This window comes from Streptomyces olivoverticillatus, assembly GCF_014203555.1.
Taxonomy (GTDB): Bacteria; Actinomycetota; Actinomycetes; order Streptomycetales; family Streptomycetaceae; genus Streptomyces; species Streptomyces olivoverticillatus.
The window spans coordinates 1-45,606 of record NZ_JACHJH010000012.1; the positions used below are offsets into that span (position 1 = coordinate 1).

Annotated in this window: 34 protein-coding genes and 3 pseudogenes; 26 read left to right on the forward strand and 11 right to left on the reverse strand. The window is 72.2% G+C overall.

Features of this window, described 5'->3' with window-relative positions; translation table 11 throughout:
• The 4 genes and pseudogenes from FHS39_RS24860 to FHS39_RS24875 all read left to right on the forward strand — a co-directional run.
• Positions 1-165: pseudogene (locus tag FHS39_RS24860) on the forward strand (flavodoxin-dependent (E)-4-hydroxy-3-methylbut-2-enyl-diphosphate synthase); the annotation flags it as partial.
• Between the two features lie 183 nt (positions 166-348).
• Positions 349-1,194 (forward strand): GNAT family N-acetyltransferase, encoded by an 846-nt coding sequence (locus tag FHS39_RS24865; protein ID WP_184351742.1) that lies wholly within the window; start codon positions 349-351, stop codon positions 1,192-1,194.
• Positions 1,195-1,230: 36 nt separating this feature from the next.
• Complete coding sequence (locus FHS39_RS24870; RefSeq protein ID WP_045934252.1) at positions 1,231-1,764, forward strand: GNAT family N-acetyltransferase; 534 nt, start codon at positions 1,231-1,233, stop codon at positions 1,762-1,764.
• A gap of 92 nt (positions 1,765-1,856) precedes the next feature.
• Entirely contained in the window at positions 1,857-3,557 is a 1,701-nt protein-coding gene (locus FHS39_RS24875; protein WP_184351743.1) for a proline--tRNA ligase, read from the forward strand.
• Positions 3,558-3,564: 7 nt separating this feature from the next.
• On the opposite strand, the gene FHS39_RS24880 is transcribed toward FHS39_RS24875, so the two are convergent.
• The 3 genes from FHS39_RS24880 to FHS39_RS24890 are packed head-to-tail and all read right to left on the reverse strand — an operon-like array spanning position 3,565 to position 5,478.
• Positions 3,565-4,497, reverse strand: coding sequence for an aminoglycoside phosphotransferase family protein (locus tag FHS39_RS24880; protein ID WP_184351744.1), 933 nt, complete (start codon positions 4,495-4,497; stop codon positions 3,565-3,567).
• 31 nt (positions 4,498-4,528) lie between these two features.
• Positions 4,529-4,957: a ferritin-like domain-containing protein gene (locus FHS39_RS24885; RefSeq protein WP_184351745.1), complete on the reverse strand. Its 429-nt coding sequence runs from the start codon at positions 4,955-4,957 to the stop codon at positions 4,529-4,531.
• Entirely contained in the window at positions 4,954-5,478 is a 525-nt protein-coding gene (locus tag FHS39_RS24890) for a hypothetical protein (protein WP_343069734.1), read from the reverse strand. The genes FHS39_RS24885 and FHS39_RS24890 overlap by 4 nt, the downstream gene beginning before the upstream one ends.
• A gap of 170 nt (positions 5,479-5,648) precedes the next feature.
• On the opposite strand from FHS39_RS24890, the gene rimP reads away from it, so the two are divergent.
• The 9 genes from rimP to FHS39_RS24935 all read left to right on the forward strand — a co-directional run bounded on the left by rimP (position 5,649) and on the right by FHS39_RS24935 (position 18,939).
• Entirely contained in the window at positions 5,649-6,173 is a 525-nt protein-coding gene (gene rimP, locus FHS39_RS24895; RefSeq protein WP_184351746.1) for a ribosome maturation factor RimP, read from the forward strand.
• A gap of 2 nt (positions 6,174-6,175) precedes the next feature.
• On the forward strand, positions 6,176-7,162 hold the full coding sequence (gene nusA, locus FHS39_RS24900) for a transcription termination factor NusA (RefSeq protein ID WP_184351747.1): 987 nt from the start codon (positions 6,176-6,178) through the stop codon (positions 7,160-7,162).
• Positions 7,163-7,363: 201 nt separating this feature from the next.
• On the forward strand, positions 7,364-7,651 hold the full coding sequence (locus FHS39_RS24905) for a DUF448 domain-containing protein (protein WP_078847953.1): 288 nt from the start codon (positions 7,364-7,366) through the stop codon (positions 7,649-7,651).
• A 164-nt stretch (positions 7,652-7,815) separates the two neighbouring features.
• On the forward strand, positions 7,816-10,899 hold the full coding sequence (gene infB, locus FHS39_RS24910) for a translation initiation factor IF-2 (protein ID WP_184351748.1): 3,084 nt from the start codon (positions 7,816-7,818) through the stop codon (positions 10,897-10,899).
• Between the two features lie 176 nt (positions 10,900-11,075).
• Entirely contained in the window at positions 11,076-11,372 is a 297-nt protein-coding gene (locus FHS39_RS24915; protein ID WP_045934264.1) for a DUF503 domain-containing protein, read from the forward strand.
• A gap of 54 nt (positions 11,373-11,426) precedes the next feature.
• Positions 11,427-11,873 carry a 30S ribosome-binding factor RbfA gene (gene rbfA, locus FHS39_RS24920; protein ID WP_045934260.1) on the forward strand — a complete coding sequence of 149 codons (447 nt, stop codon included), beginning with the start codon at positions 11,427-11,429 and terminating at the stop codon, positions 11,871-11,873.
• Positions 11,870-12,775 carry a tRNA pseudouridine(55) synthase TruB gene (truB, locus tag FHS39_RS24925; RefSeq protein WP_184351749.1) on the forward strand — a complete coding sequence of 302 codons (906 nt, stop codon included), beginning with the start codon at positions 11,870-11,872 and terminating at the stop codon, positions 12,773-12,775. The genes rbfA and truB overlap by 4 nt, the downstream gene beginning before the upstream one ends.
• Positions 12,776-13,037: 262 nt before the next feature.
• Positions 13,038-17,921, forward strand: coding sequence for a S1 family serine peptidase (locus tag FHS39_RS24930; RefSeq protein WP_184351750.1), 4,884 nt, complete (start codon positions 13,038-13,040; stop codon positions 17,919-17,921).
• A gap of 52 nt (positions 17,922-17,973) precedes the next feature.
• Positions 17,974-18,939: a bifunctional riboflavin kinase/FAD synthetase gene (locus tag FHS39_RS24935; protein WP_184351751.1), complete on the forward strand. Its 966-nt coding sequence runs from the start codon at positions 17,974-17,976 to the stop codon at positions 18,937-18,939.
• Here FHS39_RS24935 and FHS39_RS25920 read toward each other — a convergent pair.
• From FHS39_RS25920 to eccE, 4 genes and pseudogenes are all read right to left on the reverse strand, one after another.
• Positions 18,875-20,927, reverse strand: a pseudogene (locus tag FHS39_RS25920) (MinD/ParA family ATP-binding protein); the annotation flags it as partial. The gene FHS39_RS24935 and the pseudogene FHS39_RS25920 overlap by 65 nt on opposite strands.
• Positions 20,928-21,953: 1,026 nt before the next feature.
• A pseudogene (locus FHS39_RS25925) lies at positions 21,954-22,250 on the reverse strand (SCO5717 family growth-regulating ATPase); the annotation flags it as partial.
• Between the two features lie 149 nt (positions 22,251-22,399).
• Entirely contained in the window at positions 22,400-23,125 is a 726-nt protein-coding gene (locus FHS39_RS24945; protein WP_184351753.1) for a hypothetical protein, read from the reverse strand.
• Positions 23,125-24,381 carry a type VII secretion protein EccE gene (gene eccE / locus FHS39_RS24950; protein ID WP_184351754.1) on the reverse strand — a complete coding sequence of 419 codons (1,257 nt, stop codon included), beginning with the start codon at positions 24,379-24,381 and terminating at the stop codon, positions 23,125-23,127. Before eccE ends, FHS39_RS24945 begins: the two co-directional genes overlap by 1 nt.
• 212 nt (positions 24,382-24,593) lie before the next feature.
• Between eccE and eccB the strand changes: the two genes are divergently transcribed.
• From eccB to FHS39_RS24970, 4 genes are all read left to right on the forward strand, one after another.
• Positions 24,594-26,183, forward strand: a complete 1,590-nt coding sequence (gene eccB / locus FHS39_RS24955) for a type VII secretion protein EccB (RefSeq protein WP_184351755.1) — start codon at positions 24,594-24,596, stop codon at positions 26,181-26,183.
• A gap of 174 nt (positions 26,184-26,357) precedes the next feature.
• Entirely contained in the window at positions 26,358-27,740 is a 1,383-nt protein-coding gene (gene mycP / locus FHS39_RS24960) for a type VII secretion-associated serine protease mycosin (RefSeq protein WP_184351769.1), read from the forward strand.
• Between the two features lie 137 nt (positions 27,741-27,877).
• Complete coding sequence (locus tag FHS39_RS24965; protein ID WP_184351756.1) at positions 27,878-28,216, forward strand: WXG100 family type VII secretion target; 339 nt, start codon at positions 27,878-27,880, stop codon at positions 28,214-28,216.
• Between the two features lie 85 nt (positions 28,217-28,301).
• Complete coding sequence (locus FHS39_RS24970; RefSeq protein ID WP_184351757.1) at positions 28,302-28,586, forward strand: WXG100 family type VII secretion target; 285 nt, start codon at positions 28,302-28,304, stop codon at positions 28,584-28,586.
• A 73-nt stretch (positions 28,587-28,659) separates the two neighbouring features.
• On the opposite strand, the gene FHS39_RS24975 is transcribed toward FHS39_RS24970, so the two are convergent.
• A complete protein-coding gene (locus FHS39_RS24975) occupies positions 28,660-28,890 on the reverse strand; it encodes a DUF397 domain-containing protein (RefSeq protein ID WP_184351758.1) in 231 nt (76 codons plus the stop codon).
• Positions 28,891-29,335: 445 nt separating this feature from the next.
• Positions 29,336-33,295: a type VII secretion protein EccCa gene (gene eccCa, locus FHS39_RS24980; RefSeq protein WP_184351759.1), complete on the reverse strand. Its 3,960-nt coding sequence runs from the start codon at positions 33,293-33,295 to the stop codon at positions 29,336-29,338.
• A gap of 159 nt (positions 33,296-33,454) precedes the next feature.
• On the opposite strand from eccCa, the gene eccD reads away from it, so the two are divergent.
• The 6 genes from eccD (at position 33,455) to FHS39_RS25010 (ending at position 40,509) form a co-directional block, all read left to right on the forward strand.
• The gene (gene eccD, locus FHS39_RS24985; protein WP_343069736.1) at positions 33,455-34,915 is read left to right on the forward strand and encodes a type VII secretion integral membrane protein EccD; all 1,461 of its coding nucleotides are present in this window, start codon (positions 33,455-33,457) and stop codon (positions 34,913-34,915) included.
• 191 nt (positions 34,916-35,106) lie between these two features.
• Positions 35,107-35,394, forward strand: a complete 288-nt coding sequence (rpsO, locus tag FHS39_RS24990) for a 30S ribosomal protein S15 (RefSeq protein WP_045934183.1) — start codon at positions 35,107-35,109, stop codon at positions 35,392-35,394.
• A 292-nt stretch (positions 35,395-35,686) separates the two neighbouring features.
• Positions 35,687-37,906, forward strand: a complete 2,220-nt coding sequence (locus FHS39_RS24995; protein WP_184351761.1) for a polyribonucleotide nucleotidyltransferase — start codon at positions 35,687-35,689, stop codon at positions 37,904-37,906.
• A complete protein-coding gene (locus FHS39_RS25000; protein WP_184351762.1) occupies positions 37,903-39,282 on the forward strand; it encodes an insulinase family protein in 1,380 nt (459 codons plus the stop codon). Before FHS39_RS24995 ends, FHS39_RS25000 begins: the two co-directional genes overlap by 4 nt.
• Positions 39,283-39,301: 19 nt before the next feature.
• Positions 39,302-40,054, forward strand: coding sequence for a 4-hydroxy-tetrahydrodipicolinate reductase (gene dapB / locus FHS39_RS25005; RefSeq protein WP_184351763.1), 753 nt, complete (start codon positions 39,302-39,304; stop codon positions 40,052-40,054).
• Positions 40,055-40,059: 5 nt separating this feature from the next.
• Positions 40,060-40,509 (forward strand): tetratricopeptide repeat protein, encoded by a 450-nt coding sequence (locus tag FHS39_RS25010; RefSeq protein ID WP_045934179.1) that lies wholly within the window; start codon positions 40,060-40,062, stop codon positions 40,507-40,509.
• A gap of 10 nt (positions 40,510-40,519) precedes the next feature.
• On the opposite strand, the gene FHS39_RS25015 is transcribed toward FHS39_RS25010, so the two are convergent.
• Complete coding sequence (locus FHS39_RS25015; RefSeq protein WP_184351764.1) at positions 40,520-41,086, reverse strand: hypothetical protein; 567 nt, start codon at positions 41,084-41,086, stop codon at positions 40,520-40,522.
• Between the two features lie 73 nt (positions 41,087-41,159).
• Positions 41,160-41,402 carry a hypothetical protein gene (locus FHS39_RS25020; RefSeq protein ID WP_184351765.1) on the reverse strand — a complete coding sequence of 81 codons (243 nt, stop codon included), beginning with the start codon at positions 41,400-41,402 and terminating at the stop codon, positions 41,160-41,162.
• Positions 41,403-41,630: 228 nt separating this feature from the next.
• On the opposite strand from FHS39_RS25020, the gene thyX reads away from it, so the two are divergent.
• The 3 genes from thyX to FHS39_RS25035 all read left to right on the forward strand — a co-directional run bounded on the left by thyX (position 41,631) and on the right by FHS39_RS25035 (position 45,307).
• A complete protein-coding gene (gene thyX / locus FHS39_RS25025; RefSeq protein WP_184351766.1) occupies positions 41,631-42,380 on the forward strand; it encodes an FAD-dependent thymidylate synthase in 750 nt (249 codons plus the stop codon).
• A gap of 188 nt (positions 42,381-42,568) precedes the next feature.
• On the forward strand, positions 42,569-43,468 hold the full coding sequence (gene dapA / locus FHS39_RS25030) for a 4-hydroxy-tetrahydrodipicolinate synthase (protein ID WP_184351767.1): 900 nt from the start codon (positions 42,569-42,571) through the stop codon (positions 43,466-43,468).
• A gap of 153 nt (positions 43,469-43,621) precedes the next feature.
• Positions 43,622-45,307, forward strand: a complete 1,686-nt coding sequence (locus tag FHS39_RS25035; RefSeq protein WP_045934174.1) for a ribonuclease J — start codon at positions 43,622-43,624, stop codon at positions 45,305-45,307.
• Positions 45,308-45,606 lie beyond the last annotated feature (299 nt).

The following is a 45,606-nucleotide window of genomic DNA, read 5'->3' on the forward strand; positions in this document are numbered from 1 at the left end:
GCCTCCGGCAATGGCAAGGGGCAGATCTTCGTCAAGGGCGAGGTCATCAAGACCGTCCCCGAATCGAAGATCGTCGAGACCCTCATCGAAGAAGCAATGAAGATCGCCGAGCAGATGGAGCGGGACGGCGTCGCCTCCGGCGAGCCGGAGGTCAGCGTCAGCTGACCGGCTCCGCCACCGCACCCGTGCCCCGCCGGATCCCCGGCGGGGCACGGCCGTATCCGGCCCAGACCGTCGCAGTCCGCCGTATCCGGCGACAGGGGAGATCTACGGGCGGGACGGAAGGTACAGTGCCAAGACCTGTTCCCCCCTTGGCCTCCGGCCCGCGACGGTGAGGCAATCCGACACGTGTTGACGACGACCACCACCAGGGTCCTGGAGACCGGCGAACTCGAAGCCGCCCTCGCCGTCCTCGACCGCGACCCCGTCGCCAACGCCTTCGTCGCCGCCCGCGTCCACATCGCCGGACTCGACCCCTGGCGGCTCGGCGGCGAGATGTGGGGCTGGTACGCGGGCGGCCGCCTGGAGTCGCTCTGCTACGCCGGGGCCAACCTCGTACCCATCTGCGCGGGCCCCGAGGCCGTCCGCGCCTTCGCCGACCGCGCCCGCCGGTCGGGCCGCCGCTGCTCCTCCATCGTCGGCCCCGCCGGGCCCACCGCCGAGCTGTGGTCGCTCCTGGAGCCGCACTGGGGCCCCGCCCGTGACGTCCGTGCCCACCAGCCCCTGATGGTCACCCGCTCGATGCCCGCGGACATCGGGCCCGACCCCCTCGTCCGCCGCGTCCGCAAGGACGAGATGGACGTCATCATGCCGGCGTGCGTGGCCATGTTCACCGAGGAGGTCGGCGTCTCGCCGCTCGCCGGCGACGGCGGCCTGCTCTACCAGGCCCGCGTCGCCGAACTCGTCGGCTCCGGCCGCTCCTTCGCCCGGATCGAGGACGGCCGCGTCCTCTTCAAGGCCGAGATCGGCGCCGCCACCGACCGGGCCTGCCAGATCCAGGGCGTCTGGGTCGCCCCCGAGCACCGCGGCCGCGGCCTGTCGGTCACCGGCATGGCCGCCGTCCTGCGCTACGCCCTGCAGGAGGTCTCGCCGGTGGTCAGCCTCTACGTCAACGACTACAATGCCGCCGCCCGCGCCGCCTACCGTCGCGTGGGCTTCGAAGAGGTAGGCGCGTTCATGAGCGTCCTCTTCTGATGCCGTCCGGCCGCTACGGGCGGGTAGCCTCCCCGCATGGATGACATCGCGGTCGGCCCCCTCGACCTCGCCGCCCGGGTGGACGAGGCGCTGGCCGTGCAGGCCGTCGCCTTCGGCCTCACCCCGGACGAGGTCGGCGTACGGCGCCACATCGTGCTCCGGCACCTCACCAGCCCCGGCGCCCGCGCCCTGGGCGCCACCACGCCGGACGGGCGGCTCGTCGGCTTCGTCTACGGCATGCCCAACGACCGCACGCACTGGTGGTCCACCGTCGTGGAGCCGTACCTGCGCGCCAACGGCTGCGAGTACTGGCTCGACGACTCCTTCGTCATCACCGAGCTGCACGTCCACCCCGCCTTCCAGAACCGGCGGATCGGCCGCACGCTCATTACGGCGATCACCGCGGATGCCGCCGAGCCGCGCTCGATCCTCTCCGCCATCGACCGCGAGAGCCCGGCCCGCGCCCTCTACCGCAAGCTCGGCTACCACGACCTGGCCCGGCGGGTGGTCTTCCCGAGCGCTCCGAGCCCGTATGCGGTGATGGGGGCACAGCTGCCGCTGCTGGGCTGACCGTTGCGGCCGAGCGCAAAAGCGCTGGGGCGGGGCGGGCCGGGCGGATACGCTCCTGGCCGTCACCCCCGTGCACGCCCCAGGAGACCGCCATGGCCCATGTCCAGCGCATGTCCACGACCCTGCTCAAGACACTGCGCGACGATCCGGCCGACGCCGAGACCGCCAGCCACAAGCTGCTGGTCCGCGCCGGGTACGTACGCCGCTCGTCCGCGGGCGTGTGGACATGGCTGCCGCTCGGCAAGAAGGTGCTGGACAACGTCTGCCGCGTCGTCCGCGAGGAGATGGACGCCATCGGCGGCCAAGAGGTCCTGCTGCCCGCGCTGCTGCCCAAGGAGCCCTACGAGACCAGCGGGCGCTGGGAGGAGTACGGCGACCTCCTCTTCCGCCTCCGCGACCGCAAGGGCGCGGACTATCTGCTCGGGCCCACGCACGAGGAGATCTTCACGCTCACGGTCAAGGACCAGTGCACGTCCTACAAGGACCTGCCGGTGATCCTCTATCAGATCCAGACCAAGTACCGGGACGAGGCGCGGCCGCGCTCGGGCGTGCTGCGCGGACGCGAGTTCCAGATGAAGGACTCGTACTCCTTCGACACCACCGACGAGGGGCTCGCCGAGGCCTACCGGCTGCACCGCGAGGCCTACATGCGGATCTTCGAACGCCTCGGCCTGGAGTACCGGGCGGTGTCGGCGGTCTCGGGGGCGATGGGCGGCTCGGCGTCGGAGGAGTTCCTGGCCCCTGCGGCGGCCGGTGAGGACACCTTCGTGGACTGCCCGCGCTGCGACTACGCGGCCAACACGGAGGCGGTGACGACGGTCGTCGCCCCCGCCGACCCCCTTGCGCACGGCCCCCTGGAGGAGCTGGACACCCCGGACACGCCCACCATCGAGACGCTGGCCGCGCAGCTGGGTGTGCCCGCCTCGGCCACGCTGAAGAACCTCCTGGTCAAGGTCGACGGCAAGATCACGGCCGTCGGCGTGCCCGGCGACCGCGAGGTGGACCTCGGCAAGCTGGGCGAGCATCTGGCGCCCGCCGTCGTGGAGTTGGTGACGGCCGAGGACTTCGCGGACCGCCCCGGCCTGGTCCGCGGCTACGTCGGGCCGCAGGGCCTGGACCTGCCCTACATCGCCGACCCGCGCGTGGCGCCCGGCACCGCCTGGATCACCGGCGCCAACAAGCCGGACACGCACGCCCGCAACGTCGTCTGCGGCCGGGACTTCGAGGTCGGCCGCTACCTCGACGTCGTCGTGGTCGAACCCGGCGACCCCTGCCCCCGCTGCGGCGCGGGCCTGGAGATCGGCCGGGCCATCGAAATCGGCCACATCTTCCAGCTCGGCCGCAAGTACGCCGACGCGTTCGGCCTCGACGTCCTCGGCCCGCAGGGCAAGCCGGTGCGGGTCACGATGGGTTCGTACGGGATCGGCGTCTCCCGGGCCGTCGCGGCGCTGGCCGAGCAGACGCACGACGGGGCGGGGCTGTGCTGGCCCCGGGAGGTCGCCCCGGCGGACGTGCACGTCGTCGCGGCGGGCAAGGCGCAGCAGACGGAGCTGGCACTGGAGCTGGCCGGGCGGCTCGGCGAAGCGGGCGTCCGCGTGCTGGTCGACGACCGGGCGGGGGTGTCGCCCGGGGTGAAGTTCACCGACGCCGAACTGATCGGCGTGCCCACGATCCTGGTCGTCGGCCGCGGCGCGGCCGACGGCGTGGTCGAGTTGAAGGACCGCCGCACGGGCGAGCGCGAGGAACTGCCGGTGCAGGAGGCGGTGGCGCGCCTCGCGGCCGCGGTGCGGTAGCCGCGGGCTACAGCAAACCGGCGAATTCCAGGAGGAGTTCGCCGCGCCCCCGGGCTCCCCGCGCGATCTCCCGTGCGCCCGCCTCCGCGGTGCGGAAGAGGGTCCATCCGCGCAGCCGGTCGCGGTCCACCTCAAGGGATTCGGCCAGCTTCGCCACCCGCCGCCGTGCGGCGGCGGGTGCGCCCGGCGAGGCGAGGAGCGTGTCGAGACGGTCCTGAACCAGCCACGCCAGGTCGTAGGCCCGCTCGCCCACCAACGGGTGCGGCCCGACCGCCAGCCACGGCGAACGCTCCCCGGCCAGCACCTTGCCCTGGTGATACTCCCCGTGCAGCAGCATGGCGTCCTCCTCGGCCCCGGCGCCCAACCCCTCCCGCAGGTCGAGGGCTTCGTCGATGACCGTCTGCGCGTCCGCCGCCCAGGGCTGTTCCCGGTGCTCGCGCAGCGTCGCGGCCAAAGTCGCCGTGTGCTCGGCCAGGCCGGTGAAGGGATGGCCGTCCGCAGGCTGCATCCACAGCCGTTGCAGCGTCGCCGCCGCCTCCAACTGGGCCTTCGCCTCTGCCAGGGAGCGCAGGCTGACGTCGGCGTGCAGCCGTTCCAGCAGCAGCGCTCCGGCCGCCTCGTCGGCACGCAGCACGCGGACCGCGGAGCGGCCGTCCCAGTGGGCCAGCGCGGCGTGTTCGCGCGCGGCCGCCCCGTCGGGCAGGCGGAGCTTGAGGGCGGCGGGCGTGCCGTCGGACTGCCGGACGAGGGCCACCAGACTGCTGCGCCCGCCGGGCGCCGGTACCCGTTCGAGCGTCAGTTCCCAGCGGTCCAGGAGCGCCTGGACCAGGTCGGCCAGCCCGGCGAGCCAGCGGTGTGCGGCCTCGCCGCAGGCAGGGTCGGAGCCCAGGGTCCGAACCAGCCGTTCCGGTGGCTCGAGGCGTTCGTGAGCACTGGCCATGTCCCTGGGCCGTCCCTTTCGTCTGTGCTGGTCAGGCCCGCTCGGCGAGCCCAGGGAAGGCTACGCTGCCGCCGCGCCAGCGCGCCGACCGCACCGCCGCCTCGCGCAGCGCGGCCGCCGCGTCGCCCCGCAGGGCACCGGATGCGGCCCGCACGAGATCGGCGTAGGCGCCGCACAGGCGGCTCTCCAGCTCCGCGGCGAGCCGCACGGCCGACGCCGCGTCGGAGACGGGGAACGGCAGCGCATACGCGGCGGCAGCGGCCTCGGGCCGGGCGCCCAAGTCCCGTACCGCGCGGACCAGCGCGTCACGCCGCGCGCGGTGTGCGTCGTACGCCTCCCGGGCCTCCGCCGCGCGGGTGTCCTCGACATGCCCTCCCACGACCCCGTAGCCGTACACGGCGGCGTGCTCGGCGCCGAGAGCCGCCTGGGCGGCCTCGACGGCCCGGCCTGCGGCGGTCATGCGGCACCTCCGGCGAGCAGGTAAGCGTGGGCTGCGCCCGCCGCCGCGACGGACGCCAGGAGCCGCGCGAGCTCCGGCGGCGCCTGGCCGAGCGCGGAGGTACGGGCGTCGGCGGTGCGCCGCTCGGCGTCGGCGAGCGCGGCGAGCGCGGCCTTCTCCTCGCGGGGGACGCTCACGGGCGGGGCAGAGGGGGAAGCCGAGGGGGAGGGGGAGGCCTTGGCGGAGCCGAAGGCCTCGGCGTGCCGGGCCACTTCGGCCCGCAGCGGACGCAGCCGGGCGGCGAGCGGGGCGTGCGCGGCGATCGTGGCGTCGTACCGCTCCAGCAGCGCCGCCGCGTCGCGCCCGGCGCGCTCCCGCAGCCGTTTCGCCGCCGAGGAGTGCTCGGCGGCACCGGCGTCCGCGGAGGAACATCCGGCCAGCACGGCGGTGCCGGCCGCGGTCAGCAGGGCCGCCGCGCCCCCCGCGAGTACCCTGCGTCTGCGCGGGCCGTCGGCGCCCGGCGTCGTCGTCGTGAGCGGCACGATCCTCTTTCCGCCTCGTCCTGGCATGATCACCGCACGCGAGCGTACCGGCGCGCCGACGGATGGCCGCGGACCGGGCACCGAATCGTCAGCCGCCTGCCGGAACAGATAGGCTTTGACCTGACACGCGACGTTCCCACAACAGCACACGCGGCCGAGGAGTCACCCGGATGAGCACCACCCAGAGCGAGCGGCTGCGCGAGCTGCTGGCCCCTCTCGTGAGCGCGCGGGAGCTGGAGCTGGAAGAGGTCGAGGTGACCCCGGCAGGAAAGCGGCGTGTGCTGCGCATCGTGGTGGACTCCGACGAGGGCGTACAGCTGGACGCGTGTGCGGACCTGAGCCGTGACATCTCCACCGCGCTCGACGAGACGGATGTGATGGGCGGAGCCCCTTACGTCCTCGAGGTCACCTCTCCCGGCGCCGACCGCCCCCTGACCCAGCACCGCCACTACGTCCGGGCGACCGGCCGGCTGATCAAGGCGCAGCTGACCGAGGGCGGCGAGCTGGTCGCGCGCATCGTCTCCGTGGACGAGACGGGGCTCGACCTCGAGGTGCCGGGTGTCAAGGGCCGCAAGCCCACCTCCCGCAGGCTCGCCTTCGACGAGATCGCGAAGGCGCGCGTGGAGATCGAGTTCAACCGCAAGGCCGCGGAAAAGGCCGAGAACGAAACCGACGAGAGCCAAGAGGAGGCGTAGCCGTGGACATCGACATGAGCGCCCTGCGGGGTCTGGTGCGAGAGAAGGAGATCTCCTTCGACCTGCTGGTCGAGGCGATCGAGTCGGCCCTCCTCATCGCGTACCACCGCACCGAGGGAAGCCGCCGCCGGGCCCGGGTGGAGCTGGACCGCTCGACCGGGCACGTGACGGTCTGGGCCAAGGAAGACCCGCAGGACCTCGCCGAGGGCGAGGAGCCCCGCGAGTTCGACGACACCCCGTCCGGCTTCGGCCGGATCGCCGCGACCACCGCCAAGCAGGTCATCCTCCAGCGTCTGCGTGACGCCGAGGACGAGATCACTTTCGGTGAGTTCGCGGGCCGCGAGGGCGACGTCGTCGCGGGCATCGTCCAGCAGGGCAAGGACCCCAAGAACGTCCTGGTCGACATCGGCAAGCTGGAGGCCATCCTGCCGGTGCAGGAGCAGGTGCCCGGCGAGGAGTACAAGCACGGCACGCGGCTGCGCACGTACGTCGTCCGGGTGGCCAAGGGTGTCCGCGGCCCGTCCGTGACGCTCTCGCGCACCCACCCCAACCTGGTGAAGAAGCTCTTCGCCATGGAGGTCCCGGAGATCGCGGACGGCTCGGTGGAGATCGCCGCCATCGCCCGTGAGGCCGGCCACCGCACCAAGATCGCGGTGCGTTCGACCCGTTCCGGCCTGAACGCCAAGGGCGCCTGCATCGGCCCGATGGGCGGCCGGGTGCGCGCGGTCATGGCCGAGCTGCACGGCGAGAAGATCGACATCGTGGACTGGTCCGACGACCCGGCGGAGCTGGTGGCGCACGCGCTGTCACCCGCCCGGGTGAGCAAGGTCGAGGTCGTGGACCTCGCCGCCCGCTCGGCCCGGGTGACCGTGCCGGACTACCAGCTCTCCCTGGCCATCGGCAAGGAAGGGCAGAACGCCCGGCTCGCGGCCCGGCTGACCGGCTGGCGGATCGACATCCGCCCGGACACCGAGCAGCAGGCGGACTGAACGGCGCACGGAAGCGACCGGGGGCGCGCGATCGCGCCCCGAGCGGCTTCGAAAGGTCCGTAAAACGACCTTGAAGAGCCGCGGTCGCCCCGTGCGGGGCCCGGCCGGGCCCGCCATCACAGCCGATCTTGGCTGAAACGCATACGTGCGCGATCACTGCCCCGAAGGGGTGAGGTCGGCGCGGGGAGGTAGACTTAACCAGTGTCTGGCCGGACGCATGCCCGCGCATGCCCTGAGCGCACCTGTGTGGGGTGCCGGGAGCGAGCGGCCAAGGGCGAACTGCTGCGGACCGTGGTGAGCGAGGGCGTCTGCGCCCCCGATCCTCGCGGTACGCTGCCCGGCCGGGGTGCCTCTGTGCATCCCACACTGGTCTGTCTCGATCTGGCGGTACGCCGCCGGGCGTTTCCCCGGGCCTTCAAAAGTCCGGGGCCGCTCGACACCGCGGATTTGCGCCGATACATCGAGCAGATCGAGCAGGAAAAGAGTTAGGCCCCGCATCAGCGGGGATGTCCCAGGCACGGGCATCCGTGCTGTCAGGTACCTCGCGAGTTGGAAGTAGGTCGAGATTGCGATGAGCACTCGATGAGTACGCGATGAGTACGCCCATGAAGTAGCGACGGTCCGGTCGACAACCCGGACCTAGAAGGAGCGAAGTGGCTAAGGTCCGGGTATACGAACTCGCCAAGGAGTTCGGAGTCGAGAGCAAGGTCGTCATGGCCAAGCTCCAAGAACTTGGTGAATTCGTCCGTTCGGCGTCCTCGACGATCGAGGCGCCGGTCGTCCGTAAACTGACCGACGCTTTGCAGGGACCCGGCGGCAGCGCCGGCAAGTCCTCTGCCAAGCCCGCGGCGCCGCGCAAGGCTGCGCCCGCGAAGCCTGGTGCCCCCACTCCGGGCGCCCAGGCCCGTCCCGCCGCCCCGGCCCCCAAGCCGGCCGCGGCCCCCACCCCCAAGCCCGCAGGCGCCGCGCCCACGCCGGGCCCGCGTCCGGGTCCCAAGCCTGCCCCTGCGGCTCCGGCCAAGCCTGCTCCGGTCGCCCCGGTGCCCGCCGCGGAGTTCTCCGCGCCGGCCCCGGCCGCGCCGTCCCAGGAGCGTCCGGCGTCCCAGGAGCGTCCGTCCACGCCGCGCCCCGGTGGCGCCCCCGGTCCGCGCCCCGGCGGTGCCCGTCCGGGTCCCGCCGGCCAGCGTGACGGTGGCCGTCCCGAGCGCGCCCCGCGTCCGGCCCAGGGCCAGGGTGCCCCGCGTCCTGGTGGCGCCCGTCCGGCCGGTCCGCGTCCGGGCAACAACCCCTTCACCTCCGGTGGCTCCACCGGCATGGCCCGCCCGCAGGCCCCCCGTCCCGGTGGCGCCCCGCGTCCCGGCGGCGAGCGTCCCGGCCCCGGCGGTCCCCGTCCGCAGGGCGGTCCCGGCGGTGCCCCGCGCCCGCAGGGCCAGGGCGGTGCCCGTCCGACCCCGGGCGGCATGCCTCGTCCGCAGGGTGCCCCCGGTGGCGCCCCGCGTCCCGGCGCTCCCGCCGGTAACCGCCCGAACCCGGGCATGATGCCGCAGCGTCCCGCCGCGGGCCCGCGTCCGGGTCCCGGTGGCGGCGGCCGTGGTCCCGGCGGCGCAGGCCGTCCGGGCGGTGCCGGTCGTCCCGGCGGCGGTGGCTTCGCAGGCCGTCCGGCCGGTCCCGGCGGCGGCGGTCGTCCCGGTGGCGGCGGCGGCTTCGCCGGTCGTCCCGGTGGCGGTGGCCCCGGTGGCGGTGGCGGCGGCTTCGGCGGCGGTCGTCCTGGCTTCGGCGGGCGTCCCGGCGGCCCCGGTGCCCGTGGTGGCACGCAGGGTGCCTTCGGCCGTCCCGGCGGTCCGGCCCGTCGCGGTCGCAAGTCCAAGCGTCAGCGGCGCCAGGAGTACGAGGCCATGCAGGCCCCGTCCGTCGGCGGCGTGATGCTGCCGCGCGGTGGCGGCGAGACCATTCGCCTGTCCCGCGGTGCCTCCCTCACCGACTTCGCGGAGAAGATCGGCGCCAACCCGGCGTCGCTCGTCGCCGTGATGATGAACCTCGGCGAGATGGTCACGGCCACCCAGTCGGTCTCCGACGAGACGCTGACGCTCCTCGGCGACGAGATGAACTACACCGTTCAGATCGTCAGCCCCGAGGAGGAGGACCGCGAGCTGCTCGAGTCGTTCTCCATCGAGTTCGGTGAGGACGAGGGTGGCGAGGAGATGCTCGTCTCCCGTCCGCCGGTCGTGACCGTCATGGGTCACGTCGACCACGGTAAGACCCGACTGCTGGACGCCATCCGCAAGACGAACGTCGTCGCGGGCGAGGCCGGCGGTATCACGCAGCACATCGGTGCGTACCAGGTCGCCACCGAGGTCAACGGCGAAGAGCGCGCGATCACCTTCATCGACACCCCGGGTCACGAGGCGTTCACCGCCATGCGTGCCCGTGGTGCGAAGTCCACCGACATCGCGATCCTCGTGGTGGCGGCGAACGATGGTGTGATGCCGCAGACGATCGAGGCGCTGAACCACGCCAAGGCGGCCGACGTGCCGATCGTGGTCGCGGTCAACAAGATCGACGTCGAGGGCGCCGACCCGACCAAGGTGCGCGGTCAGCTCACCGAGTTCGGTCTGGTGGCCGAGGAGTACGGCGGCGACACCATGTTCGTCGACATCTCCGCCAAGCAGGGCCTGCACATCGACAGCCTGCTGGAGGCCGTGGTCCTCACCGCGGACGCCTCGCTCGACCTGCGCGCCAACGCGGAGCAGGACGCGCAGGGTATTGCGATCGAGGCCCACCTCGACCGTGGCCGCGGCGCCGTGGCCACCGTGCTCGTCCAGCGCGGTACCCTCCGCGTCGGTGACACGATGGTCGCCGGTGACGCCTACGGCCGTGTCCGCGCGATGCTCGACGACAAGGGCCAGAACGTCGAGGAAGCGGGTCCGTCGACCCCCGTCCTCGTCCTGGGTCTGACCAACGTCCCGGGCGCCGGCGACAACTTCCTCGTCGTCGACGAGGACCGCACGGCTCGCCAGATCGCCGAGAAGCGCGCTGCGCGTGAGCGCAACGCCGCCTTCGCCAAGCGCACCCGCCGGGTGTCCCTCGAGGACCTCGACAAGGTGCTCAAGGCCGGTCTGGTGCAGGACCTCAACATCATCATCAAGGGCGACGCGTCCGGTTCGGTGGAGGCTCTCGAGTCCTCGCTGCTCCAGCTCGACGTCGGCGAAGAGGTCGAGATCCGGATCCTGCACCGCGGTGTCGGTGCGGTCACCGAGTCCGACATCAACCTGGCGACCGGCTCCGACGCGATCGTCATCGGCTTCAACGTCCGCGCCGAAGGCCGTGCCACTCAGATGGCCGAGCGCGAGGGCGTCGACGTCCGGTACTACTCGGTCATCTACCAGGCGATCGAGGAGATCGAGGCGGCCCTCAAGGGCATGCTCAAGCCGGAGTACGAAGAGGTCGAGCTCGGTACGGCGGAGATCCGCGAGATCTTCCGCTCGTCCAAGCTGGGCAACATCGCCGGTGTCCTCATCCGCTCCGGCGAGGTCAAGCGCAACACCAAGGCGCGCCTCATCCGCGACGGCAAGGTCATCGCGGAGGACCTCAACATCGCCGGTCTGCGCCGCTTCAAGGACGACGTCACCGAGATCCGCGAGGGCTTCGAGGGTGGTATCAACCTCGGAAACTTCAACGACATCAAGATCGACGACGTCATCGCGACGTACGAGATGCGCGAGAAGCCGCGCGGCTGAATCGCGTAGAGCAGGAGCCCGCGCCTAGCGCGGACACCCGGTACGGGGCCGGTCGGCGGATCATATTTCCGTCGATCGGCCCCGGCCGTTGCGTGTACGGTTCGAGTAGTCGTACTCCCCCAGCTAACGCTGGGGGTACCCCCACACGCCTCCCGGGTGGGCTTCACCCGTCACGCATGTATGTAGGGACGCTGTCCTTCGACCTCCTCCTCGGCGACGTACGGTCGCTGAAGGAGAAGCGCTCCGTCGTCCGCCCGATCGTCGCCGAGCTGCACCGCAAGTACGCGGTGAGCGTGGCGGAGGTCGGCGACCAGGACCTCCACCGCCGGGCCACGATCGGCGTGGCGGCGGTCTCCGGGGATGCGGGGCACCTCACCGAACTACTGGACCGCTGCGAGCGCCTTGTCGCCGCACGGCCCGAAGTGGATCTGCTGTCGGTACGGCGGCGGTTCCACGGCGACCACGACGACTGACCGCGTCGGCGGCGCCGAGAGCACAATGCTGGAAGAAGAGAAGGAGACGGACCAGTGGCCGACAACGCGCGGGCGAAAAGGCTGGCGGACCTCATCCGCGAGGTCATCGCCCAGAAGCTGCAGCGTGGCATCAAGGACCCGCGGCTCGGCTCGCACGTGACCATCACGGACACCCGGGTCACCGGCGACCTGCGGGAGGCTACGGTCTTCTACACGGTCTACGGCGACGACGAGGAGCGTGCCAGCGCGGCGGCCGGGCTGGAGAGCGCCAAGGGCATCCTGCGCTCCGAGGTCGGCCGGGCGGCGGGCACCAAGTTCACGCCGACGCTGACGTTCGTGGCGGACGCCCTGCCGGAGAACGCCCGGACCATCGAGGATCTCCTGGACCGCGCACGGGCCTCCGACGCCCAGGTCCGCGAGGCCTCCTCCGGTGCCACGTTCGCGGGTGAAGCCGACCCGTACCGCAAGCCGGATGAGAACGGGGACGCTGCCGCCGAATGAAGCACAAGGCAACGCCCACCCCGGACGGCCTGGTCATCGTCGACAAGCCCGCGGGCTTCACCTCGCATGACGTCGTCGCCAAGATGCGCGGGATCGCGCGGACGCGGCGCGTCGGCCATGCGGGCACCCTCGACCCGATGGCGACCGGTGTGCTCGTCCTCGGCGTCGAGCGCGCCACCAAGCTCCTCGGTCACCTCGCGCTGACCGAGAAGGAGTACGTGGCGACCATCCGGCTCGGGCAGAACACGGTGACGGACGATGCGGAGGGCGAGGTCACCTCGTCCGCGGACGCCTCCGGGGTCACCCGCGAGGCGATCGACGCGGGCGTCGCCAAGCTCACCGGCGCCATCATGCAGGTGCCGTCGAAGGTCAGCGCGATCAAGATAGACGGCGTGCGCTCGTACAAGCGGGCGCGCGAGGGCGAGGACTTCGACATCCCCGCCCGCCCGGTGACCGTCTCCTCCTTCACCGTGCACGCCGTGCACGCCACGGAGACGGAGGACGGCACTCCGGTGCAGGACCTGCTGGTCTCCGTCGTCTGCTCGTCCGGGACCTATGTGCGGGCGCTCGCCCGCGACCTGGGCGCCGACACGGGCGTCGGCGGCCACCTGACGGCTCTGCGGCGCACCCGCGTCGGCCCGTACCGGATCGGCGATGCGCGCACCCTCGACCAGCTCCAGGAGGAGCTGACCGTGATGCCGGTGGCCGAGGCCGCCGAGGCCGCGTTCCAGCGCTGGGACGTGAACGAGGAGCAGGCGCGGCTGCTCGGCAACGGCGTCCGGATCAAGGTGCCGCTCTTCGAGACCACCGGGCCCATCGCCGTCTTCGGGCCGGACGGGCGCTTCCTGGTGCTGGTGGAGAACCAGGGCGGTAAGGCCAAGAGCCTGGCTGTCTTCGCCTAGGACACAGCCCCAGAACAAGCCCTGGGGCGCGGCAGTGCTGCCGCACACCGTGGGGCGGGGACCGCGTGCTGCACGCCTTCCCCGCCCCACGATCCCCCTCCCACTCCTCTCTATCCATCCGGGGCCTGTGTTTCACCCCAACGGGCAGGCGCTCGGAGTGAACCAGGGGGGTGGAAGGGGGCGCGTTCAGGATGTGATCTGGTCCTGCCGATCAACCCCTGCCTACCGTCGTGTGTACGAAGACGGCGGGGAGGTTCGACGGATGAACGGTCGGCGGACCGACGCTGACGAGTCGCTGGTGCGCATCCGTGACCTCGCCGGTCGCGCGCGGGGCACGGGCTTCCTCGTCGACGACCGCGGCACTCTGGTCACGAGCCATGAGGCGGTCGACGGGCTTGCGAGGCTCGTCCTGCACGCTTCCGGCGAGCTCACCTGCGTCGTCGGTGCTGACGACGTGATTGTGCTGCCCGAATGCGACCTGGCACTGGTGCGCACCGAAGGGCTTGTCGTGCCGCCGCTGCCGGTGGCGGCGGCGCCGAGCGTGGCGGCGGGCAAGGAGGTCCGGCTGCGCGCGGGCCGCTGGCAGAGCGCCCGCGTCGTCGGCGACGTGCCCGTCACCTATACGGCCACCGACCGCTTCCACTTGCTGGGCACGGCGCTGGAGCTGTCGCTCTCCGGGCGCGAGGGCCTCCGGCTGGGCGAGGAGGCCACGGGCGGGCCGGTCTTCGACGCCCGTACGGGGGCGGTGGTGGCCGTCCTCGGTACCGCGCTCCAGGCCGAGCGGCGGGCCGCCGGATTCGCCATCCCCCTGCGGGCCGCCGCGGCGGCCGCCCCGGGCGGCCCGCTGGCCGCCCTCCTCGACCGCAACTCCGCCACCGTCCCCGCCTTCGGCCCCGACCTCAATCTGGCCGGTGCCCTCCAGCTCACCGCCACCGCTCTGGGGTCGGTCGTCACGCCGCGGGTATGGCGCGAGCCTGTCGAGCGTCCCGAAACCGAGAGGGAGTTCTCGGGCTTCCTGGACGGCGAGGGCATCGCGGTCCTGGGCGGCGGTCTGCGGGGCGCGGGCGGCCGGGAGGGGCTCTCCGGCCGGAAGCCCGCGGGCTTCGTCCTCGGCCTGGTCGGCGACCCGGGTACGGGTCGTACGACCGAGCTGGGCGCGTTGACCGGGCGGAGGGCGCGCGGCGCCGAGCCCGCGCCCACGCTGTGGCTGCGCGGCGCAGATCTGGAAATGGGCGACGAGAGCGTGCGGGATGCGGTGGCGCGCGCCCTGAAGGCCGCGGGCCGCATCGTCGCCGCCTCGGCCGGGGCCGGCGGCACGGTGGGCGACCCCATGGACGCCACCCCGGAGGCCGTCGCGGAGCTCGCGGCCCGGGTGGGCCGCCCCCTGCTCGTCCTCCTCGACGGCCCCGAGGAGATGCCGCCCGTCCTGGCCCACGCGCTGCCCGCCTGGACCGCGGCGACCGCCAAGTGGCTCGAGGAGAGCGGCAGCCGCATGATCGTGGCCTGCCGCCCGGAGCACTGGGAGTGGGCGGGCGCGCTCTTCCCGCGCGAGGCTCTGCACGCTCCGGCGGGCCCCGGGCACCTCTCGCCCGCCGCCGCGGCCCTCGTGTCCGCTGTCTCCGGCCCCAGCACGCTGCCGCCCTGCGCCAGGCTCACCGGCCTGAACCCCGGCCAGGCCGCCGAGGCCCGCGCCGCCCACGGCATCCCCGACGAGGCCATCGACCCGGCGGACGCCGGGCACCCCCTCGCCCTCCGGCTGCTCGCGGAGGTCAGGGCCGCGCTGCCGGACGGCACGGTGGGCGGCAGCGGCGAGGAGGAGGCGGCGCCGGACCGGTGGGGGGTCTTCGCCGCCTACCTGGACCTGGTCTGCCTGCGGATCGCCGTGCGGCTGGCCGCCTCGCGCCGGCCGCCGCTGCGCGGTGCGGCGGTGCGGCGGCTCGCGGCCCGGGTGGCCGGGCAGGTCCACGAGGCGGCGCGGCGCTGCCTGGGGCCGGGCCAGGGCGAGCTGGAGCGCGAGGCCTTCGAGGAGCTGTTCCCCTGGCGCACGGGGTGGGCCTCCGCCGTCCTGACCGAAGGCCTCCTCGTGCCGGCCGGCACGGGCTACCGCTTTGCGCACGAGGAGTTCGCCGATTGGCTGCAGGGCACGCACCTCGACCTGGATGCGGCTCTGCACGCCCTGGTGCACCGCTGGTACGAGCCGGAGGGCCCGCCCGCGGAGGCGGCCGTGCGGCTGCCGTCCCGTGCGGGCGGCGGGCCCGCGCCCGCACCGGAGGGCCATGTGCCGCCGCCGCCCGGCTCCGGCAGCGCCGCCCGTGCCACGGCGGCCCGCCGTCGCAAGCGCGGCGGTGCGGCCGCCCAGGAGCCGCCCCGGCCGCTGCCCGTGCCGCGTCACCGCATCGGCCCGGTGCTCCAGGCCCTCCTCCTGCTCGCCCGCCGCTCGGGTCCCACCGAGCTCTCACGTCGCCTGAGTGCCCTGGTCCACGCTGTGGAGACGCTGGCGCAGCGACCGCCGGAGCGCGATGAGACCACGGGCTCGGGCAGCCCCGGTGGCCGCTGTGTCAGCGACCCCTCCTGGTGGGCCGCCCACCTGCTCGGCGAAGCCCTGCTGCGGGTGCCCGACGCCACGCCTTATATGGGCGTCCTCCGCCTCCTCGCGGAGCGCGTCACGGCCCGCTCCGTGGCGGCGGGCGGCTTCGACGGCGATGCTTCCCGCGCGCTGGGCGGCCTGGCCGAATTCGGCCCGTGGTTCTGGCTGCGGCTCCCGCTGGGCCTGTCCGAGCGCCTGGAACTCCTTCGCATCCTGATCCCAGCGGACGGCCCGCCGCCGGGCGCCTCGCAGGCGCCGCCGCCGGCGCTGGAGGCGGCCGGTTCTCCTGTGGCGGGCGACGCGGCTGGGGCTGCCGAGGACCAAGGGGCCGCGGATGCGCGTGGGGCCGTGGCTGGAGGGGCTGGGGCCGGTGGGACGGAGGCCGCGGGCCGGTCGGCGGATGGTGAGTCCGGGGCTGGGGCCGAGGCCGACAACGGTCGCCAAGTTGCTCGTGAGGGGCAGTCGGCGACCGGTGGTCCCGTTGGTGCGGCCGGGCGGAAGAAGCGTGGCGCGGGGAGGCGGTCGGCGACCGGCGGTCAGGCCGGTGCGGCCGGGCAGAAGGGGCGCGGTGCGAAGCCCGCTGCGGGCTGGTCGGCGGCCGACTGGTTCGGGACCGTCAGCGGCACTGGAGTGGGCCGTAACTCTGAGGAGGAAGCCGCCGCGAGCGCGGCCGGTGCGGCGGGCCATGGGGATTCGGCCACCTCCGACGCGGCGGGCGGCCCGGGGGAGCGGACCTGGCACGAGCACGCCCCGGAGCGGGAGCCGCACCAGGCCGACGGCCGGGCCCGGCCCAGGGCCGTGGGTGCCGAGCCGGAGATCTCCGCGCAAGCGGCCAGTCGGGATCAAGCGCTCGACCTGGGCGGATTGCCGGACCGCGAGCCGTCGGCAGACACCGATGAGCCGATCGCACACATCCCCGCTCAGGCGCGCACCGGATCACCGGCCGCCGGGGCGGCCCCCGACGCCGACGCGACCGACGCCGCCGGGCAGGACGGCGACCCGGCCGCTGCGGCGGCCCCCCAGGGCCCGGCCGAGGCCGCAGGCGACCCCGACGCGGGTCCGTCGCACGCCGACGCCCCCGTGCAGTCGCCCCACGCCTCGGATCCCAAAGCCCCGGTCGCCGCCCAGACCGACGCCCCCGCCGGCCTTGCCGCCACCCCCGATCACAGCCCGGCGCAGCCGTCCGGTGCTCCGGTCGCGGGTCAGGCTCATGCCGCTGTCCCGCCGCAAGGCGCCCAGGCACCCATCACGCCGCGGTTCCTCACCGCCGTGGCCGGGCTGCTGATGGAGTACCCGTGCGCCGCGCAGCCTCTGCTCTGCCGCTGGTTCTCCGATGAACGGCTCCTGCAGACCGTGCCCGACGTCCGGCGGGTGCGGCCCACCGTCGCCGCCGCCGCGCAGGCGCTGCTGCACACCCACCGGCGCCGCGCCATCGACGACCTCGCCGAGGCCCTCGTGGACGCCGCACACCCGCGGGCGGACGAGCTCCTGGCCGCCCTCGCCGAGGACGAGCCCTCCGCGCTCTGCCGCGCGGTCGACCGCTGGGCGCACGACGACCGGGTCGAGCGTCACGTGGCCGCCGCCGCGTACGGGCTCAAGACCGCCCCCCACGTCACCACCACCGCCGATCGCGACCTGCTGCGCTTCGCCGCGCTCGCCCTCCTCGAACGGTCCGCCGCGAGCGCCCTGCACGGCACCGCGCTCTCCCTGCTCGTACGCGACCCGGCGACCCGTGACGAGCATCTCGTACAGGCTCTCGCCCGCTTCGCCTCCGGCGACCCCCACCTGCCGCCGGGCGTCCTCGCCCCCGCGCTGGCCACCCACCCCGAGCCCGTGCTCGCCGCCTTCCGGGCCCGGTTGTTCGAACCGGGGGACGGGCCCGCCGAGGTGCTGCGCACCCTCGCCGGGGTGTCCGTTCCGGCCCTCGCCCGCCGCGCCGCCGCCCTCGTGCACGAGCACGTCGAGCACCACCCCGAGGGTGCGGCGAACGCCGCCGAGTTCGTCGACCGGCGCTTGGAGGAAGGGCCCACCGCCCGCGCCGTCCTCTTCCCGCTCGTGGTGGACCTGCTGCGCACCCGTCCGCCCCGGGTCCGGCGCGCGCTCGCGCCCGTGCTCGCGGCCCCCGGCACCCCCGCCTCGCGCCCCCTGCGCCAGGAGCTGCTGGAGGTGCTGATGGAGCGCGAGGAGTACGGGCCGCACGAGCGGGACGTCACCGTTCTCGACGCGCTGCTGCGCGCGGTGGCCGAGGGCGCTGCCGAGCGCTCGGAGGCCCGTACCCGCGACCTCGTCCACCGCACCGGCCTGCTGATGGCCCGTACCCCGGAAGGTGCCGCATGTTTCGACCGGCGGCTGACGCAGCTGGCCCGCGAGGTGCCCGTCTTCGGCGAGCAGGTGCGCGGCTGGCTGAGGTCGGCGCCCGCCCAGTGGGCCGTGGTCGTCGGCCCGAGCGCCCGCATCCGGCTGACCGCGGGCCGGGAGAAGACGGAGGCGAACTCGCCTGACCTGACAGTGACTGCACCGGCCGATGCGGAGCGCCGCCAACCGGCATGGCACTCTTAGTCCTGCGTCATCAGACAGACAAAGGTTCGGGTACGGGCGAGGAGCGGGCACAGTGCAGCGCTGGCGTGGCTTGGAGGACATCCCCCAGGACTGGGGGCGCAGCGTCGTCACCATCGGCTCGTACGACGGCGTGCACCGCGGGCATCAGTTGATCATCGGCCGCGCGGTGGACCGGGCGCGGGAGCTGGGCGTGCCGTCGGTCGTGGTGACCTTCGACCCGCACCCCAGCGAGGTCGTCCGGCCCGGCAGCCATCCGCCGCTGCTGGCGCCGCACCACCGGCGCGCGGAGCTGATCGCCGAGCTGGGCGTGGACGCGGTGCTGATCCTGCCGTTCACCGCCGAGTTCTCGAAGCTGTCGGCCGCCGACTTCGTGGTGAAGGTCCTGGTCGACAAGTTGCACGCGAAGCTCGTCGTCGAGGGCCCCAACTTCCGCTTCGGCCACCGTGCCGCGGGCAACGTCGCGTTCCTCGAGGAGCTCGGCGCCACGTATGACTACGCGGTCGAGGTCATCGACCTCTATGTGACGGGCGAGGCGGGCGGCGGGCTGCCGTTCTCCTCCACCCTGACCCGGCGCCTGGTCGCCGAGGGCGACGTCGCGGGAGCCATGGAGATCCTCGGCCGGCCGCACCGCGTCGAGGGCGTGGTGGTGCGGGGCGCGCAGCGCGGCCGCGAGCTGGGCTTCCCCACGGCCAACGTGGACACCCTCCCGCACACCGCGATCCCCGCGGACGGCGTCTACGCCGGGTGGCTGACCGCCGGCGGCGAGGCGATGCCCGCGGCCATCTCGGTCGGTACGAACGTGCAGTTCGACGCCACCGAGCGGACGGTCGAGGCCTATGCGATCGACCGGGTGGGCCTCGATCTCTACGGGCTGCACGCCTCCGTGGACTTCCTCGCCTACCTGCGCGGCATGGAGAAGTTCGACTCCATCGAGGCGCTGCTGCAGTGCATGGCGGACGACGTGACGCGGGCGCGCGAGCTGGTGGCGGCACACGAGGCCGCCGTGGTGGCCGGCTGACACCGGGAGCCTGACGGGGAAGGGCCCCACGCGGCGGTTGCCGTGTGGGGCCCTTCCTCATTTCCGGGTCACTGCTGCGGATAGCCGTACTCGCCCGGCTGGGGCGGCTGCGGCCAGCCGCCCTGCTGCGGGTACGGACCCTGCTGCGGATACGGGCCCGGCTGCCCGGGCTGCGGCTGGGCCTCGCCGTACGGGCCGGGGTAGTACTGGGCGGGCGGGCCCTGCTGTTCCTGGACGTAACCGGGCTCCGCCGCCGGGGTGGCCTGATACGGCGCGGGGGCGGCGTTGCCCGCCCACAGGCCCTGTTGTTGCTGGGCCCGGACGAAGTCCTCGGCCACCATGGCGGAGAGGTGGAAATACGCCTCGCGGGTCTTCGGCCGCATCATCTCCAGGTCGACCTCCGCGCCCGCCGCCAGGTGCTCGTCGAACGGCACGACGACCACGCCGCGGCACCGGGTCTCGAAGTGCGACACGATGTCCTCGACCTTGATCATCTTGCCGGTCTCGCGGACGCCCGAGATCACCGTGATGCTGCGCGAGACGAGCTCGCCGTAGCCGTGCGCGCCCAGCCAGTCGAGGGTGGTGCTCGCGCTGCTCGCGCCGTCGACGGACGGCGTGGAGACGATGATGAGCTGGTCGGCGAGGTCGAGGACGCCGCGCATCGCGCTGTAGAGCAGGCCCGTGCCCGAGTCCGTGAGGATGATCGGGTACTGCTTGCCCAGTACGTCTATCGCGCGCCGGTAATCCTCGTCGTTGAAGGTCGTGGAGACGGCCGGGTCCACGTCATTGGCGATGATCTCCAGTCCGGAGGGCGCCTGCGAGGTGTAACGGCGGATGTCCATGTAGCTGTTGAGGTGCGGGATGGCCTGGACGAGGTCGCGGATCGTGGCACCGGTCTCGCGGCGCACACGGCGGCCGAGGGTGCCCGCGTCCGGGTTGGCGTCGATGGCCAGGATCTTGTCCTGCCGCTCGCTGGCGAGCGTGGAACCGAGGGCGGTGGTCGTGGTCGTCTTGCCGACGCCGCCCTTGAGGCTGATGACGGCGATGCGGTAGCAGGAGAGTACGGGCGTACGGATCAGCTCCAGCTTGCGCTGCCGCTCGGCCTCCTCCTTCTTGCCGCCGAACTTGAACCGGTTGCTGCTCTGCTTCTTCGGCTTGGGCTTGCCCTTGAGCAGCCGCTCGGAGGAGAGCTCCACGGCGGCCGTGAACCCCAACGGCGCGCCGTGCACGGAGCGCTGGCGCTGATCGGGTGCCGCGGCGGACCAGCCGCCGGCTTGCGGGGCACCGCCTGCCGGGTCATGCGCGGTGGGAGGCAGCGCGCCGGGCACGGCGGCGGGCGGCATCGCTCCGGGGTAGCCGTACGGTGCGGGGGCGCCGGGGGCTGCTTGGGGGTACCCGTATCCGTCCTGCGTGGGCGCTGCGGGTGCGTGCGGGGCGCCCTGGGGGGCGGAACCCTCCTGCGGCGCGGGCGTGCCAGGCGCCGGGTAGCCGTATCCGCCTTGCGGGGCGGGGGCGGGGGCTCCGGGGTGGCCGTAGGCCGTCTGGGGTGCCGGAGCAGCCGGTGCGGGCGTCTGCACGACGGCGGGGGCCGCGGGGGCCGCTGCTGCGGCCGGGGCCTGGAGGCCGTAGCCGTCTTGCGGGGTGGCCGGTGCGGCCGGGGTGGCAGATGCCGCCGGGTTGCCCGCTGCGGGTGCTTCGGGGCGGGGGAATCCGTGACCGTCCTGAGGCACGGGGGTGCCGGCGGCTGCCTCGGCGGGCGCGGGAGCGGCGGGGCTGGGGTAGCCGTAGCCGGGCTGCGCGGCGGGTGCGGTGGGCGTGGGGTAGCCGTAGCCGCCCTGCGCGGCGGGCGCGTTGGCGGGCGCGGCAGGTTCGGGGTGGGCGGAGCTGTGCGCATCCTGTGCGTCGGCGGCCGCGACGGCTACGGGAAGAGCGGAACCGTAGGCGCCTGGTGCGGCAGGGGCGTTGGCGCCCGGGGCCGGTGCGGCGGGTGCGCTGATGGCCGCGCCAGCCTCGGGGTGTGCGGAGCCGTACCCGTCCGGCACACCGGCTCCCGGTCCGGGCGTTGCAGGTGTGCTCGGGACCGCGGCAGCGACTTCGGGGTACGGGGACCCGTACCCGTGCTGCGGCGCCGGTGCGTTGGCGGGGGCAACGGGGTAGCCGTAGCCCGGCTGCGCTGCGGGCGTCGGGTAGCCGTAACCGCCCTGTGCCGCGGCAGCCTCGGGGGTGGATGAACCCTGGCCCTCCTGCGGCGCGGGCGCGGTGGGCGTGGCGGGGTAGCCGTAGCTGCCCTGCGGCGTTGGTGCGTCTGCGGTCGTGGCGGCAGGGGCAGGCGCCTCGGGGCCCGGGTATCCGTAGCCACCCTCTGCTGCCGGGGGGCCGAAGGTGCCTTGCGGGGCGGGGTAGCCGTAGCCGCCCGGCGCAGGGGGCAGGCTTGCGGGCTCGTGAGCCTGCGCGTCCGGCTCCTCCTGTGCCCCGGCGCCTTGCGGCGCCCCAAGCGGCTCAGGCGCCGCCGGAACGGCAGCGCCCGCCTCAGCCGCAGGCGCACTCAGTACCGCGACCTGCTCTTCGGCACCGGACGAAGCGACGCCCGCAGCAGGCACTTCCGCCCCCGCGCTTGCTCCAGCCTCAGCCGCATCCGTCACCGGCGCACCCGAAGCAGCTTCATCCAGCCGCACCTCGCCACCCGGCGCAGCCGGAACCGCCACAGCTGGAACCACCGCCGCCGGAACCCCCGCATCCCCCGAAGGGCTGCCCGGCGCAGCCGGAGTCGCGGGCGGGAAGTCCGGCGGGAGGGGCGGCAGCGCCGGCCACGCCGTCGCCGACTGTGCTTCCGGAGCCGGAGCCGGAGCCGGAGCCGGAGCCGGAGCCGGAGCCGGAGCCGGAGCCGGAGCCGGAGCTGGAGCGGCAGGCTCAGCCGCACGCTTCGCGATCTCCTCCTCCAACGCGCCCGCGCTCAACCGCATCGTGGCCGGACTCTTCGCCTCGCCGCCCTCCGTCTGGGGAGTCTGCGTGTACCAGGCAGGCGGCGTGTAGTCGATTGTGAACTCGCCCGTGTGCTCGGGCTCGTGTTCATGCTCGAGCTCGGCGTCGGGCCGGTCCTCGCCGACTGTGTGTCCGGCCGCGCGGATCTCGTCCCGATCGCTGCTCACAATGCCTCCTGCTGATGTGGTCTGGCGCCCGTCGACCCGTTGGTCCGTCTGCCGGGGCAGACCGTTGTGTCGCCCGACCGCCCGGATCCCGCCATCTGCGCGCGTGGACCGGCGTCGGGGTCTCCAGTGCGTACGTTCATACAGACTAATCGCCGACCGCATCGCTGCGGCAGGCCCGCCCCCGCCTCACCAACCGCCCCTCGGTGAAACAAGGCTTCCCCGTCAAAGCCCCGCAACACCGCGAGATTTACGCCCGATTCACCACCTATTAGCCGCAATTTCGCAGCACAAAGCGGGCGTAAGAGGGAGCCTTACTCCATCCGTCGCGCGGCACCCAGCAGGCCGGTCTCCGGCTCGGTCGGCTGGGTGGCGACATAGCTTCGCGACGTACGCGTGCACCACAGAGTGACCCCGTCCGCGAGGCTCGGCAGCGCCTCGACGTCGGCCGCCGGGAGGTTCATGGCGCGGCCGATTTGCCGCGCCTCGTCGGGCGAGACGCGCTGGACGCCGACGAGGTCGGCATGGGCCATCAACCTCGGCGCCACAGGGCTCAGATACGGAATGAGGGTCAGGACGGACTGCCAGGGTGCGACGCCCACCCGCCCGCGCGGCGGCCGCGCCCCGCAGTCCCGTACGACGAGCACCGGGCTGTGCACCGAAGGCCCCTGCGGCGGCACCCGGCCGACGTCGTACAGCGTGATGGCCTGCTGCCCGCCGTTCGCCGACTGCGCGAGGGTCGTCCACAGTTGGCGGCGGCCCGTCTCGACCGCGACCCGCGCCCCCGTGGCCACCGCCCGCAATGCGATGACCTGCGCCGTCCACGCCCCGCCGACCAGGACGACGTCGAAGGGTGCCGGCCTGCCGAGGCTGAGCACGGCGGGCACGCCGTGCTCGTCGGAGCCGATGACCACCCCGTCGTCGCCGACGGGAAGCGCCAGCTCGTCGAAGTGCTCGTACGCCACTTCGTGCCGCCCGCGCCGGGGTCCGATCAGCCCGAAGCCGAAGCGCGGGCGGCGTGCCGGAGAGGCCGTGGTCATCAGCGTGTCCCTCCCAGGGGCAGCGTGGCGAGAACACCAGGCACCTGCTCGTGGTCCAGCCGCACCAGCGCGACCTTCACGGCCCGCGCGGCACGCTCCAACTCGCGGCGCACCGCATCCAGTTCATCCGAGCTGCGCCCGCATATCCGCACATGCCCGGTCATGGTGGGCACATGCCGCCCGTCCAGCACCGGCCCCCGGCCGAGCGTCAGGCTCAGCGTCGTCGACAGCGCGGGCAGCGACGTCAGCAGCGCGGCCAGCTCTGGCAGCGGCACCGCGCCCTCGCCCAGCCGCGGCCAGCGCCCCACCCAGTACGAGGTGTGCCACCGGTCGTCGCACCGCCAGGCCCGCGGCCCCTCCTGGGTGCGCCGGGCGACCGAGCCCGTACGCCCCGCCTGTGCCGTGGCGGCCGGATTGACGTTCCCGGCGGTCGTGAGCGCCGTCGTCAGCCCGTCCTCCGACAGGAGTGTGGCCGTGAAGCCCGCCCCCTGCAGCCGGCTCGCCAACTGGTCGGCGGCCCGCAACAGACACCGCCGCGCGCCGTCCGCACCGCCGCCGCGCGCCTCGACAGCCTCGGGACACAACTGCGGATCGAACTTCAACGCCACCCACGTCAGCCGCACGGCAGGAGACCCCGTCAGCTCCTGCAACGGCGCGTAGTTGCGAGCGGCCAGCGCCTGCGCGGACAAGTGCGGCGCCGGCGCGGGCAGCGCACTCTGCACGACCTGCACCGACTCCAGGCGTATCCCGTCCACATCCATCGCATCCCGCAACAACGCGAGCGGCAGGGCCTTCTCATCGCGTCGCGGGCGCAGCGGCGCGTCCACCGCCTCGACTTGGAGGATGGCGGTGAGGAATGTGCCGTCACCGACCATGCCCACGGAGCGGCGGTCGTGGGTGACGAAGCTCTCCGACCGCAGCGCCGCATCGCATTCCACGACCGGCGCCAGGGCGGGGGACACATCCGCCGGAACGGCCGCGGCGGCCCGGCGCACCCGGCGCCGCAGCCTGAGCGCGGTGCCCAGCCACTCCGCCAGCGGCCGCTGCCGGTACCGCCCGAGCGCGAGGACGGCCAGCACGACGGCCAAGGCGGCGGCGGGCGCTGCCAGAAGCGGGGTCACGGCGTATCCGGCCGGTATCAGCGCGGCGGCGATCTCGAGCAGCACGAGCTGATGCAGCCTCACCGGGCCCAGGAGACCCGGCCGGGACTGCCGGCGCGGGACAGTGGCAGCTGCCGATTGCGTCGCGGACGCCATACCCGCAAGCCCCCCTTATGTCCTGAAAGTCCACCGTTGCAGGTGCGTCGACCGGGCGATCACCGTACCCGAACGGCAGCGTCCGGCCCTCAACCGGCATAGTAGGGGGCCGGTCTGACAATGGGGGGCCGCGGGCAATGCCCGGCGAGCGGCGCGGCCGCCGCAGCGAGACCAGCCCGGACAGGGCCCGAGCAGGGGGAGAAGTTCGCCTCATGGCAACGCGGCGTGACGAGCTGAACGCCTACACCTTCGCCAGGAAGCGGACGATCGCCGCCTTCCTGCAGCCTTCGGCCGCAGGGACGGACGAGGCCGCGCCGCGCCCCGTACGGGCCGTGCTGCCCGGCCTGGTGGCGGGTGCGGTCGTCCTGGCCGGGTTCGGGGCCTGGGGCATCTTCAAGCCGAAGGCGCCCGCGGGCTGGTCGACGCCGGGGGCGCACGTCATCGTGGGCAGCCAGTCGACGACGCGCTACGTCGTCATGGAGACCCAGGGCGTCAGACGGCTGCACCCCGTGCTGAACTTCTCCTCCGCCAAGCTCCTGCTGGACCCGGGCAAATCGTCCGTCATCAAGGTCGAGGAGTCCGAGCTGGACAACGGCAAGCTGCAGCGCGGCGCCACGCTCGGCATCCCCTACGCCCCCGACCGGCTGCCCACGGAGGGCGACGCCGGAACGAAGAAGAGCTGGGCGGTGTGCGAGCAGCCGGGCGGCGGGGGCAAGACCGTGCAGAAGGCGGTGTTCCTGCTCGCCGCCCGCGAGGCGGACAAGGCCGGCGGCAAGGCGCAGCTGAAGGAGGGCCAGGCCCTCTACGTCGAAGGCCCGGCAGGCGACCGCTACCTCGTGGCCCCGGACGGCACCAAGCACCTCATCGGTTCGGGCGGTACGCCCAGCGCAAGCACCGACGGCTCGGACGGTGACGGCTCTGGCGGCACCACGGGTTCCTCCGCACGGGACCAGGTATTGCGGCGCTCCCTGTTCAGCGAGGGCGCGCAGGCCCAGAAGGTCACCAAGGACTGGCTGGCCACGCTGCACGACGGCACCCCGATCACCTTTCCCCAAGTGCCGGGGCGGATCGGCGACAAGGCGGGCATCGGCAGCCTGGACCCCCGCCTCGACAAGGTGGGTACGGTCATCCAGGCGGTGGCGGGCAAGGGCGTACAGCAGTACGTCGTCCTGCCCGGCAAGGTGGCCCCGGTCTCCGACCTTGTCGCCCGCCTCCTGCTGACCAGCCCGGACGCCGTATCCCTCGGGCAGAACGCGCGCGCCGCGGAGGTCGCCCCGCAGTCCTTCACCTCCTCCCAGGAGTGGTTCTACGGCAAGTACGGCTGGCCGAAGCTCGTCCCGTCGCAGGCCAACGACCCGGCGTCCGGCCGCGGCACCGTCTGCAACGTGCTGCACGACGTCGACGGCAAGGGCACAGCGGAGCTGACCACCTGGGCGGGCCCCCGCTACCCGGCACAGATCCTGGACGGCGCCACGAGCGCCTACGTCACCCCCGGAAGCGGCCTGCTCTACCGGCAGTTCAGCGGCGCCTCGCCCTCCACCGGCTCACTCTTCCTGGTGACGGACACGGGCCTGCGCTATGCCGTCCAGACCAACAATGACAGCAGCACCAAACGGTCGGCCATCGGCGACGACGGCAAGCAGAGCGACCCGCAGGAACAGGCTGGCGAGGCCAGCCAGGCGCAGATCCGGCTCGGCTACAAGGACGTCAAGCCGGTGCCGGTGCCGGCCGCCTGGTCCGAGTTCCTGCCCAAGGGCCCCAGGCTCGACGCCAACAGCGCCAGGCAGCCGCAGAGTTCCTGAAGACCAGGGGAGAGGGACGACAGGATGAGTGCGGCGAGGAACCGCAAGGGGCGGCTCGTGGCTCTGGGGGTGACGCTCGCGGTGAGCGCCGGGGCGCCGGGAACGGGCACGGCCTGCGCGACGGCGCGGCCGGAACCGGTGCTGCTGGACGGCAGCGGCGAGTGCACCTTCCCGATGAAGAAGCAGATTTCGGGCCTGCCGTGGTCCCTGCAGCGGGTGGTCTTCGATGAACTGTGGCAGGACACCAAGGGCAAGGGCGTCAGGGTCGCGGTCATCGACACCGGGGTCGACCGGGACAACCCACAGCTGACGGACGCCGTCGACCGCTCCTCCGGCTTGGACCTGCTGCCGAGGGAACGCGAGCCGGAGCCCGCCCCGGCCCCGAGCACCCCGCCCCCCAGCCCCACCCCGGCGCCCACCCCGACCCCCAGTCCCAGTCCCAGCAAGAGTCCGGACAAGGGCGGAGCGAAGTCACCGGCCCCGACGCCGGGCAAGACGCCCGGCCCCACGCCCAAGCCCACCCCCCGCAGGGCCGCAGGAGGCTCGACGCAGAGCCGGCTGCAGTCCCGCGAGGCCCCGGCCCCCGCGCCGAGCGCGACCCCGCCCCAGGCGCCGCCGCCCCAGACCCCCCAGCCCCCGGTCGCTGACGCGAGCAGCGGCGACGGGACCACTGACCTGGTCGGGCACGGCACCAAGGTCGCCGGGATCATCGCCGCGCGCCCGCGCGAGGGCACGGGCTTCGTGGGGCTGGCTCCCGAGTCGACGATCATTCCGATCCGGCAGAACGACGAGAAGGGCACTGGCACGACCACCACACTCGCCGCCGCCATCCGGCATGCCATCCGCGAACACGCCCGGGTCATCAACATCTCCCAGGACACGACCAAGGAGCTGCTCCCCGACTCGGAGCTCGAGCTGGCCGTCCGCGAGGCGCTGGACGAGGACATCGTCGTGGTCGCCTCGGCGGGCAACGACGGCCTGGAGGGCAAGGTGAAGAAGACCTACCCGGCCGCCTACTCGGGGGTGCTCGCCGTCGCCGCCTCGGACCGTAACAACGAGCGGGCGCCGTTCTCGCAGGCAGGCGATTTCGTAGGTGTCGCGGCGCCCGGCGTCGAAATGGTCTCCACCGTGCCCAAGGGCGGCCAGTGCGTCGACAGCGGCACGAGTTTCTCCGCGCCGTATGTGGCGGGAATTGCGGCCCTCATCCGCGCGAAGCATCCGAAGTGGAAGCAGAACCAGGTCGTCGCGCAGATCGAACAGACCGCGCAGCGGGCCGTGAAAGGACGCGACGACTTCATCGGCTGGGGCGTTGCCGACCCCGTGCGCGCGCTGACCGACGACGACCACCCCCGCGACGCGCCCACTCCGGACCGTCCGGTTTCGGACGGCCTGCGCGCGCCCGAACCGGCCGCCCTGACCGTGGGCGAGACGGCCCAGGAACGGACCGAGCGCCTGGCAACGTACGTCTTGGCAGCGGCAGTTGCCCTGGTGGCGGCGATCACGGGCGGGGCGGTCGTGCTGCGGGACCGGCGGCGGCGTGCGGCCCGCCGGGCGTGACCGGCGGCGCGCCGCGCATTGGTTGGAAGGCCCATGCGCCAGTGGCTAGAGTGGCATGGACAACTTCGGTCCGGTGCATATGAGAGTCGCGTCGACGGTCTCGTATGACAGCCGATTCATGGGGGGAAGGATGCAGGATGGGTGAAAAGCTTCGGCTTGAAGATGGCAGGCTCAATGGCCTTGCCAACGACCTTGGCACCATGCACGACACGCTCGAGGGCAGGATCGCCGCTCTGAACGCCGTGGTCGACTCGATCGAGGGCCACTGGAAGGGCATCGCCGCCAATGCGTACAACGGCCTGCAGCGTCAGGTCAACGACGACGTGCGCCGCCTCAAGGAGCTGCTGGCCTTCACCAAGGAAGCGATCGTGGCGAGCGACCGGGGCTTCACCCAGGAAGAGCACGAGCGCCTCAACAGCTTCAAGGGCGTGGCCGAGCCAACCGGCGGCATTCTCAACCGTTTCAACGCTTCGTAGTGCACGGCATTACGCCGAGCAGTACGTCAAGCAGTACGCCGACTCGCCGTACGCCACCCCAATTCGCGTCAGGAGAGACCGCCCCATGGAGATCACTTACTCCGGCGTAGTCGAGGCCTCACACCAGGTCCGGACGACCGCCAACACCATCAAGGACCAGCTGGACGCCCTCAACCGCCGCGTCCTCGACGTCGTCGAGACCTGGGACGGCGAGACCAAGAAGGCCTTCAACGAGCGTCACCACCACTGGCAGAAGAACGTGGACGACATGCACCAGACCCTTCTGGTCATTGCCGGAAAGCTCGCTGAGGCCACCGAGGGCTACAAGAACAACGACCTGGCCCAGGCCCGCCGCTTCCACCACCAGTGAGCCCGCTCGCGCGGACCCTCGTCGCCTCCCCTGTGAGGCGCGGCGAGGGCCCGTGCGCAGGCGCATCCCGCGACTATTCCAGGTCGAACTCGCCGTCGCGCACGCCCAGGACGAAGGCCCGCCACTCGCTCTCCGTGTAGCGCAGCACGGTGTCGGGGTCCTCGGAATTACGCATGGCCACCGCACCGCCCGGCAGGTAGGCGATTTCGACCCGTTCCTCGTTGCCGGTGCCGGGCGCGCTGAGCCACTCCGCGTCGGAGATGTCCATCGCGTACAGCTCGGCCTTTTCGTGCTCGCTGATCATCGGGCAAGGGTCCTTTCGCCACAACCACGGTGAACTCGTCCAGGCAGTATCTTGCTCAACTCGGGGACACCGTGCAGCCGAACGTCAGAAGACCGGCATCGCGGTGAGCGTCTCGTCGTACACGAGGAAGACCCGGTTGCCCGCGCCGGCCATGCGCAACTGGCTTGCCCCCAGCGACGTCGTAGGTCCAGGCGAGTCTGCCCGAATCCTTGTGCAGGGCGGAGACCCTGTGCGAGCCGGTGACGGTGGACACGACCCAGACCGTTCTGCCCCGGACCGTGAGTACCAGGGCGACGGGCAGCTTCTCCTCATCCGAACGTGGTCCCAGTCGACGGACCCATCGTGCTGGTTGCGCCGACTGACTCTGCGTGCCGTCCATGGCGTAGAGAGCGTCCCCGCCGAGAGTAAAGCGGGGTGCGGTGAGCAGTGATAGCGCCGCCGGCCGTCAGTCCGTCGGCACCCAGCCCGCCTGGACCAGCGACGCCCCCTGCTTGCGGGAGACGAACACACCGCGCCCCGGGGGCAGCCTGCGCGCCTTCACGCTGCCCAGCAGCTCGCCTTCGCCCGGGTCGCCGGAGAGCACGACGCCTTGGGCGCCCAGCTCCTTGAACCGCTGGATGAACGGCTCGTAGGAGGAGCGGCCGGCGCCCGCACTGCTGCGGGCCAGGATGACGTTGACCCCAGCGTCCCGCGCGTACGGCAGGTTGTCGACGAGCTGAGCCATCGGGTTGCCGGACGAGGTGGCCACCAGATCGTAGTCGTCGACGATGATGAAGGCCCGCGGCCCGCTCCACCAACTGCGGTTGCGCAGCTGCTGCGGGGTCACGTCCGGGCCGGGGATGCGGCTGGTGATGAGGGTGTTCATGTCGGCCAGGTATGGCTCGAGGGCGTTCTTGGTCGTCGCATAGCCGACCAGGTGCGGCTCGGGCACGCATTCCAGCAGCCCGCGCCGGTAGTCGCCGACGCAGAACAGTGCCTCTTCGGGCGTGTACCGCTCGGTGAGCTGCTTGATGAGCAGGCGCAGCAGGGCGGTCTTGCCGGATTCGCTCTCGCCGTAGACGGCGAACAGCGGATCGCTGTCGAAGTCGACGAAGACGGGGGCGAGGTTCATCTCGTCCAGACCGATGGCGACGCCGCGCCCGGGCTCGGCGTTCCCGCCGGGCAGTTCGCGGACGGACAGCAGGGCAGGCAGCATCCGTACCCGGGGCGCGTGGGGGCCGGGCCAGCCCTCGGCCGACGCCTTGACGAAGTCGGCCGTGGCCTCGGAGAGGTCCTCGCCGCCGCCCGTGGCGCCGTCGATGCGGGGCAGGCCGCCCAGGAAGTGCAGCTTCTCGGCGGTGAGGCCGCGGCCGGGCACCCCGACCGGCACGTTGACGGCGATCTTGCGGTCGAGCTCGGAGTCGAGCGGGTCGCCCAGGCGAAGCTCCAGCCGGCCGAGCAGCTGGTCCTTGAGCGCGGCCCGCATCTCCATGTAGCGGGAGACGGTGACGACCAGGTGCACGCCCAGGCCCAGGCCGCGGGTGGCGATGTCGGCGACGAAGGGTTCGAGATGCTCGTAGTCGGTCTTGAAGGACTGCCAGCCGTCGACGAGCAGGAAGACGTCGCCCCAGGGCTGGTCGGGGAGGTTTCCGGCGGCGCGCAGGCGCCGGTAGGTGGTGATGGAGTCGATGTTGTGGTCGCGGAAGTAGGCTTCGCGCTGGTTGAGGATGCCGGTGACCTCGGCGACCGTACGCCGGACCTTCTCCGGGTCCAGTCGGGAGGCGACCCCGCCCACATGCGGCAGCCCTTGGACGGCGCTCATGCCGCCGCCGCCGAAGTCCAGCCCGTAGAACTGGACCTCGTGCGGGGTGTGGGTGAGGGCGAAGGCGCCGACGAGGGTGCGCAGGAGCGTGGACTTGCCCGAGCGGGGGCCGCCCACCACGAGCATGTGGCCGGCGGCGCCGGAGAAGTCGCGGACGAGGACGTCGCGCCGCTGCTCGAAGGGCTTGTCCACCAGGCCGAGAGGGACGCTCAGTCCGCCCGGTCGCGGGGAACCCTCGGCGTGCAGGCCGCGTTCGGGCGTCACAGCGAGGGTGGGCAGCAGCTGGTCCAGGGACGGCGCTTCGTTCAGCGGCGGCAGCCACACCTGATGGGCGGCCGGTCCCTGCCCCTCGAGGCGGCGCACAATGACGTCGAGGACGGTGTCGGCGAACGCGTCGTCCTCCGCCTGCCGCGCGGCGGGCGTGAAGCCGGGGCCGGGCTCGGCGTAGCGGACGGGCACTGGTGCGGCCGTGAACAGCACGGGCCTGCGGTCACCGGTGAAGCCCCCGGAGCGCGTCGGGGCGCCGCCCGCGCCTCGGTAGTCGGCGGATACGTAGGCGGCCTTGAAGCGCGTCATCTCGTCCGTGCCGAACTTCAGGTAGCCGGAGCCGGGCACCGACGGCAGGTGGTAGGCGTCGGGCACGCCGAGCGCGGTGCGGGACTCGGCGGCGGAGAAGGTCCGCAGTCCGATGCGGTACGACAGGTACGTGTCCAGGCCGCGCAGCCGCCCCTCTTCGAGTCGCTGCGAGGCCAGCAGCAGGTGCACGCCCAGCGACCGGCCGATGCGGCCGATCTGGATGAACATGTCGATGAAGTCGGGTTTGGCGGTCAGGAGCTCGCTGAACTCGTCGATGACCAGCACGAGCGAGGCCAGCGGCTCCAGGGGCGCCCCCGCGGCGCGCGCCTTCTCGTAGTCGCCGAGGTTGGCGTAGTTGCCCGCCGCACGCAGCAGTTCCTGGCGTCGCTGTAGCTCGCCGGTGATGGAGTCGCGCATCCGGTCGACGAGCGTGAGGTCGTCCGCGAGGTTGGTGATGACCGCGGCGACGTGCGGCAGTTCCGCCATGCCCGCGAACGTCGCACCGCCCTTGAAGTCGGCGAGGACGAAGTTCAGCGTCTCCGAGGAGTGCGTGACCGCAAGCCCCAGGACCAGCGTGCGCAGCAGCTCCGACTTGCCCGAGCCCGTCGCGCCGACGCACAGCCCGTGCGGACCCATTCCGTCCTGTGCGGCCTCCTTGAGGTCCAGCATGACGGGCGTGCCGTCCTCGCCGACGCCGATGGGCACGCGCAGCCGCTCGGCCGCTGTCCGCGGCCGCCAGGCGGTGGCGACGTCCACGGCGGCGGGGTCGCCCAGGCCCAGCAAGTCGGCGAAGTCGAGGTTGGCGAGCAGCGGTTCATCGTCCCCGCCGCCCCCGCCCAGGCACAGCGGGGCCAGCTGCCGCCCCAGCGCCTCGGCGGCGGCCACGGACAGGAAGTCGGGCGTCCCGTGGTACGTGGCCGTCGCCGACTCCAGCCGCAGCGTGCCCGGCCGTACGGTGACGGACAGCCCGCCGAGGGACTCCTCCAGCTCGCCCGGCACGACCTCCAGCACGGTGACGCCCTGCAGCCCTTCGGTCGAGGCCAGCAGCGAATCGGCCCCCACGACACCGCCGTCCAGGACGACCACCACATGCGGCCGGTCCAGCAGTGGCTGTCCGTCCCTGGCGAACCGTGGGCGCCCCTCCAGGCGGTCGCGCAGCAGCTCCTCCACTTCGTGCAAGTCTTCGCCGAACAGCCGCTTGGTGCCCGCCCCGTCGGCCGTGCCGGCCGCCTGGGTGTGCGGCAGCCACTTGCACCAGTCCCACTCGGCGGCCGCGTCCTGCGCAGCGACCACCGCGATCACACAGTCGTCGGGGGAGTGCAAAGCAGCCAGTGACGCCACCAGTGCGCGCGCCGCCCCGCGCACGCAGTCACGCTCACCCGAGACGACCACGTGGTAGAAGGCACGCAGCGACACCGCCACCGGCAGTCCGTCCAGCGAACCGTGTGTGGCCAGGAACTGCTGCATGGCGTTGGCCGACAGCGGCTCCAGCTCCTCGACCGGCGCCGTGGTCGGCGCGACCAGCGGGGTCCACAACTGCTGCGGCCCCAGCCCGATCCGCACCTGCCCGAAGTCCTTGTCCGACACCCGCCGCTCCCACAGCCGACTGCCCTCCGCGGCCAGCGACCACAACTGCCCGGGATCGGGGTGCAGGTAGAACTGCGCGTCGCGCTGGGCGAGGGCGGTGCGCCGCACTGTGCGCCGGGTCTGCGCCAAGTACTTCAGGTAGTCACGGCGGCCGTCGACTGCCGCGCCCTGCGTGCCCTTGCGGTAACGGACCACTTGCGAGACCGCCATGGCGACCGTCGACAGCAGCATCAGCCCGCCCATGACCTTCATGAACGGCTGGGTGCCGGGCATGAAGAAGAACACCACCGACGAACCCATGCCGAGCATCGGCAGGAGCTGCATGGCCATGCCCTCCTGCTGCCCGCGCGGCAGCTCCGGAGGCGCTTCGAGCCGCACTTCGTCCGCCGGGAGCTCGGGCGGCACCACCCGAGGCGGACGTTTCACGATGACCTGGCTCACCGGCGTATCAATCCCTCGGTACAGGCTGGACGGCTGAGGATCGGCGATGATCCTACGTGTCCGACTAGGTGCATGACACAGCGTTGGCTGCCGGTAGGGTGGCGGCCCGTCCGGTCCGTGCGACCACGGGCCACGACAGGGAACGAGGGGGAACATCAGGTGAGTTCGGCTGCTACCACCGGTTATTGCCGGGTGACGGTCGTCGCCCCGGACAGCCGGATCGACGTCGCTCTTCCGGATGACGTCGCCCTCGCCGACCTCTTCCCGGAAATCCTCCGGCTGACCGGCCAGGCCACCCCCGAAGGCGCCCCGCCCGGCTATCACCTCGTTGCCCGCGACGGCACCGCGCTGGACTCCGGCCGCTCACTGGCCGCCCAGCGCGTCCTGGACGGCTCGGTGCTGCGGCTCCGCCCCTTCGCCGAATCCCTCCCCCCCGCCGTCTACGACGACGTCTCCGACGCCATCGCCTCCGCCGTCACCCGCGACCGCACCCTGTGGGACGAGCGCCTGCTGCGCGCCTGCGGGCTCGCCGGTGGGTCGCTGCTGCTGGCTCTGCTGGGCTTCGTCCTGTGGTTCGCCGACCCGGTGCGGCACGACATGCACGGCCTGCCCGGCATCGTCGCCGCCGCCGTCGGCCTGCTGCTGGCCGCCTACGCAGGCGTACGCGCACGGGTCTACGACGACAGCCCCTCCGCCGTCGCGCTGGGCCTGGCCGCCCTGCCCCACCTCATGATCGCAGGCTCCGGCGTCCTGGCCCCGGGTCCCGGTGAGGGCGCCGGGCGGCTGCAGTTCCTGCTCGGGTGCGTCGCGGTCCTGGTCGTCTCCGTCGCCCTCGTGGCTGCCGTGCCCTCCGGCGACGCACCTTTCGTGGCCGTCGTCACCGCCGCGGCCGTCGGCACCCTGGCCACCTTCGGGGCGGTCCTCACCGAGGCGAGCCCGGCCCGTGCCGCCGCCGTCTGCGCGGTCACCGCCATCGGCGCCGTCGCCTTCCTGCCGGGCCTCTCCGCCCGCGTCGCCCGGCTCCCCATCGGCTATGCGACCCCCCGCTCCGCGGCCGGCGCCGCGGAGCCGGACGCCGCGGCCGCGGACCTGGTGGACGCGGACCGCATAGCGGCCAAGGCCCGGCGCGGCCACGAGCTGCTGCTCGGGCTCGTCGGCGGCTGCGCGGCCGTCGTGACCGGCTCCGCGGCGGTCCTCGGCTTCTCCGGCAACGCCTGGGCCGAGCTCCTCGCCGCCACCTGCGGCGTTGCCACCCTGCTGCGCGCCCGCCTCTTCAGCCACACCGCCCAGGTCGCCTCACTCGTCGGCGCGGGCCTGGTCACCCTCGCCCTGCTCGTCCTCGGCCTGTCCCTCAACCCGCCCGGCGACGCCCTACGCGCCCTGCTCAGCGAGCACGACCACGGCCCGCTCGACGTCCGCACCATCTGGCTGGCCGCCGCCGTCACCATCGGCGCGGCCGTCATCCTCGCCGTCGCCCTGATCGTCCCGAAGAAGGGCCTGTCGCCCTTCTGGGGCCGCGTCTCCGACATGGCCGAGAGCGCCTTCCTGCTCTGCCTGGTCCCGCTCTGCCTGGCCGTCCTCGACGTCTACTCCGCGGCACGGAGCATGACCAGCGGGTGAGGACCGCAGGCGGGGGCGGGCCCCGAGGCTGGTACTGTGTCCAGTGGCCGTTTGTGTACGCGCCTCCGGAGTGCCCGCCAGGGCGTCTGGGGACAGCGCCCAGCGGACCCCGCCTCCCGAGTTACGGAAGCTCCTCTGAGACAGAGACCAGGGGCACTCGGTGGCCAAAAGACATCCAGAAGGAGTACCGCGTGTCGCTCGACGCCGCTACGAAGAAGCAGATCATGGCCGAGTTCGCCACCAAGGAGGGCGACACCGGCTCCCCCGAGGTCCAGGTTGCGATGCTCACCCGCCGCATCTCCGACCTGACCGAGCACCTCAAGCAGCACAAGCACGACCACCACTCGCGTCGTGGCCTGCTGCTGCTGGTCGGCCAGCGTCGCCGCCTGCTGCAGTACCTGGCCAAGAAGGACATCACGCGCTTCCGCGCCCTGGTCGAGCGCCTCGGCATCCGCCGCGGTGCTGCCGGCGCCAAGTAAGACGCCGTGAAGGGAGCGGTTCCCACCTCTGGGGGCCGCTCCCTTCGTGTATGCCGCTCCCTTCACACATCTCGTGGGACGCAGAAGCTTTGTAGTCTGGTCCCACAACGGCATACCGCACGACACACCTGACGAGGAGGGACGCCCGGCTCTCCGCCGGTCCTCGGTAGTGGCCCCCGGAACAGGGAATTCCGGGTGCTTCGATCGAAGACCGGCCCGCACGGAGCCCAGCCGCGCCCTCCACCACCGTCCCCGCCACACGGGCGGAGACGCAGACGAGGAGATATTCCTGGTGGAGAACGAGACCCACTACGCCGAAGCCGTCATCGACAACGGCACCTTCGGCACCCGCACCATCCGCTTCGAGACGGGCCGCCTGGCCAAGCAGGCCGCCGGTTCCGCCGTGGCGTACCTGGACGACGACACCATGGTGATGTCGGCGACCACCGCTTCCAAGAAGCCCAAGGACCAGCTCGACTTCTTCCCCCTGACGGTGGACGTCGAGGAGCGGATGTACGCGGCCGGCAAGATCCCCGGCTCCTTCTTCCGCCGCGAGGGCCGGCCCTCCGAGGACGCTGTCCTCACCTGCCGCCTGATCGACCGCCCGCTGCGCCCCTCCTTCAAGAAGGGCCTGCGCAACGAGATCCAGATCGTCGAGACGGTCATGGCGCTCAACCCCGACCACCTCTACGACGTGGTCGCCATCAACGCCGCCTCCTGCTCCACGCAGCTCGCGGGCCTGCCCTTCTCCGGTCCGATCGGCGCCACCCGCGTCGCTCTGATCAAGGGCCAGTGGGTCGCGTTCCCGACGCACACCGAGCTCGAGGACGCCGTCTTCGACATGGTCGTGGCCGGCCGCGTCCTGGAGGACGGCGACGTCGCGATCATGATGGTCGAGGCCGAGGCCACCGAGAAGACCATCCAGCTGGTCAAGGACGGCGCCGACGCCCCCACCGAGGAGGTCGTCGCCGCCGGTCTCGAGGCCGCGAAGCCCTTCATCAAGGTGCTGTGCCGCGCCCAGTCCGAGCTCGCCGCCAAGGCCGCCAAGCCCGAGGGCGAGTTCCCGGTCTTCCTGGACTACCAGGACGACGTCCTGGCCGCCCTGACCAAGGCCGTCCGTGACGAGCTCGCGCAGGCGCTCACCATCGCCGGCAAGCAGGAGCGCGAGACCGAGATCGACCGCGTCAAGGAGATCGCCGCCGAGAAGCTGCTCCCGCAGTTCGAGGGCCGCGAGAAGGAGATCTCCGCCGCGTACCGCTCGCTGACGAAGTCCCTGGTCCGTGAGCGCGTCATCAAGGAGCGCAAGCGCATCGACGGCCGTGGCGTGACGGACATCCGTACGCTCGCCGCCGAGGTCGAGGCCATCCCGCGCGTGCACGGCTCGGCGCTGTTCGAGCGTGGCGAGACCCAGATCCTGGGCGTCACCACCCTCAACATGCTCCGCATGGAGCAGCAGCTGGACACCCTCTCCCCGGTGACCCGCAAGCGCTACATGCACAACTACAACTTCCCGCCGTACTCCGTCGGCGAGACCGGCCGCGTCGGTTCGCCGAAGCGCCGCGAGATCGGCCACGGCGCCCTGGCCGAGCGGGCCATCGTGCCCGTGCTGCCGACGCGCGAGGAGTTCCCGTACGCCATCCGCCAGGTCTCCGAGGCGCTCGGCTCCAACGGCTCGACCTCCATGGGCTCGGTCTGCGCCTCCACCATGTCGCTGCTGAACGCCGGTGTGCCCCTGAAGGCCCCCGTCGCCGGTATCGCCATGGGCCTGATCTCCGAGGAGATCGACGGCAAGACGCACTACGTCGCCCTCACCGACATCCTCGGTGCGGAGGACGCGTTCGGCGACATGGACTTCAAGGTCGCCGGTACGAAGGAGTTCGTCACCGCGCTCCAGCTCGACACCAAGCTGGACGGCATCCCGGCCTCCGTGCTGGCCGCGGCCCTCAAGCAGGCCCGCGACGCCCGTCTGCACATCCTCGATGTGATGCTGGAGGCCATCGACACGCCGGACGAGATGTCCCCGAACGCCCCGCGGATCATCACCGTCAAGATCCCCGTGGACAAGATCGGTGAGGTCATCGGCCCCAAGGGCAAGATGATCAACCAGATCCAGGAGGACACCGGCGCCGAGATCACGATCGAGGACGACGGCACCATCTACATCGGTGCCGCCGACGGCCCGGCCGCCGAGGCCGCCCGCGCCACGATCAACGGCATCGCCAACCCGACCATGCCGGAGGTCGGCGAGCGCTACCTGGGTACGGTCGTCAAGACCACCACCTTCGGTGCCTTCGTCTCCCTCATGCCGGGCAAGGACGGCCTGCTGCACATCTCGCAGATCCGCAAGCTGGCCGGCGGCAAGCGCGTGGAGAACGTCGAGGACGTGCTCGGCGTGGGCGCCAAGGTCCAGGTCGAGATCGCCGAGATCGACCAGCGCGGCAAGCTCTCCCTGATCCCCGTGATCGAGGGCGAGGACGGCGACGAGGCTGCTAAGGACGAGTCCGCCAAGTGACGTCCCGTAGTACACGGAAGACGGCCCGCCCCTCCTCGGAGGGGCGGGCCGTCGCCCGTACCCAAACGCTCCTCAAGGGCGAGAACGGCATCGGCACGGTCCGCCGCACCACCCTCCCGGGCGGCCTGCGCATCGTCACCGAGACCCTGCCGTCCGTCCGCTCCGCGACCTTCGGCATCTGGGTCGGCGTCGGCTCGCGCGACGAGACACCCACGCTCAACGGCGCCACGCACTACCTGGAGCACCTGCTCTTCAAGGGCACGGCCAAGCGCAGCGCGCTCGACATCTCCGCCGCCCTCGACGCGGTCGGCGGCGAGATGAACGCCTTCACGGCGAAGGAGTACACCTGCTACTACGCACGTGTCCTCGACACCGATCTGCCGCTGGCCATCGACGTCGTCTGTGACATGCTCACCGGCTCGCTGATCGACCCCGCCGACGTCGACGCCGAGCGTGGCGTGATCCTCGAAGAGATCGCCATGACCGAGGACGACCCCGGCGACTGTGTGCACGACCTGTTCGCGCACACCATGCTGGGCGACACCCCCCTCGGCCGCCCGGTCCTGGGCACCGTCGACACCATCAACGCCCTCACCCGCGACCAGATCGCCCGCTTCTACAAGAAGCACTACGACCCGACCCACCTGGTCGTGGCCGCCGCGGGCAACGTCGACCACGCCAAGGTCGTCCGCCAGGTCCGCGCCGCCTTCGAGAAGGCCGGCGCCCTCGGCGCCGCCGACGCGCAGCCCATCGCCCCGCGCTCGGGCACCAAGGCGATCCGCGCCGCGGGCCGCGTCGAGCTGCTGGGCCGCAAGACCGAGCAGGCGCACGTCGTCCTCGGCATGCCGGGCCTGGCCCGCACCGACGAGCGCCGCTGGGCGCTCGGCGTGCTCAACACCGCCCTCGGCGGCGGCATGAGCTCCCGGCTCTTCCAGGAGGTGCGGGAGAAGCGCGGCCTCGCCTACTCCGTCTACTCCTACACCTCGGGCTTCGCCGACTGCGGCCTCTTCGGCGTCTACGCCGGCTGCCGTCCCAGCCAGGTGCACGACGTGCTGCGCATCTGCCGCGACGAGCTGGACCGCGTCGCGGCCGAGGGACTGTCGGACGAGGAGATCGGCCGCGCCATCGGCCAGCTCTCCGGCTCCACCGTCCTGGGCCTGGAGGACACCGGCGCGCTGATGAACCGCATCGGCAAGAGCGAGCTGTGCTGGGGCGACCAGATGTCCGTCGACGACATGCTGGCCCGCATAGCGGCGGTCACCCCGGACGAGATCCGCGAAGTGGCCCGCGATGTACTGGGGCAGCGTCCTTCGCTCTCCGTCATCGGTCCGCTGAAGGACAAGCAGGCCGCCCGCCTGCACGAAGCCGTTTCTTGATCAAGGGGAAGCAGGAACGATGAGCAAGCTGCGCGTGGCGGTCGTCGGCGCCAAGGGCCGGATCGGCTCCGAGGCCGTACGAGCCGTGGAGGCCGCCGAGGACATGGAGCTGGTGGCCGCGCTCGGCCGGGGCGACAAGCTGGACGCCCTCACCGAGGCGGGCGCCCAGGTCGTGGTCGAGCTGACCCACCCGGACTCGGTGATGGACAACCTCGAGTTCTGCATTGCCAACGGCATCCACGGCGTCGTCGGCACCACCGGCTGGACCGAGGACCGCCTCGCCCGGCTCGACACCTGGCTGGCCGCCGCGCCGCAGGTCGGCGTGCTCATCGCCCCGAACTTCTCCATCGGCGCGGTCCTGACCATGGCCTTCGCCCAGCGGGCGGCACGGTTCTTCGAGTCCGTCGAGGTCGTCGAGCTGCACCACCCGGGCAAGGCGGACGCCCCGTCCGGCACCGCCACCCGCACCGCGCAGCTCATCGCCGCCGCGCGCCGCGAGGCCGGCTGCGCCCCGCAGCCCGATGCCACCACCACGGCCCTGGAGGGCGCGCGCGGCGCGGACGTCGACGGGGTGCCCGTGCACGCCGTGCGGCTGCGCGGCCTGCTCGCCCACCAGGAAGTGCTGTTCGGCGACACCGGCGAGACGCTCACCATCCGGCACGACTCGCTGCACCACAGCTGCTTCATGCCGGGCATCCTGCTCGGCGCGCGCCGCGTGGTGGACACCCCGGGGCTGACGTTCGGCCTGGAACACTTCCTGGATCTGGGCTGAGCGACATGCGCGCGAAGATCGTCTACTTTGCCCTGGCCGCCGTCCTGGTCGTCTACTTCGTCCTGGTCGGCAGCCGTGGCGTCATGCTCATCGAACAGGGCACCGTGATCACCGTCGCCTTCGGGGCGGCGGTGCTGGTCCTCCCGTTCATCGGCGCCTGGTTCCTCTACCAGACCACCAAGTTCGCCCGTGCCGCGGGCCGCCTGGCGCAGGAGCTGGAGGCCGAGGGCGGCCTGCCGGTCGACGAGCTCGTCCGTACGGCGAGCGGCCGGATCGACCGGGACTCGGCGGACGCCGTCTTCGAACGCCGCCGGGCCGAGACGGAGCAGGCCCCCGACGACTGGCGTTCCTGGTTCCGCCTGGCGGTCGCCTACCACGACGCCCGCGACACCCCCCGGGCCCGCAAGGCCATGCAGCGGGCCATCGCCCTGCACGGGGGCCCCTCACCGCGCTAGCGGGGCGGCCCTACGGCCGGGGACCCTTGAACTCCTCGACCCAGTCGGCGACGGCGTCCACCGCCGTGCCGAAGGCCCGCGGGCGGCCCAGGAAGTCGGCGCCCTGGTCGGTGACCAGGGCGGGCAGCGGCTCGCCCGCAGCCCGGTGCACCACCAGCGCCCGGCCCGGCACCCTCCGCAGCCCCAGACGCCGCACCGGCTGCTCCACCACGCGTACGTCCACGACGTCGGCCCAGGCCACGGTCGTGGCCGACAGCAGCCGGACCTGCTGCAGGCCCGCCTCGCTCACCCAGATACCGCTGCGCACCAGCCGGGCCGCGAGGGCTATCAGCACAGCGGCCGCGGCGATGCATATCCCGGCCACCGGAAGCGATCCGGCGGCGACCGCGATCACGGCGGAGAGCAGGGCCGCGGCGGCCGGCAGAAGCAGCAACGCCGCGCCACCCACCCGCCAAGGACCCGGCCGGTACGGGCGCCGTCGACGTTCACGGCTCTCGTACAGGTCCTCGGTGGGCAGGGGCGCGGCGGTCGCGAGGTTGTCGCCGTCGCGGTCGGCTGTCAGGAAGGGCAGGGGCACGACGGTTCCTCACTCAGAAGCACACTCGAATGGCTGTGCCGGGTGAGGCTACCTGCTGCCTGCGAACCCTTGATCAGTGACCGTCTTTGGCTTCCGACTGCTGGGTGTGGTGCGGATCCTGCGGACCGGACTGCAAGGACGGCATCCCGAACAGCAGCGCGCCGACCAACCCCGCCGTGACCGTCAACCCCACGAGCACCCGGCCGGCTATCTCGGAACGGCTGGCGCGATCTCGGGGCGGCGGCGTGACGTTGCTGCGGTAGCGCTCGGCCTCGGCGACGAAGGCGAACGGTACGGGCTCTCGCCGGCGGAACATGAAGGGCTCTCCTAGGAACCTCGAAGCGGGCTGTCACACAGAAAGACGCACGAATCCCTCAGGAGGTGCCCGGTTTCTCTGAACTTCTGTGAAAAATATCAACTGGCGTGCCGGGCCGAGTCATGGCATGGGGTGCGGCGGGGGAGCGCGGGGCGATGGCGGCCGGGTGTCAGTGGCGGCCCGTAGGCTGGACGCCTGCCCAGCAACGCACATGGAAGGACCCCGCCGGTGACCGAAACCTCCACCGAGGACGCCAAGGCCGCGAAGCCGACGTTCCGCAGCGACGTGACCGTCGAGCTGGTCAAGCACAGCGCGGCCGACTCCGACGTGTTGTGGGCGGCCCGCGTCTCCACGGCCGGCGAGCAGTCCCTGGAAGAGATCACCAAGGACCCCGAGCGGTCCAAGGGGCTCATCAACTACCTGATGCGCGACCGCCACGGCAGCCCCTTCGAGCACAACTCGATGACCTTCTTCATCAGCGCACCGATCTTCGTCTTCCGCGAGTTCATGCGCCACCGCGTGGGCTGGTCGTACAACGAGGAGTCCGGCCGCTACCGCGAGCTGGAGCCCGTCTTCTACGTGCCGGGGGAGTCCCGCAAGCTGGTCCAGGAGGGCCGGCCCGGCAAGTACGTCTTCGTCGAGGGCACCGAGGCGCAGCACGAGCTGACCGGCCGCGTCATGGAGAGCACCTACCGTGAGGCCTACGAGGCCTACCAGGAGATGCTGGCCGCGGGCGTCGCCCGTGAGGTGGCCCGCTCGGTGCTTCCCGTCGGCCTGTTCTCGTCCATGTACGCCACCTGCAACGCCCGCTCGCTGATGCACTTCCTGGGCCTGCGCACCCAGCACGAGCTGGCGGCCGTGCCGTCCTTCCCGCAGCGGGAGATCGAGATGGTCGGCGAGAAGATGGAGGCGGAGTGGGCCAAGCTGATGCCGCTCACCTACGCCGCGTTCAACAAGAACGGCCGCGTCGCGCCGTAACGCGCTGTGCGACGGACCGTCGCACGGACCAGCGAGGAAGGTGTCCGGATTGCGGCGTTTCGACACCTTCATCTAGGCTGAAAAAACGGACCCGGCACTGCTTGAACCCCCGAGCAGGCAGTGCCGGGATCCCTTTACGCACTCCCCGAGGGAGCACCTCACGGTGAGCAACGAGTAGCGTGGCCCCCATGGCTCCGACCTCCACACCGCAGACACCCTTCGGGCGGGTCCTGACCGCCATGGTCACGCCCTTCACGACCGAGGGCGCCCTCGACCTCGAAGGCGCCCAGCGGCTCGCCGTCCACCTGGTGGACTCAGGCAACGACGGCCTCGTCGTCAACGGCACCACCGGTGAGTCGCCCACCACCAGCGATGCGGAGAAAGCCCAGCTGGTACGCGCCGTGGTCGAGGCGGTCGGCGACCGCGCCCACGTCGTTGCCGGAGCCGGCACCAACGACACCCGGCACAGCATCGAGCTGGCCCGCGCCGCCGAGCAGGCGGGCGCCCACGGCATCCTGGCCGTCACCCCGTACTACAACAAGCCCCCGCAGGAGGGCCTGCGCCGCCACTTCACGGCGATCGCGGACGCGACCGACCTGCCCGTGATGGTCTACGACATCCCCGGCCGCAGCGGCGTGGAGATCGAGACCGAGACGCTGGTCCGGCTGGCCGAGCACCCCCGCATCGTCGCCAACAAGGACGCCAAGGGCGACCTCTCCAGCGCGAGCTGGGCCATCGCCCGCTCCGGCCTCGCCTGGTACTCCGGCGACGACATGCTGAACCTGCCGCTGCTGTCCGTCGGCGCGGTCGGCTTCGTCTCCGTCGTCGGCCACTTCGTCGCCTCGGAGCTGCGCGCGCTCCTGGAGGCCTACCGCTCCGGCGACGTCACCAAGGCCACCGAGATCCACCAGCGGCTCCTCCCGGTCTTCACCGGCGTCTTCCGCACCCAGGGCGTGATCACCACCAAGGCCGGGCTCGCCCTCCAGGGCCTGCCCGCGGGCCCGCTGCGGCTGCCGCTGGTCGAGCTCACCGAACAGCAGGCCGAGCAGCTCAAGCGCGATCTCACCGCCGGCGGGGTACAGCTGTAGCACGCGCCCCGCGCACTCGACTTCACAACTGCATACCGGACAACTGAAGATCGACAACAACTCAAGACCGACAAAACAACTGCAAGTGCACAAATGTCGCGCGCGCCATGTGTTCCCGACGGGGCAGATGGCGCACGCGGTGAGGAGAGTCTTTTGAGCCACCCGCACCCTGAACTCGGTCCGCCGCCGAAGCTGCCCGAGGGCGGCCTGCGCATCACGCCGCTCGGCGGCCTGGGCGAGATCGGCCGCAACATGACGGTCTTCGAATACGGCGGCCGTCTGTTGATCGTCGACTGCGGAGTGCTCTTCCCCGAGGAGGAGCAGCCCGGAGTCGATCTGATCCTGCCCGACTTCACGTCCATCCGTGACCGCCTCGACGACATCGAGGGCATCGTGCTCACGCACGGTCACGAGGACCACATCGGCGGTGTCCCCTTCCTGCTCCGCGAGAAGCCGGACATCCCGCTGATCGGCTCCAAGCTGACCCTCGCCCTGATCGAGGCCAAGCTGCAGGAGCACCGCATCCGCCCGTACACGCTCGAGGTCGTCGAGGGCCACCGCGAGCGCATCGGCCCCTTCGACTGCGAGTTCGTGGCGGTCAACCACTCCATCCCGGACGCCCTGGCCGTCGCCATCCGCACTCCGGCCGGCATGGCCGTGCACACCGGCGACTTCAAGATGGATCAGCTGCCGCTGGACCGTCGCCTCACCGACCTCCCGGCCTTCGCGAAGCTCGGCGAGGAGGGCATCGACCTCCTCCTCGTGGACTCCACGAACGCCGAGGTCCCCGGCTTCGTCCCGCCCGAGCGCGACATCTCCAATGTGCTGCGCACGGTCTTCGCGGGTGCCCAGAAGCGCATCATCGTGGCCAGCTTCGCCAGCCACGTGCACCGCATCCAGCAGATCCTGGACGCCGCGCACGAGTATGGGCGCCGGGTGGCCTTCGTCGGCCGCTCGATGGTCCGCAACATGGGCATCGCCCGTGACCTGGGCTATCTGCGTGTCCCGGCCGGACTGGTCGTCGACGTCAAGACGCTGGACGACCTGCCGGACGACGAGGTCGTGCTCGTCTGCACGGGTTCCCAGGGCGAGCCGATGGCCGCGCTGTCGCGCATGGCCAACCGCGATCACCAGATCCGCATCGTCCAGGGCGACACCGTCATCCTGGCCTCGTCGCTCATCCCGGGCAACGAGAACGCGGTCTACCGCGTGATCAACGGCCTGACCCGCTGGGGCGCCAACGTCGTGCACAAGGGCAACGCCCGCGTGCACGTCTCGGGCCACGCCTCGGCAGGCGAGCTGCTGTACTTCTACAACATCTGCAAGCCGAAGAACCTGATGCCGGTGCACGGCGAGTGGCGCCACCTGCGGGCCAACGCCGAACTGGGCGCCCTGACGGGCATTCCCAAGAACCACATCGTCATCGCAGAGGACGGCGTGGTGGTCGACCTGGTCGACGGCCAGGCGAAGATCGTCGGCAAGGTGCAGGCCGGGTACGTCTACGTTGACGGCCTCTCGGTCGGCGACGTCACCGAGGCGTCGCTCAAGGATCGCCGCATCCTCGGCGACGAGGGCATCATCTCGGTCTTCGTGGTCGTCGACAGCACGACGGGCAAGGTCGTCAGCGGCCCGCAGATCCAGGCGCGGGGCTCCGGCATCGACGATGCGTCGTTCTCGGCCGTGATGCCGAAGATCGAGGAGGCCATTGCCAGGGCCGCAGCCGATGGCGTCGCCGAGCCGCACCAGCTCCAGCAGCTGGTCCGCCGGTCGGTGGGCAAGTGGGTGTCCGACAGCTACCGCCGCCGTCCGATGATCCTCCCCGTGGTCGTCGAGGTCTGACGCCACATCAGCCGACTGGGCGGCCGCCCCGGCGCCGATTTGCATCCGGGCGCGGCCGTCCAGTAGGTTTACGGCTCCACCGCAGCGGGAACGACCCCACGCTTGAGCGTGAGGCAGCGACCCGGAGGCGGAGGGAAATCCGGCTCAGAGAATTCTGATAAAGTCGGAACAGCCCACTCCAACGGGCACCGGAAACGAAATCCAGACCGGAAACGGAACGGAAAACGGATCTGGTAAGGTTGGAAACAACGAAGGGAAGCGCCCGGAGGAAAGCCCGAGAGGGTGAGTACAAAGGAAGC

Coding starts and splice junctions, on each gene's coding strand:
- FHS39_RS24870 (WP_045934252.1), top strand. CDS start 1,231: ATGGATGACATCGCGGTCGGCCCCCTCGACCTCGCCGCCCGGGTGGAC.
- FHS39_RS24875 (WP_184351743.1), top strand. CDS start 1,857: ATGGCCCATGTCCAGCGCATGTCCACGACCCTGCTCAAGACACTGCGC.
- FHS39_RS24880 (WP_184351744.1), bottom strand. CDS start 4,497: ATGGCCAGTGCTCACGAACGCCTCGAGCCACCGGAACGGCTGGTTCGG.
- FHS39_RS24885 (WP_184351745.1), bottom strand. CDS start 4,957: ATGACCGCCGCAGGCCGGGCCGTCGAGGCCGCCCAGGCGGCTCTCGGC.
- rimP (WP_184351746.1), top strand. CDS start 5,649: ATGAGCACCACCCAGAGCGAGCGGCTGCGCGAGCTGCTGGCCCCTCTC.
- FHS39_RS24915 (WP_045934264.1), top strand. CDS start 11,076: ATGTATGTAGGGACGCTGTCCTTCGACCTCCTCCTCGGCGACGTACGG.
- truB (WP_184351749.1), top strand. CDS start 11,870: ATGAAGCACAAGGCAACGCCCACCCCGGACGGCCTGGTCATCGTCGAC.
- FHS39_RS24930 (WP_184351750.1), top strand. CDS start 13,038: ATGAACGGTCGGCGGACCGACGCTGACGAGTCGCTGGTGCGCATCCGT.
- FHS39_RS24945 (WP_184351753.1), bottom strand. CDS start 23,125: ATGACCACGGCCTCTCCGGCACGCCGCCCGCGCTTCGGCTTCGGGCTG.
- eccE (WP_184351754.1), bottom strand. CDS start 24,381: ATGGCGTCCGCGACGCAATCGGCAGCTGCCACTGTCCCGCGCCGGCAG.
- eccB (WP_184351755.1), top strand. CDS start 24,594: ATGGCAACGCGGCGTGACGAGCTGAACGCCTACACCTTCGCCAGGAAG.
- mycP (WP_184351769.1), top strand. CDS start 26,358: ATGAAGAAGCAGATTTCGGGCCTGCCGTGGTCCCTGCAGCGGGTGGTC.
- FHS39_RS24965 (WP_184351756.1), top strand. CDS start 27,878: ATGGGTGAAAAGCTTCGGCTTGAAGATGGCAGGCTCAATGGCCTTGCC.
- FHS39_RS24970 (WP_184351757.1), top strand. CDS start 28,302: ATGGAGATCACTTACTCCGGCGTAGTCGAGGCCTCACACCAGGTCCGG.
- FHS39_RS24975 (WP_184351758.1), bottom strand. CDS start 28,890: ATGATCAGCGAGCACGAAAAGGCCGAGCTGTACGCGATGGACATCTCC.
- dapB (WP_184351763.1), top strand. CDS start 39,302: ATGAGCAAGCTGCGCGTGGCGGTCGTCGGCGCCAAGGGCCGGATCGGC.
- FHS39_RS25010 (WP_045934179.1), top strand. CDS start 40,060: ATGCGCGCGAAGATCGTCTACTTTGCCCTGGCCGCCGTCCTGGTCGTC.
- FHS39_RS25020 (WP_184351765.1), bottom strand. CDS start 41,402: ATGTTCCGCCGGCGAGAGCCCGTACCGTTCGCCTTCGTCGCCGAGGCC.
- dapA (WP_184351767.1), top strand. CDS start 42,569: ATGGCTCCGACCTCCACACCGCAGACACCCTTCGGGCGGGTCCTGACC.